50 protein-coding genes and 3 pseudogenes are annotated in these 56,121 nt (G+C 65.3%); 21 read left to right on the top strand and 32 right to left on the bottom strand.

Going from position 1 to position 56,121, the window contains the following annotated elements:
* Positions 1 to 174: 174 nt before the first annotated feature.
* The gene (pdxR, locus tag AC3WRR_RS17395; protein ID WP_492297544.1) at positions 175 to 1,587 is read right to left on the bottom strand and encodes a MocR-like pyridoxine biosynthesis transcription factor PdxR; all 1,413 of its coding nucleotides are present in this window, start codon (positions 1,585 to 1,587) and stop codon (positions 175 to 177) included.
* An 87-nt stretch (positions 1,588 to 1,674) separates the two neighbouring features.
* Between pdxR and AC3WRR_RS17400 the strand changes: the two genes are divergently transcribed.
* Positions 1,675 to 2,091: a cupin domain-containing protein gene (locus AC3WRR_RS17400; protein WP_492297545.1), complete on the top strand. Its 417-nt coding sequence runs from the start codon at positions 1,675 to 1,677 to the stop codon at positions 2,089 to 2,091.
* Between the two features lie 9 nt (positions 2,092 to 2,100).
* Positions 2,101 to 2,556 carry a carboxymuconolactone decarboxylase family protein gene (locus AC3WRR_RS17405; protein ID WP_010812652.1) on the top strand — a complete coding sequence of 152 codons (456 nt, stop codon included), beginning with the start codon at positions 2,101 to 2,103 and terminating at the stop codon, positions 2,554 to 2,556.
* Between the two features lie 318 nt (positions 2,557 to 2,874).
* Here AC3WRR_RS17405 and AC3WRR_RS17410 read toward each other — a convergent pair whose 3' ends face one another.
* Both AC3WRR_RS17410 and AC3WRR_RS17415 read right to left on the bottom strand, forming a co-directional pair.
* The gene (locus AC3WRR_RS17410) at positions 2,875 to 3,897 is read right to left on the bottom strand and encodes a class I fructose-bisphosphate aldolase (protein ID WP_492297547.1); all 1,023 of its coding nucleotides are present in this window, start codon (positions 3,895 to 3,897) and stop codon (positions 2,875 to 2,877) included.
* Positions 3,898 to 3,982: 85 nt separating this feature from the next.
* A complete protein-coding gene (locus AC3WRR_RS17415; RefSeq protein ID WP_010812650.1) occupies positions 3,983 to 4,318 on the bottom strand; it encodes a DUF3175 domain-containing protein in 336 nt (111 codons plus the stop codon).
* Positions 4,319 to 4,543: 225 nt separating this feature from the next.
* Between AC3WRR_RS17415 and ilvD the strand changes: the two genes are divergently transcribed.
* The 3 genes from ilvD (at position 4,544) to AC3WRR_RS17430 (ending at position 7,226) form a co-directional block, all read left to right on the top strand.
* On the top strand, positions 4,544 to 6,403 hold the full coding sequence (ilvD, locus tag AC3WRR_RS17420) for a dihydroxy-acid dehydratase (protein WP_492297549.1): 1,860 nt from the start codon (positions 4,544 to 4,546) through the stop codon (positions 6,401 to 6,403).
* Between the two features lie 43 nt (positions 6,404 to 6,446).
* Entirely contained in the window at positions 6,447 to 6,629 is a 183-nt protein-coding gene (locus tag AC3WRR_RS17425) for an RraA family protein (RefSeq protein ID WP_231881477.1), read from the top strand.
* A 165-nt stretch (positions 6,630 to 6,794) separates the two neighbouring features.
* Entirely contained in the window at positions 6,795 to 7,226 is a 432-nt protein-coding gene (locus tag AC3WRR_RS17430) for a hypothetical protein (protein ID WP_037025644.1), read from the top strand.
* Positions 7,227 to 7,337: 111 nt separating this feature from the next.
* Here AC3WRR_RS17430 and AC3WRR_RS17435 read toward each other — a convergent pair whose 3' ends face one another.
* A complete protein-coding gene (locus AC3WRR_RS17435) occupies positions 7,338 to 8,264 on the bottom strand; it encodes a LysR family transcriptional regulator (protein WP_010812646.1) in 927 nt (308 codons plus the stop codon).
* A gap of 146 nt (positions 8,265 to 8,410) precedes the next feature.
* On the opposite strand from AC3WRR_RS17435, the gene AC3WRR_RS17440 reads away from it, so the two are divergent.
* Complete coding sequence (locus AC3WRR_RS17440; protein ID WP_010812645.1) at positions 8,411 to 8,815, top strand: RidA family protein; 405 nt, start codon at positions 8,411 to 8,413, stop codon at positions 8,813 to 8,815.
* A gap of 319 nt (positions 8,816 to 9,134) precedes the next feature.
* Here the strand turns inward: AC3WRR_RS17440 and AC3WRR_RS17445 are convergent, their stop codons facing one another.
* The 3 genes and pseudogenes from AC3WRR_RS17445 to AC3WRR_RS17455 form a co-directional block, all read right to left on the bottom strand.
* Positions 9,135 to 9,599 (bottom strand): YaiI/YqxD family protein, encoded by a 465-nt coding sequence (locus AC3WRR_RS17445; protein ID WP_492297552.1) that lies wholly within the window; start codon positions 9,597 to 9,599, stop codon positions 9,135 to 9,137.
* Positions 9,600 to 9,713: 114 nt separating this feature from the next.
* Positions 9,714 to 10,648: pseudogene (locus tag AC3WRR_RS17450) on the bottom strand (LysR family transcriptional regulator).
* A gap of 11 nt (positions 10,649 to 10,659) precedes the next feature.
* Positions 10,660 to 12,009, bottom strand: a complete 1,350-nt coding sequence (locus AC3WRR_RS17455; protein ID WP_492297554.1) for an MFS transporter — start codon at positions 12,007 to 12,009, stop codon at positions 10,660 to 10,662.
* A gap of 318 nt (positions 12,010 to 12,327) precedes the next feature.
* Between AC3WRR_RS17455 and AC3WRR_RS17460 the strand changes: the two genes are divergently transcribed.
* Together AC3WRR_RS17460 and AC3WRR_RS17465 are read left to right on the top strand one after the other, a co-directional pair.
* The gene (locus tag AC3WRR_RS17460; protein WP_492297556.1) at positions 12,328 to 13,236 is read left to right on the top strand and encodes an NAD(P)-dependent oxidoreductase; all 909 of its coding nucleotides are present in this window, start codon (positions 12,328 to 12,330) and stop codon (positions 13,234 to 13,236) included.
* 49 nt (positions 13,237 to 13,285) lie between these two features.
* Positions 13,286 to 14,716 (top strand): aldehyde dehydrogenase family protein, encoded by a 1,431-nt coding sequence (locus tag AC3WRR_RS17465; RefSeq protein ID WP_492297557.1) that lies wholly within the window; start codon positions 13,286 to 13,288, stop codon positions 14,714 to 14,716.
* 109 nt (positions 14,717 to 14,825) lie between these two features.
* Here AC3WRR_RS17465 and AC3WRR_RS17470 read toward each other — a convergent pair whose 3' ends face one another.
* The 7 genes from AC3WRR_RS17470 to senB form a co-directional block, all read right to left on the bottom strand.
* Complete coding sequence (locus tag AC3WRR_RS17470; RefSeq protein ID WP_492297559.1) at positions 14,826 to 15,026, bottom strand: thiolase family protein; 201 nt, start codon at positions 15,024 to 15,026, stop codon at positions 14,826 to 14,828.
* A 66-nt stretch (positions 15,027 to 15,092) separates the two neighbouring features.
* A complete protein-coding gene (gene phnE / locus AC3WRR_RS17475; protein WP_231881478.1) occupies positions 15,093 to 15,881 on the bottom strand; it encodes a phosphonate ABC transporter, permease protein PhnE in 789 nt (262 codons plus the stop codon).
* A 3-nt stretch (positions 15,882 to 15,884) separates the two neighbouring features.
* On the bottom strand, positions 15,885 to 16,706 hold the full coding sequence (locus AC3WRR_RS17480; protein ID WP_010812638.1) for a PhnE/PtxC family ABC transporter permease: 822 nt from the start codon (positions 16,704 to 16,706) through the stop codon (positions 15,885 to 15,887).
* On the bottom strand, positions 16,703 to 17,545 hold the full coding sequence (locus tag AC3WRR_RS17485) for a phosphonate ABC transporter ATP-binding protein (RefSeq protein ID WP_010812637.1): 843 nt from the start codon (positions 17,543 to 17,545) through the stop codon (positions 16,703 to 16,705). The genes AC3WRR_RS17480 and AC3WRR_RS17485 overlap by 4 nt, the downstream gene beginning before the upstream one ends.
* Before the next feature lie 10 nt (positions 17,546 to 17,555).
* Complete coding sequence (locus AC3WRR_RS17490; protein ID WP_037025643.1) at positions 17,556 to 18,407, bottom strand: putative selenate ABC transporter substrate-binding protein; 852 nt, start codon at positions 18,405 to 18,407, stop codon at positions 17,556 to 17,558.
* Positions 18,391 to 19,464 (bottom strand): selenide, water dikinase SelD, encoded by a 1,074-nt coding sequence (gene selD / locus AC3WRR_RS17495; protein WP_492297561.1) that lies wholly within the window; start codon positions 19,462 to 19,464, stop codon positions 18,391 to 18,393. Before selD ends, AC3WRR_RS17490 begins: the two co-directional genes overlap by 17 nt.
* The gene (gene senB / locus AC3WRR_RS17500; protein WP_010812634.1) at positions 19,461 to 20,456 is read right to left on the bottom strand and encodes a selenoneine biosynthesis selenosugar synthase SenB; all 996 of its coding nucleotides are present in this window, start codon (positions 20,454 to 20,456) and stop codon (positions 19,461 to 19,463) included. The genes selD and senB overlap by 4 nt, the downstream gene beginning before the upstream one ends.
* A gap of 91 nt (positions 20,457 to 20,547) precedes the next feature.
* Here senB and senA point away from each other — a divergent pair, with 91 nt between their 5' ends.
* On the top strand, positions 20,548 to 21,657 hold the full coding sequence (gene senA / locus AC3WRR_RS17505; RefSeq protein WP_492297563.1) for a selenoneine synthase SenA: 1,110 nt from the start codon (positions 20,548 to 20,550) through the stop codon (positions 21,655 to 21,657).
* Positions 21,658 to 21,715: 58 nt separating this feature from the next.
* On the opposite strand, the pseudogene AC3WRR_RS17510 reads toward senA, so the two are convergent.
* A pseudogene (locus AC3WRR_RS17510) lies at positions 21,716 to 22,021 on the bottom strand (LysR substrate-binding domain-containing protein); the annotation flags it as partial.
* A 142-nt stretch (positions 22,022 to 22,163) separates the two neighbouring features.
* On the opposite strand from AC3WRR_RS17510, the gene AC3WRR_RS17515 reads away from it, so the two are divergent.
* Positions 22,164 to 23,612 (top strand): PQQ-dependent sugar dehydrogenase, encoded by a 1,449-nt coding sequence (locus tag AC3WRR_RS17515; protein ID WP_037025641.1) that lies wholly within the window; start codon positions 22,164 to 22,166, stop codon positions 23,610 to 23,612.
* 110 nt (positions 23,613 to 23,722) lie between these two features.
* Here the strand turns inward: AC3WRR_RS17515 and AC3WRR_RS17520 are convergent, their stop codons facing one another.
* Positions 23,723 to 24,634 carry a LysR family transcriptional regulator gene (locus AC3WRR_RS17520; RefSeq protein ID WP_010812630.1) on the bottom strand — a complete coding sequence of 304 codons (912 nt, stop codon included), beginning with the start codon at positions 24,632 to 24,634 and terminating at the stop codon, positions 23,723 to 23,725.
* A gap of 386 nt (positions 24,635 to 25,020) precedes the next feature.
* Here AC3WRR_RS17520 and AC3WRR_RS17525 point away from each other — a divergent pair, with 386 nt between their 5' ends.
* From AC3WRR_RS17525 to yddG, 3 genes are all read left to right on the top strand, one after another.
* Positions 25,021 to 25,908 (top strand): pyridoxal-phosphate dependent enzyme, encoded by an 888-nt coding sequence (locus AC3WRR_RS17525; RefSeq protein WP_413227103.1) that lies wholly within the window; start codon positions 25,021 to 25,023, stop codon positions 25,906 to 25,908.
* A gap of 26 nt (positions 25,909 to 25,934) precedes the next feature.
* The gene (locus AC3WRR_RS17530; protein ID WP_011616477.1) at positions 25,935 to 26,903 is read left to right on the top strand and encodes a tripartite tricarboxylate transporter substrate binding protein; all 969 of its coding nucleotides are present in this window, start codon (positions 25,935 to 25,937) and stop codon (positions 26,901 to 26,903) included.
* Between the two features lie 282 nt (positions 26,904 to 27,185).
* Positions 27,186 to 28,130 carry an aromatic amino acid DMT transporter YddG gene (yddG, locus tag AC3WRR_RS17535; RefSeq protein ID WP_492297566.1) on the top strand — a complete coding sequence of 315 codons (945 nt, stop codon included), beginning with the start codon at positions 27,186 to 27,188 and terminating at the stop codon, positions 28,128 to 28,130.
* A 43-nt stretch (positions 28,131 to 28,173) separates the two neighbouring features.
* On the opposite strand, the gene AC3WRR_RS17540 is transcribed toward yddG, so the two are convergent.
* Genes AC3WRR_RS17540 through AC3WRR_RS17555 form a run of 4 tightly spaced genes read right to left on the bottom strand, consistent with a single transcriptional unit; the run spans position 28,174 to position 31,087 of the window.
* Positions 28,174 to 29,205, bottom strand: coding sequence for an NADP-dependent oxidoreductase (locus AC3WRR_RS17540; RefSeq protein WP_010812626.1), 1,032 nt, complete (start codon positions 29,203 to 29,205; stop codon positions 28,174 to 28,176).
* A gap of 16 nt (positions 29,206 to 29,221) precedes the next feature.
* Positions 29,222 to 30,097: an SDR family NAD(P)-dependent oxidoreductase gene (locus AC3WRR_RS17545; protein WP_010812625.1), complete on the bottom strand. Its 876-nt coding sequence runs from the start codon at positions 30,095 to 30,097 to the stop codon at positions 29,222 to 29,224.
* On the bottom strand, positions 30,094 to 30,753 hold the full coding sequence (locus tag AC3WRR_RS17550; RefSeq protein WP_439670003.1) for a Dabb family protein: 660 nt from the start codon (positions 30,751 to 30,753) through the stop codon (positions 30,094 to 30,096). Before AC3WRR_RS17550 ends, AC3WRR_RS17545 begins: the two co-directional genes overlap by 4 nt.
* The gene (locus tag AC3WRR_RS17555; protein ID WP_010812623.1) at positions 30,743 to 31,087 is read right to left on the bottom strand and encodes a hypothetical protein; all 345 of its coding nucleotides are present in this window, start codon (positions 31,085 to 31,087) and stop codon (positions 30,743 to 30,745) included. The genes AC3WRR_RS17550 and AC3WRR_RS17555 overlap by 11 nt, the downstream gene beginning before the upstream one ends.
* A 252-nt stretch (positions 31,088 to 31,339) precedes the next feature.
* Between AC3WRR_RS17555 and AC3WRR_RS17560 the strand changes: the two genes are divergently transcribed.
* Complete coding sequence (locus tag AC3WRR_RS17560; RefSeq protein ID WP_492297569.1) at positions 31,340 to 32,368, top strand: AraC family transcriptional regulator; 1,029 nt, start codon at positions 31,340 to 31,342, stop codon at positions 32,366 to 32,368.
* Positions 32,369 to 32,416: 48 nt separating this feature from the next.
* Here AC3WRR_RS17560 and AC3WRR_RS17565 read toward each other — a convergent pair whose 3' ends face one another.
* From AC3WRR_RS17565 to AC3WRR_RS17580, 4 genes are all read right to left on the bottom strand, one after another.
* Positions 32,417 to 33,532, bottom strand: coding sequence for a sensor histidine kinase (locus AC3WRR_RS17565; protein WP_010812621.1), 1,116 nt, complete (start codon positions 33,530 to 33,532; stop codon positions 32,417 to 32,419).
* 176 nt (positions 33,533 to 33,708) lie between these two features.
* Positions 33,709 to 34,398 carry a TVP38/TMEM64 family protein gene (locus AC3WRR_RS17570; RefSeq protein WP_492297613.1) on the bottom strand — a complete coding sequence of 230 codons (690 nt, stop codon included), beginning with the start codon at positions 34,396 to 34,398 and terminating at the stop codon, positions 33,709 to 33,711.
* Between the two features lie 97 nt (positions 34,399 to 34,495).
* On the bottom strand, positions 34,496 to 35,497 hold the full coding sequence (locus AC3WRR_RS17575) for a tripartite tricarboxylate transporter substrate binding protein (protein WP_011616485.1): 1,002 nt from the start codon (positions 35,495 to 35,497) through the stop codon (positions 34,496 to 34,498).
* Between the two features lie 65 nt (positions 35,498 to 35,562).
* The gene (locus AC3WRR_RS17580; RefSeq protein WP_492297571.1) at positions 35,563 to 37,269 is read right to left on the bottom strand and encodes a thiamine pyrophosphate-binding protein; all 1,707 of its coding nucleotides are present in this window, start codon (positions 37,267 to 37,269) and stop codon (positions 35,563 to 35,565) included.
* A gap of 145 nt (positions 37,270 to 37,414) precedes the next feature.
* Here AC3WRR_RS17580 and AC3WRR_RS17585 point away from each other — a divergent pair, with 145 nt between their 5' ends.
* The gene (locus AC3WRR_RS17585; protein WP_010812617.1) at positions 37,415 to 38,119 is read left to right on the top strand and encodes a GntR family transcriptional regulator; all 705 of its coding nucleotides are present in this window, start codon (positions 37,415 to 37,417) and stop codon (positions 38,117 to 38,119) included.
* A gap of 53 nt (positions 38,120 to 38,172) precedes the next feature.
* Here AC3WRR_RS17585 and AC3WRR_RS17590 read toward each other — a convergent pair whose 3' ends face one another.
* Positions 38,173 to 39,975, bottom strand: coding sequence for a sulfatase family protein (locus AC3WRR_RS17590; protein ID WP_439669642.1), 1,803 nt, complete (start codon positions 39,973 to 39,975; stop codon positions 38,173 to 38,175).
* A gap of 242 nt (positions 39,976 to 40,217) precedes the next feature.
* On the bottom strand, positions 40,218 to 41,612 hold the full coding sequence (locus AC3WRR_RS17595) for a hypothetical protein (RefSeq protein WP_492297573.1): 1,395 nt from the start codon (positions 41,610 to 41,612) through the stop codon (positions 40,218 to 40,220).
* Positions 41,613 to 41,979: 367 nt separating this feature from the next.
* On the opposite strand from AC3WRR_RS17595, the pseudogene AC3WRR_RS17600 reads away from it, so the two are divergent.
* The 5 genes and pseudogenes from AC3WRR_RS17600 to AC3WRR_RS17620 all read left to right on the top strand — a co-directional run.
* Positions 41,980 to 42,161 (top strand): annotated as a pseudogene (locus tag AC3WRR_RS17600) (2,4-dienoyl-CoA reductase); the annotation flags it as partial.
* Between the two features lie 234 nt (positions 42,162 to 42,395).
* Complete coding sequence (locus AC3WRR_RS17605) at positions 42,396 to 43,379, top strand: 2-keto-3-deoxygluconate permease (RefSeq protein ID WP_010812613.1); 984 nt, start codon at positions 42,396 to 42,398, stop codon at positions 43,377 to 43,379.
* On the top strand, positions 43,376 to 44,623 hold the full coding sequence (gene dtnK / locus AC3WRR_RS17610; protein ID WP_492297574.1) for a D-threonate kinase: 1,248 nt from the start codon (positions 43,376 to 43,378) through the stop codon (positions 44,621 to 44,623). Before AC3WRR_RS17605 ends, dtnK begins: the two co-directional genes overlap by 4 nt.
* Positions 44,624 to 44,659: 36 nt before the next feature.
* Positions 44,660 to 45,661 (top strand): 4-hydroxythreonine-4-phosphate dehydrogenase PdxA, encoded by a 1,002-nt coding sequence (gene pdxA, locus AC3WRR_RS17615; protein WP_492293678.1) that lies wholly within the window; start codon positions 44,660 to 44,662, stop codon positions 45,659 to 45,661.
* A gap of 79 nt (positions 45,662 to 45,740) precedes the next feature.
* A complete protein-coding gene (locus AC3WRR_RS17620; RefSeq protein ID WP_010812610.1) occupies positions 45,741 to 46,520 on the top strand; it encodes a DeoR/GlpR family DNA-binding transcription regulator in 780 nt (259 codons plus the stop codon).
* Positions 46,521 to 46,573: 53 nt separating this feature from the next.
* On the opposite strand, the gene AC3WRR_RS17625 is transcribed toward AC3WRR_RS17620, so the two are convergent.
* From AC3WRR_RS17625 to AC3WRR_RS17640, 4 genes are all read right to left on the bottom strand, one after another.
* Positions 46,574 to 48,130: a UxaA family hydrolase gene (locus AC3WRR_RS17625; RefSeq protein WP_010812609.1), complete on the bottom strand. Its 1,557-nt coding sequence runs from the start codon at positions 48,128 to 48,130 to the stop codon at positions 46,574 to 46,576.
* Positions 48,127 to 49,731 carry an aldehyde dehydrogenase (NADP(+)) gene (locus AC3WRR_RS17630; protein ID WP_011616490.1) on the bottom strand — a complete coding sequence of 535 codons (1,605 nt, stop codon included), beginning with the start codon at positions 49,729 to 49,731 and terminating at the stop codon, positions 48,127 to 48,129. The genes AC3WRR_RS17625 and AC3WRR_RS17630 overlap by 4 nt, the downstream gene beginning before the upstream one ends.
* Positions 49,732 to 49,767: 36 nt before the next feature.
* On the bottom strand, positions 49,768 to 51,099 hold the full coding sequence (locus AC3WRR_RS17635) for an MFS transporter (RefSeq protein WP_011616491.1): 1,332 nt from the start codon (positions 51,097 to 51,099) through the stop codon (positions 49,768 to 49,770).
* Positions 51,100 to 51,231: 132 nt separating this feature from the next.
* Positions 51,232 to 52,431, bottom strand: a complete 1,200-nt coding sequence (locus tag AC3WRR_RS17640; RefSeq protein ID WP_492297576.1) for a fumarylacetoacetate hydrolase family protein — start codon at positions 52,429 to 52,431, stop codon at positions 51,232 to 51,234.
* Positions 52,432 to 52,581: 150 nt separating this feature from the next.
* Between AC3WRR_RS17640 and AC3WRR_RS17645 the strand changes: the two genes are divergently transcribed.
* Positions 52,582 to 53,520, top strand: coding sequence for a LysR substrate-binding domain-containing protein (locus AC3WRR_RS17645; RefSeq protein ID WP_011616493.1), 939 nt, complete (start codon positions 52,582 to 52,584; stop codon positions 53,518 to 53,520).
* A 118-nt stretch (positions 53,521 to 53,638) separates the two neighbouring features.
* Here AC3WRR_RS17645 and AC3WRR_RS17650 read toward each other — a convergent pair whose 3' ends face one another.
* Both AC3WRR_RS17650 and AC3WRR_RS17655 read right to left on the bottom strand, forming a co-directional pair.
* Positions 53,639 to 54,775 carry a helix-turn-helix transcriptional regulator gene (locus AC3WRR_RS17650; RefSeq protein WP_492293674.1) on the bottom strand — a complete coding sequence of 379 codons (1,137 nt, stop codon included), beginning with the start codon at positions 54,773 to 54,775 and terminating at the stop codon, positions 53,639 to 53,641.
* 194 nt (positions 54,776 to 54,969) lie between these two features.
* Positions 54,970 to 55,743: a helix-turn-helix transcriptional regulator gene (locus AC3WRR_RS17655; RefSeq protein WP_439669649.1), complete on the bottom strand. Its 774-nt coding sequence runs from the start codon at positions 55,741 to 55,743 to the stop codon at positions 54,970 to 54,972.
* Positions 55,744 to 56,121 lie beyond the last annotated feature (378 nt).

The raw sequence follows: 56,121 nt of genomic DNA on the forward strand, positions 1-56,121 counted from the left end.
GGGGGAAAACTTCACTGACTTCCTCATGGCTCCATTCTCTCAACGATTGGAGCCTCCTCAAAATCCGGGGCGGTTCAGTGAACGCCATTTTTTCTGGTCCTGGGACTTAAAAAAGCACCAAAAAGCTGAAGAATTCGTGTACCACCGTTCCCATGTGCTGTCAGTGCCTTTGCGCTAGGAGAACTTGCTGATCAGGTGTTGCAAGCGATCACAGGCAGCCGGCAGCTGCTGTTCAATCGCTGTCGCAACACCAAGGAGCAGTCCCGATCGCTGCGTAGACGCCGAGCAATACCACCCCGACAACGGGGCGGGCGCAAGGCCGTAGGCATAGGCTTCCCGAGCGATCGTCTTGTCGTCGGCGCCATCGGGAAGCCTCATCACCACGGCAAGTCCGGCCGGATAGGCCTGGAATCCCCTGGACCTCAGCGCAGCCAGCAGTGCATGGCTTCGGCCTGCATAGATGCGCTTCATCCGACGCAAGTGTCGGATATAGTGCCCATCCCGCATGAATTCAGCAGTTGCCATTTGCACTGCCGGTCCGGGCGCTGAAGCAAGGCAGGCCACGGCTTCATCGAATCGGGCTACCAGGGAGGCCGGCACCACGACAAATCCAAGCCGCAGCGTCGGACTGATGGTCTTGCTGAAGGACCCGATATGAATCACCCGCCCCGCACGATCGAGTGACGCCAATGCGGGAGCCGCGCGGCGTGTCAGCTGGAGTTCGCCCAGGTAATCGTCTTCGATGATCCAGGCATCCGCGCGTGTCGCCCAGTCGAGGATCTGCACCCGACGAGCGAGCGACAAGGTAGGACCCAGAGGCGCTTGTTGGCCCGCGGTGACCAAAGCCACCGCGGCATCTGGTGCGTGCGTTTCACCGTAGCTGACATCAATGCCTTCTTCGTTTACCGGGATGGGAACCGTTGCGAGCCGGGAAATTTCCAATGCCCTGCGGCTGGGAAAAAATCCCGGGTTCTCGACCCATGCCGTCCGGCCTTCGGCCTGAATCACTCGCAGCGCCACACCGAGCGCCCCTGAGCATCCCGCCGTAATGAAAATCTGTGAGGGCTGGCATTCAATGCCGCGTGCCAGGGCCAGATGCGCTGCAATCTCTCGTCGGAGTTCATGTTCGCCTCTTGGGTCCGGATACGCTGCAGGCGCTTCGACTTCGTCGCGTGCCGCACGGGCTCGCAGCCGCGAAAACAATGTAGCCGGGAAGCAGTCCGATGCCGGCACGCCCATTTGAAAGACCGCAGGTCCGGGCAGGAAATGCTGGTACAGCTCGGATCGCAGATCAGACTCGATGGAACGCGCACGCTCCGTGATCGGGCTCGCGACGGCAGCATGCTCAGAGACTCTGGTCCCCCAAGCGCGCGATGAAACGACCAGTTGTGCGTCGGCCAGCCGCTCATATGCAGTCTTGACGGTGCCTCGGGCAACCCCGAGTTGTGCGGCAAGATCTACCCAGGACGGCAGTCTGGCACCGGGAACGAGTACCCCGTTCTCAATGGCGCCGGTAATGCCGAGCCGAATCTGCTCCGCCAGTGAAGTTTTCGACGCGCGGTCAAGCTTCAGATCCAGGAGTCCCATAGCCTCTGGTACATCAGGAAATTGAATTTTTGGTTCTTTTTTATGAACCTCCGGGAGAGCATGATTCTAGCCTCACAGGAGATAAACATGAAACTTCAGCGCATTCTTCGCTCTCTCGTCGCGGCTACGAGCATCGCCTTCGCCGGGGCTGCCGCTGCACACACCGTTGGCGATACGGTCAAGCCGAATTTCTCCCGGGCGATTCCCAACATCCCGGGCAAGTCGCTCATCGCCGTGGAGGTCCTTTATCCGCCCGGAGGCGCTTCGCATCCTCATACCCATGCCAAGTCGTCATTCATCTATGCATACGTCGTCTCGGGCAGCGTCGCCAGCAAGGTGAACGACGAGCCGGAACGCGTATACAAGGCTGGTGAGAGCTTCTTCGAGGAGCCAGGCGCACGCCATCCGGTGAGCCGCAATGCGAGCAAGACCAAGCCGGCAAAACTGCTCGCCGTGTTTGTCGTCGATTCAGACGACAAGGAACTGACGATCAACGACAAGTAGGAGTTTGAAATGAGACTGGATTACACCAAAGCATCGCCAGGCGGTGTGAAGGCATTTGGCGGCGTGTACGGCTATGTCATGCAGTCGGGCCTCGAAGACGTCCTCGTCGAGCTGGTCTATCTGCGCGTGAGCCAGATCAACGCGTGCGCTTATTGCCTGGACATGCATACCCGTGACCTGATCAAGAAGGGCGCTACGCCCGAGAAGCTTGCGCTCGTGCAAGCCTGGCGCGAAGCGGGGCCGTTGTTCACTCACCGCGAAAAGGCCGCACTCGCATGGGCCGAGTCGGTCACCCTGGTGGCGGACACACACGTGCCCGAGGAGGAATTCCAAGTCGCGGCCGCGGCGTTCAACGAGAAAGAGCTCGCTGACCTCACGATGGCTATCAGCCTGATGAACGCCTATAACCGGCTCGCCATCAGCTTCCGGCGCGCCCCCGAGTCCGCACTGGCCGCCAAAGACTGATGCTTGTTGTCCCTCGGGTGCCGGGTGAAGTCTGTTGAGAAGCGCGCCTTTAGGGGCGTTTCCCTTTTGGGGGCACGTAGCCCCCGAGTTGCGCTTCGCAGCTTTCCATTCAGAGGCCCGCTTCCTTTCCGAACGGGGCGCCCGTAGTTCACGTACCGACTGACCGGAACTGGGCCGGTACCGGTCGGCCGGCCTGTCCACATCAGTATCCAGTTGCTGAGGCGAGCCAGGATCGCGGGCACTGGCGTATGCGGAATTTGCCGCGCTGGCTGCGGGGCTGCGCGCCTGCGCCGAAGGAGCGCAGGCGCATCGGCAAGCTCAGCCTGCGGCGTTCTCCTGCGCCTCGTCGTATTGACCCAGGCAGGCCATGGCATTCAGCCGTGAGCGCTGCAGCAGCACCCGTTGCGCTTGCGCGGCGTTGGCGGCGTCGCCGCGCCAGGCGAGCAGGGGCGGCTCCTGCAAGGCGCGCCCGTAGGAGAAGGACAATCGCCAGGGCAGCGGGGCAAGCCGGTTCATGGCGTCCAGATTGACGGTGGCCTCGGTGGGCGTCTGGCCGCCGGACAGGAAGAAGATGCCCGGCACCGCCGCCGGCACCGTGCGCCTGAGCACCTGCACGGTCTGCATGGCGACCTCGGCCGGGGCCGCGTGCCCGGCCTCCTTGCCGGGCAGCACCATGCTCGGCTTCAGCAGCATGTGCTCGAGCACCACCGCATGCCGGTGCAAGGCATGAAAGACTGCATGCAGCACGGCCTCGGTGACCTCGGCGCAACGCGCCATTGAGTGCGCGCCGTCCATCAGCACCTCGGGCTCGACGATGGGTACCACGCCTGCTTCCTGGCAGATCGCGGCATAGCGTGCCAGCGCTTCCGCATTGGCCTGGACGGCAGCCCAGCCCGGCAACTTGTCCGACACGTTGTAGACCGCACGCCACTTGGCAAAGCGCGCGCCCTGCTGGCGATAGCCGGCAAGCCGCTTGGCCAGCCCGTCGAGACCCTCGGTGACCTCGTCCCCGGGTGCCAGGGCGAGTGCGATCTTGCCCTTGTCCACCTTGATGCCGGGCACGATGCCCTGGCGCGCCGCCAGTTCCGGCAGCGGCGTGCCATCGTCGGCGCGCTGGCCCAGGGTTTCCTCGTACAGGATCACGCCGCTGATGAACTTTCCAAGGCCTGGGCTCGACAAGAGCAGGTTGCGCCACGCGCGGCGGTTTTCCTCGCTCGACTCCACGCCGATGCGTTCGAACCGCTTGGCGATGGTCGGCCCGCTCTCGTCGGCCGCCAGCAACCCTTTGCCCGCTTGTGCCAGGGCGTCCACGGTGGCTTGCAGTTCGCTTTTTCTGTCCATGATCAGGCTCCGTGCAGGTGACATAGGAACAAGCATTGGCGCGAAAACGCCGTCGCGCAAGCCAGGTGGGGCACGTAGCGCCTGCCTAAGGTGGCCGCCCGAACGCTTCGCGCAGCTTGCCCTTGGCCTTTTCCAGCGTGGCGCGACGCGCCCTGGGCAGATGGCGGCCGGCACGATTGATGTAGAAATTGAGCATCGACATCGCCGACTGGAACGCCGTGCCCTTGCGGCGCCGGCTGCTCACGGCGGAACGCTTGAGCGAGGCGGCAATTTCCTCGGGGTTGTCCGAGGCGAAGATGTGCGGTTCGAGGTCCAGCGCGTCGCTGTGCTCTGTTACCTGCTGTGACCAGCGCCGCCCCTTGCTGGCGCCAGCTTTGGCGCGGCCCTTTGCCGGCCGGCGGGTGGATTTCGCGGCAGCCATTTCCGGTCCTCCCATAGCTTTATCGGGATCCGTCTAGCCTAGGCAACTTCTCGCCGTCCCGGGGGGCTCAGGCGGGACCGGCGCGTGGTGGCAAGACGGCCCGGGCGGTGTGGGATAATTGCGCCTTTGCCCAGGGCGCAGCTCAAGAGGTTGTTCGCACGGGCGCGCAAGGGTCCTTATTCCTGTGGCCCGCTTCCTTTCTGCGATATTTCTTTAGCAATAAAAATGCCCACATACCGTTCCAAAACCTCCACCGCCGGCCGCAACATGGCGGGGGCGCGCTCGCTGTGGCGCGCCACCGGCATGAAAGACGAAGATTTTTCCAAGCCCATCGTCGCGGTGGTCAATTCCTTCACCCAGTTCGTGCCCGGGCACGTGCACCTGAAGGACCTGGGCCAGCTGGTCGCGCGCGAGATCGAGGCCGCGGGCGGCGTGGCCAAGGAGTTCAACACCATTGCGGTCGATGACGGCATCGCCATGGGCCACGACGGCATGCTGTATTCGCTGCCCAGCCGCGACATCATCGCGGACTCGGTGGAGTACATGGTCAACGCGCACTGCGCCGACGCCATGGTGTGCATCTCCAACTGCGACAAGATCACCCCGGGCATGCTGATGGCCGCAATGCGGCTCAACATCCCGGTGATCTTCGTCTCCGGCGGCCCGATGGAAGCCGGCAAGACGCGCCTGGCCAACCCCGTCACCAAGGCCATGGAGTTCAAGAAGCTCGACCTCGTGGACGCCATGGTGATCGCCGCCGACAGCGCCTATTCCGACGCCGACGTGGCCGAGGTGGAGCGCTCCGCCTGCCCCACCTGCGGTTCGTGCTCGGGCATGTTCACCGCCAACTCCATGAACTGCCTGACCGAGGCGCTGGGCCTGTCGCTGCCCGGCAACGGCACCGTGGTGGCCACCCACGCCGACCGCGAGCAGCTGTTCAAGCGCGCGGGCAGCCGCATCGTGGAACTGGCGCGCCAGTACTACGAGCAGGAAGACGAGCGCATCCTGCCGCGCTCGGTAGGCTTCAAGGCGTTCGAGAACGCCATGACGCTGGACATTGCCATGGGCGGTTCCACCAACACCATCCTGCACCTGCTGGCGATCGCGCGCGAGGCCGACATCGACTTCAGCATGACCGATATCGACCGCCTCTCGCGCGTGGTGCCGCAGCTGTGCAAGGTGGCGCCCAACACCAACAAGTACCACATCGAAGACGTGCACCGCGCAGGGGGCATCATGGCCATCCTGGGCGAGCTGGAGCGCGCCGGCAAGCTGCACACTGACGTGCCCACGGTGCATGCCCCCACGCTCAGGGACGCGCTGGAGCGGTGGGACATCAGCCGGACCCGGGACGAAGCCGTCAGGAACTTCTACCTGGCCGGCCCGGCGGGTGTTCCCACCCAGGCGGCGTTCAGCCAGAACACGCGCTGGCCCAGCCTGGACCTGGACCGCGCCGAGGGCTGCATCCGCTCCTACGAGCACGCCTTCTCCAAGGAAGGCGGCCTGGCGGTGCTGACGGGCAATATCGCGCTCGACGGCTGCGTGGTGAAGACCGCCGGCGTGGACGAGAGCATCCTCGTGTTCGAAGGCACGGCCCACGTCACCGAGTCGCAGGACGAGGCGGTGGAGAACATCCTCAACGACAAGGTCAAGGCCGGTGACGTGGTGATCGTGCGCTACGAAGGCCCCAAGGGCGGCCCCGGCATGCAGGAGATGCTCTACCCGACCAGCTACATCAAGTCCAAGGGCCTGGGCAAGGCCTGCGCGCTGCTGACCGACGGCCGCTTCTCCGGCGGCACCTCGGGTTTGTCCATCGGCCACTGCTCGCCCGAAGCTGCGGCCGGCGGCGCCATCGGCCTGGTGCGCGACGGCGACAAGATCCGCATCGACATTCCCAACCGCACCATCAACGTGCTGCTGTCCGACGAGGAACTGGCGAGCCGCCGCGAAGAGCAGAACGCCAGGGGGTGGAAGCCGGCCAAGGCGCGTCCGCGCAAGGTGTCTGCTGCGCTGAAGGCTTATGCCAAGCTGGTGATGTCGGCGGATAAGGGGGCTGTGCGGGACTTGTCGTTGCTGGATGACTGATCCCGGGGCGAAGCTTTGCTTCGTTTGCCGATAAGGCCGCTCTTTGGAGCGGCTTTTTTTTGGTTCTTATAAGAACGCGCCCCGTGGCTGGCCTTCGATCGATCCAGGAAATTCGTTTGCTGGCTATTGGGGCGAAGTGCTGACGGTCGCGGCCGAGGCGGCGGGTATTGCCGCACTGGTGATCGACGGCGGCGTACGCGATATCGCGGCACTTACCGCGCGGTGACGGCGAAAGCCCACATGTTTAAGCGATTCATGCCGCCAAGTAAAAGGAGGCTGGACGCTCCAGGCCCGAGATGCAGTCCTATGGTAAGGTTGCTGGCATGAGTTTACGGACTTCAACCAGTGACGCATGGGCCGCAGCTATGTGGTGCTGGGAGAGTGATGCAGCGTGAGTGATGCGAAGCAGGATGCGCGGCGCGCGCCGCCGACTGAGAGAGTTTCAACCAGCAGGGCTTTGCGCCTGAGCGTGCCGCCAGAGGCCAGGCCTGCGCCGGTCAACGGGAAAGACTGGCTGCGACAGAGGAAAGAGCAATTGCAGGCTGCCCGTGCCGCTGCCAGGCAAAGGCGCGATCTGCTAAGAGCCGAAATCATGTCGGCCGTGCAAGATGTTGCCCGAGAGGAACGCACTGCTGCGCGGCTGGAGGCTGAACGCCTGAAGGCGGAAGCCAGGACCGCGCGGGCCTACGCGCGGGAGGACGCACGCGCCGCCGCCAAGTTCGAGCGCGGCCAACCAACCCGCTCGGCGTCCAAACGAAAGACGCTTGCTAACGAGAAACGCAAGCTGGTTTCTTACGCTGATCTGTTGCGGATGCGTGGGTGATCCGGTCATTCCATGGGTCTTGAAACGGACGGTTAATCCGATCCGCCTGCGGGCCACTCTCCGCCGCGGCCAGACTGCCTGATAAAAAGCGCTGCCGCAACATCGCGCGATTCATGGATGGTGCAGGGGCAAACGCGATACGTGGCGTTCCATCAATTCGCCCACCCAATCAATAAACACCCTAAGCTTCATGCTGACGTGCCTGTTTGGCGGATATACCACGTACATGGGCATGGGGTCGAGGCGCCAGCTCTCCAAGACCGGCACTAGCTCGCCGCGCGCCACATATTCCCGGGCCATGTAGTGCGGCAGCCAAAGGACACCTACGCCGGCGAGACCCGCCGCGAGATAGGCATTGCCATCATCGAGCGCGGCCAGATAGCGGCCTCGGACACTGATGCTCTCGCCTTCGCGTTGCATCGTAACCGCTGCGACCTTGCCGCTGCTGGCTCCCAGGAATCCGACGATGCGGTGGTGGGTGTCTTGCAGCTCGCCCGGATGCATTGGCGTGCCCGCTTGCTCGAGATAGCCGGGGGCTGCGTAGACACCGAGCCGTAGCTCGCCCACGCGGCGCGCTTGCAAGGAGGAATCGGTCAACTCCCCACCCCGCAATACGCAATCCACGTTGTCGCCAATCACGTCCACCATCCGGTCGCTGACGCCGATGTGAAGCTGAATATCGGGGTAGCGCGCATAAAACGTCGGCAGCGCGGGCACAAGGATCCTGAGTGCGAACGGGCTGGGCACATCCACCCGCAAGCGTCCCCGCGGGGAAGTGGACGCAGTCGACAGGCTCGTGTCGGCGTCTTCCAGGTCGGCAAGTAGCCGCACCGCACGCTCGTAATAGGCAGCGCCATCGGGCGTCACGCTGACCTGCCGGGTGGTGCGATTGAGGAGTTTGACGCGCAGTCGGGCCTCCAGTTGTTGAATCAACTGAGTCACGGTGGTCTTGCTGATCTGCAGCGTCTGCGCTGCCTTGGTGAAGCTGCCGGCCTCGACCACGCGGACGAAGGCCTGCAGGGCGTCAAAACGGTCCACGTCTGCCCCCCGATGTCTCGACCATTGTTTGGTAATTGCAAACAGTGATTGTACGTCTCGCTCGTTTATTCGCGAGGAGCGGACCTCTACAGTGTCTGCGCTGCGCAGTAAATTCACTGACTCAATTCCATCCAAGGGAGAGACCCATGTCTGCACGTGACGTTGTGTTTCCGGCGGGGCGGCAAGCGCTATACGAGCGCAACCGGTACTCGCCTGCCATTCGTTCCAACGGCTTTCTGTTTGCTTCAGGCCAGGTGGGCAGCCGGCCAGACGGTTCGCCCGAGCCCGATCTGGAGGCACAGGTCGGGCTCGCGTTCGACAACCTTGACGCGATCCTGTCAGCGGCGGGCTGCACCTTCAAGGATGTGGTCGACGTGACGGTCTTCATTGTCGACCCCGAGAAGCACTTCGAGCGAATCTGGACGGTCGTCAGAGAACATTGGGGCGATGCGCCATACCCGACGCTGACGGGGGTCGGCGTGACATGGCTCTACGGCTTCCAGTTTGAGATCAAGGTGATCGCCAAACTGCCTGGCCCGGTGTCCGACTAGCTGAGCGGAAGCACTGCCACAGAGGAGGGGAGCGCCGTAGTGTGGGGAACCGGATTCGTCAGACTGCGTTTTCCGAAAAAACAATGACAAATTAGCTGATGACGTCGCCGTGCGCCCGCCCAGGAACCGGAATTAACGAGACTGCGCTGACGAGAATGGCTGGACTGCGCGGCAGACGCCATTCGACGCACATTCATTCGCTCTGCGAAGCGAAAAAAAGGGACACAGGATGGCCACCGCCGCCATCCGAGATTCCTTTAAGCCACCGGCCCGTGCCGAACATCTTAGGCTCACTATTGCGTTGCTGTGGCCACATGCCTCAGGCGGCGCCGCCCGGCGGCGCATGGCGTGCCAGGAAGCGGTCCAATTGGCCAGCGAACGCCTTGCTGTCCTGCTGGGCGTACGGTGCCGGTCCGCCGGTATCCACGCCCGAGTTGCGGAGTTGTTCCATCACCTCGCGCATCGTCAGGCGCTCCTGGATGTTCTCACGGCTGAACCAGCTTCCTCGCGGGTCGAGCACATAGGCGCCCTTGTCGAGGGCGGCGGCGGCAAGAACGATGTCCGCGGTAATCACGAGGTCCCCGCTGCTGACCAGCTCGACGATACGGTCATCGGCGACGTCGAAGCCCGCAGGCACTTGCAGTGACTTGATGAAGCGCGAAGGCGGCGTGCGCATGTACTTGTTGGCAACCAGCGTGACGCACACTTCGACACGTTGTGCGGCCCGATACAACATTTCCTTGACGACAACCGGGCAGGCGTCTGCGTCAACCAGTACTTGCATCGCGGCACTTCCAATGGGGGAGGGAACGCTCATATTACTGCCTGCGCTTCCCGTTCGTTTGTTATTCGGCCAACGCCTGGTCCGGCGGTAGCCGTTCCGAACCCATCTTCGCTTTCACTTCCCCCGCCGCTGCGCATCCCGCCAGCCCCGCGATGCAGTCCCGAGTTCCTTTCCAGTCAATACGAAGTCAGGGGAATCAAGCAGGCGCGAAATCGCCAGATCCAGAAATTCCCGCACGCGCTTCGGTTGTGCGGTGCGGCTTCCGTAGTAGATGTGCAGTCCGATGTGAGCACTCATGTGCTGGAGCAGCACGGGTACCAGTCTGCCGGCACGGATGTGTGCCGCCGCGGAGAAGTTTGCGAGCTGGCCGATCGCTTGCCCGGCGAGCACGGCCTGCAGTTCGAGTTCGGTGTCGTTGGTCGAGAATGCCGGGGACATCAGCCTGTGCTCGAGCTTGCCATCTACCGTCAAATACCAGGGCGATACCGTGCCGGTTGCGGGGTGTCGAAAAACAGCGCATCGGTGGGCGACCAGGTCGTCCAGTGTGGCGGGAACGCCGTGGCTAGCCAGGTAGGCCGGTGCAGCGCACACGATCATCTGGATCAGGAACAACTGGCGGCCGATCACGCCCTCGTTCGGCGAAATGCCGATCCTGAAGCCGACATCCATGCGATCCAATACCCAGTTGCCAATGCCGTCGTCAAGCTGGATGTCTGGCTGGATGTCGGGATACGTCCGGCAGAACTTATCGAGCACCGGCATGAGGATGGGCGCGAAAGACGACTTTGGACCCACGATGCGCAGGGGCCGGCAATGTCGTCCTTGGCTTCGCGGGCAATGGCCAGTGCCCGGTCCAGCGCCGCGATCGCCGGCTGGGTGTTCTCGGGCAGGCGCTGTCCTTCTTCGGTAAGCGCCAGGTTGCGCGTGGTGCGGTGGAGCAGGCGAACGCCCAGATGCTGCTCCAGTTGTGCGATCGCCTGGGCGACGCGGCTGGCAGCTGCGCCCAATGCGGTCGATGTCATGCCCGCCGGGGCGCACTCTGCTCGCACCGTGGCATCGTCTAGTCCAGGATTTTTCCCTTCGTCTCCGGCATGAAGGCGTACACGAGAAAGCTCGCCGCGCAGACTGCGGCGATATAGACCCAGCTGTAGTCGGCCCAGCCCGCATTCGACATCGACGTCATGATGTACGGCAGGGTGCCGCCGAACAACGTCACCGAGACGGCATAGGGCAGCCCCACGCCGGTTGCGCGTACCTCAGCGGGAAACTGTTCGGCCATGACCGCCGCGGCGGTAGAGGCATAGCCGCACGAGAGCAGCATGCCCACGCTGACGATGGCGGTCGACAACCAGAAATCATTGGCCAGGAAATGCAGGCCGGGCCAGGCGAACAATGCCGAGCCTCCGGCGAACACGAGCAGGACAGGCTTGCGTCCGACGCTGTCCGCCAGCTTGCCGATGAGCGGAATCGCCACCAGCGACAGGACGATGGAGATCACGCTGGCACTGAAGGCATCCTGGAGGCTTTGACCGGTCCGCACATGCGCCAAGGTCGGGAACAGCACTAGCCAGAGGTAGAGCGACAGGTTGCCTGCCATGGCGATGCCGACCACGCGCAGCGACGCCCGCCAGTGCCTGGTGACGACCAGCAGCGAGGGGTGTGCGGCGGCGCGGTGGGCGACATTGCGCTGGAAGGCCTCCGTTTCCGCCACCGACTGCCGGATCCATAGCGCCACCAGCCCCATCAGGCCTGCGATCGCGAATCCGAGCCGCCAGCCCCACGCCGCCATCGCCTGCGCATCGAGCGCGCGTGTCAGCACGTAGCCGATCAGGGCGGCTACCAGGACACCGGCATTGATGCCGAAGTACTGCCAGGAACCGGCGAAGGCGCGGCGCGAAGGCGCGGCCGACTCGACAAGGTATGTCGAGGCCGATCCGAATTCCCCGCCGGCCGCGAAACCCTGCACCAGCCGGGCCAGCACCAGGATGACGGGCGCCGCCATGCCGATGGCCACGTAGCCGGGGCAGACCGCGATCACCACGGTGCTGCCGGCCATCAGCGCCACGGAGAGCGTCAGACCCCTCTTGCGCCCATGCCGGTCGGCATACGCGCCCAGCACGGCGCCGCCGACGGGCCGCATGATGAAGCCGACTGCGAACACGGCGAATGCCGACAGCAGCGACACCATTTCATTGTCGGCGGGGAAGAAGTGGCGCGAGAACAGAGAGGCGAAGGTAGCGTAGATCACCCAGTCGGCGAACTCCACGATGGTACCGAGCGTCGCTGCCGCGATCGCCTTCTTCTGCGTGCGGGTGAGGGGATTCGTGCGATCGACTGCATCTGCTGGCAGGGTCGTTTCCATGCCGTCTCCTTGAATCATGTTGTGTGGTATCGCGCCGCCCAGGGGCATGGCGCACTGGCGTCCCTGGGCGCATGGCCCACGGCACGTTCGCGCATCGTAGGAGGGGAAGAGTGGCGCGTTCAAACGACTTTTTCTCCGATTACGTTTGAGCTTTCAGCAAGTGACGGAGCGGCGGAAATCGCCGGGGAACGATGTGGCATGAAGCGGGACGCGTGCTTGAGAGGAACTCAATCGAACCGGCCCGAAATGTCGATTGAAGCGGCGCCGCGGCGCCCCTAGTATCCGATGGCACACGCAGATGGCGCGTGTCGCACCATCGATACCACGACAAGACTGCGCTGTACCGGCAGCGCCAGGAGACACTGCATGACGACGTTCGGCTTTATCGGCTTGGGTGCCATGGGAAGGCACATGGCCCGGCATCTGGTTCACCGGGGATTGCCGGTGACGGTATTCGACAGCAACGCGCAGGCGGTCGATGACCTCGTTCGCATCGGGGCGACGCGCGGCGCCAGCGTGCGCGACGTTGCAGAGCGCGCGGAAGTGGTCATGGCTTGCCTGCCTACGCCCGATATTGTCGAGCAGGTCGCCGTAGGCGCGGGCGGCGTCGCGGGCGCCAGCGCGGTGAAGGTCTTCGTCGACCATTCGACAACCGGTCCGACCGTGGCGCGCCGGGTCGCGGCCGAGTTGTCGGTGCACGGCATCGAGGCGTTGGACGCGCCGCTGGCCGGCGGCGTGGCGGGTGCCGAGGCGGGTTCGCTGAGCGTGATGGTCTCGGGCGATGCCGGGGCATTTGCCATTGCGCGACCGGCATTCGAGGCATTCGCCGGCGACGTCGCGTATCTCGGCGCGCAGCCAGGGCTGGGGCAAACGCTCAAGCTCGTCAACAACATGATCGCAGGCTCGGCGCTGGTCACCGCCGCGGAAGCCGTGCTGTTCGGTGTGAAGGCAGGCATCCCGGCGGAAGCGATCCTCCGGGTCCTGTCGAGAAGCGCTACGGCTCGCGGCTTTGCTGTCCAGACGTTGCTTGCCGATATAGTCCTGTCGCGCAAATTCGACTTCGGCTTTCGCATGGACCTCATGCGCAAGGACATGCGCCTGGCTCTCGGCGAGGCCGAGGCTGTAGGCGCACCGATGTTCGCGTCCGCCGTCGTCAAGCAGTTCTTCGATGTGGCCGTGGCCGACGGCGCGGGAAGCGACGACATGACCCGAGTCGTCCAACAGCTCGAGAAGCTGGCGGGGGCCACGATCGGGCCAGCCTGCGGGCAATCATGAGGCACTGCGCGACCGCGACGCCTCCAGTCAATTCTTTTTCGAGGAAGCCATGAACAGGGTGCTGAACTACATCAACGGGAAGGATCTGCCGCCATCGACAGGCCGGTATATCGAGAAGACGGATCCGCGCACCGGTAACGCGCTATGCGAGGTGGCCGACAGCGGCAAGCCCGATATGGACGCCGCCGTTGGCGCGGCGATGGCGGCGCTGCCCGCCTGGCGCGCCATGCGCCCCGCCGAGCGCGGCCGCATTCTGGTGGAGATAGGCCGCGCGGTGCGCGACAGCGTCGGTACGCTGGGCCGCATCGAGAGCGCCGAGACCGGCAAGCCGGGCCGCGAGATGCCGCAACTGATGGTGCTCATCGCCCAGTACTTCGAGTTCTACGGCGGAATCGTCAATACGATGGATGGCGAGGTCATCAACGCCGGTCCGGACTATCACGTCTACACGCGACGCGACCCGTTTGGCGTGATCGGCGTGATCCTCCCGTGGAATGCACCGCTGCACCAGGCCGCCCGCGCAATTGCGCCCGCGCTTGCCACGGGCAATGTGATCGTGGCCAAGCCGTCGGAATTCACATCCGGCTCGCTGATTGCCTTCGCGAAGCTGGCAGAGGCGGCGGGACTGCCGCCCGGCGTCCTCAATGTCGTGGTCGGCACCGGGCCGTCGCTCGGGCCGGCAATGGCCGGGCACCGCGACGTGCGCAAGATCTCGTTCACGGGCAGCACGCGTGCGGGCAGGGAACTCGGACGGATCGCCGCTGACCGGGTGCTGCCGCTGACGCTGGAATTGGGCGGGAAGTCGGCCAATATCGTCTTCGATGACGCCGATCTTGATGCCGCGGCGAAGGGATGCACTACCGCTTTCATCTGGAACGGCGGACAGTGGTGCGCCGCCGGCACGCGCCTGCTCGTACAGTCGTCAATCCACGATGCCTTTGTCGACAAGCTGCTCGCAGCGGTCGCGGGCGTGCGCGTCGGGCCAGACGCTGAGGCCTCCTATGGACCGATGACGACCCGCGCCCAGTTCGACAAGGTCCGGGAAAGCTTCGACGCGGCCCGCCGCCTCGGCCTCGTTCCGGCCGTGGGGGGCCGTGCAGCGCAAGCGCTGGAAGCGGGGGAGGGTTGGTTCATCGAACCGACTGTTTACCTGGGAGTCACAAACGACATGGAGATTGCGCGTGAGGAGATCTTCGGGCCCGTGCTCAGCGTTATCCGCTTCGAGGACGAAGCAGACGCCATCCGCATCGCGAACGACTCCGACTATGGGCTGGCTGCCGGCATCTGGAGCCGCGACATCGGCCGTGTCCATCGCGTAGCCGGCGCGCTCGAGGCCGGCCGGATCGTCGTGAACGAGTACAGCGGCGGCTTTGTGCAAACGCCTTGCGGTGGCTTCAAGCAGAGCGGGCACGGACGCGAACAGGGCGTCGAGGCGCTCGCGCACTACACGCAACTGAAGAGCGTGATCATTCGCTTGTGACCCCCTTGGCACCCGGAGGAGCAGGTCGAGCGGAGCAGGCATTGCATAATCGGCCTCGCACAGGACAGTCCGGCCTGTGCGAGGCCGTCCCTGGTGCTCCGCTTGCCGCTTACGCGATCTCGAACAGGGCGGCGGCACTCGCGCCATCCGAGAGCTGACTGGCGTTGCTGGCCGTAATCACGCCGTCGTCGATCACGGGCTTCAGCGCGGCAAGGCTATCCAGCATCGTCCCCGGACGATTGCCCTCATCCTTCTCCAGCGTGACCGGCTTGCGAAACGTCTGGCCTGTCGTTGCGTCAGTCACCAGCATCTGGGCGGAGGGCGCAACAATGATTCGTGGACGTAGGGGGTAACCGCAAGCGTCGCCGGCGCCGCTTCACGAATGCCGGCCACCCCTCATGATCGCGCTGGCCGTGTCGACCACGGCCGCCAGGGCAAGCATGGCGATGATCACCGTGCAAGCCTGGGGCAGATGGAACAGGGACAGCTCGAAATACAACATCTGCCCAAGCCCGCCGGCGCCGACAAAGCCAAGGATTGCCGCCACGCGGATATTCGTTTCCCAGCGGTACAGGATGTAGGCCAGAAACTGGGGCCATACGCAGGGCAGCGTCCCGTACATGAAGACCAGCGCGGCAGGAGTGCCCCCTTCCATCAGCGCGCGGGCGGGTGCGCGCGGCGCATTCTCCAGCGCCTCGGCGAATAGGCGACCGAGCACGCCCGCGGTATGCAGTGCCAGGGCGAGGGTGCCGGCAAACGGTCCAAGGCCGACTGCGAGTACGGTCAGGGCAGCCCATACCAGCTCGGGGATCGAGCGCAACAGGTTCAGTAGCAAGCGCGACAAGGCGCGCAGCGCATCGCCGTAGAGCCCGGAAGCCGGTAGTGCCAGGCCAAAACCCAGCACCGCCGCACACAGCGTGCCCACTGCGGAAACCGCGAGCGTTTCGAGCATGCTGCCAGCGGTTCTGGCCAAAAAAGCGGGTGACAGCTGCGGCGGGAAGAACGTCAGCAGGAAGCGCGCCATCTCGGCTGCAGCGTCCGCGGAAAAAAGCTGGCCCAGATCGAGCGACAGATACGCGAAGCTGCCCGAAACCGCGGCGGCCACCGCGATCAGGGTGAGCAGGCAGCGCATGCAGAATTGAGCGGCCTTGACCTTGTGCGCCATGATTCAGTCGAGCAGCTTGCGCAGGTGCGCGCTGAGCGCGTCCGCCAGCAGGACCAGCAGCAGGAACACTAGCAGGATGGTCGCGGCTTCCCCGCCGTTGAGCAGTTTCATGGCCTGGTCCATCAACTGCCCAAGTCCGCCGGCGCCAACGAAGCCCATGACCACGGAAGCCCGGATGGCACATTCCCAGCGGTAGACGGTGTACGAGACCAGCTCCTGCGAGGCATGGGGAAGCAGCCCATAGAACAGTGCCGCCAGGCGCCCGCTGCCGCTGCCAAGCAGGGCATCCACGGCGCGTTTGTCGCTGGATTCGAGGATTTCCGCATAGACCTTTGCCAGCATGCCGCCATAGGTGATGGCCAGGGCGAGCACGCCCGCCGCCGCCCCCAGGCCGAGGGCGCGCACGAAGACCAGTGCCCACACCAACTCCGGCACCCCGCGCAGCAGCAGCACCAGGGCGCGCACGCCAGCGCGCACCGCCATGCGCGGCTTGCGTCCCCGGCCGGGGCCGATGCGCGACACCGACAGGCTGCCCGTCAAGGCCACGGCCAGAGGTGTTGCGATCACAAAGGCGAGCGCAATGCCCGCGGTGGCGATCGCCAGCGTTTCCAGCGTGGCGTTGACCACAAGCCCGAGGAATCCGGGCGAAACCTCGGGGGGAAGGAAGTTGCGCACGAAGGCGCCCATCACCTTGAGGTTTCCGGTGTCGAACAAGGCTGAAGGGCTGAACCGGGACAGCTGCAACAATGGCCACAGCAGAAGCAGCGCGAGCACCAGGCCGCTGGCGCGCCGCAGCGCCTGGGGATCGCGCGGGTGGGCGGTCATCGGCACGCCGGCCTGGGTTGGGTGTCGCCACCGATGGCGGCGCTCGCACCTGCCGCGATGCTCGTCAGGGCCTGGCTGCCCTGTACCGGTGGCGATGCGCTTTCGGAGGCATAGAGTTCGCGCAGCAGCGCGTCGGTGACGCGCTCGGCCGGCAGGTCGAAGGCGATCTCGCCCGCCTTCAGGCCGACGATGCGGGGAAACCAGCGCAGCGCCAGATCCACTGCGTGCAGGCTGGCGACCAGGGGCACCGCGCGTGTATCCGCTTCCCTGCGCAGCTCGCCCAGGGTGAGGTTGGCCAGCACCGGGTCCATTGCCGAGACCGGTTCGTCCGCCAGGATCAATTCCGGGCGCTGGTAAAGCACGCGGGCGACGCCAACGCGCTGCAGCTGACCGCCCGAGAGCTGGTCGCACCGGTCGAACAGGCGGTCGGCCAGCTCAAGGCGGGCGAGCTGTTCGCCGGCACCATCGATGTCTGCCGGATAGACCAGCGACAGCAAGGATTTCCAGGCGGGCCAGATGCCCAGGCGGCCGGCAAGGATGGCCGTGACCACGCGCTGGCGCGGCGGCATCGGCGGCGCCTGGTGCACCATGCCGATGCGGCAGCGCAACTGCTGCAGGCGTGCGGCGGATACCGCCCAGGGGCTTTGCTCCAGCACCTCCACACGGCCCTCGCTTGGCCGCAGCGACGTTGCCAGCAAGCGCAGCAAGGAGGTCTTGCCGGCTCCGGACGGACCGATGACGGCGATGGGCTCGCCGCGGCTGGCCGCCAACGTGATCTGGCTGAGCGCACGCTGTCCGTTGGCGTAACTGACGCTGGCGGCGTCCAGGCGGAAGCTCATCAGACCGGCATCACTGGATCAGGCCCGCGGCCCGGGCTGCGGCCTCGATGCCGTCGTAGTTTTCGGGCCGGGTGGGAATGTACCTGGCGGTCCGCTGCAATGCCATGATCTCGCGCTGCTCGGGATTGGCCGGGTCCAGCCGCAGGAATGCTTCGGTCAGCTTCTTGCGCAAGGCCGGATCGAGCCCGCCGCGCACGGTCCAGTTGTAGTCGTAATAGGGCGGTGTGACAGCAAATACCCTGACCTTGGCGGGATCCACCTTGCGCTGCTCCACCAGCTTGTCCCACACCGAGGCATTGAGCACGCCGGCGTCGGCCCTGCCGGCCTGCACGAAAGCCACCGTCGCATCGTGGGCGCCCGAATAGGCGAGCGTCTTGAAGTCCTTGTCCGGGTCGATGCCCGCCTGCAGCAGGAAGTGCCGTGGCATCAGGTGGCCGGAGGTAGAGGACGGCGCGCCGAAGACGAAGGTGTGGCCTTTGAGGTCGGCCAGTGACTTGATCGCGCTGTCGGCGGTGATGAACTTGCTGGTGAAGGCGGCATCTTCCTGGCGCTGGACGATGGGGATGGTGGCTCCCTTCGTCCGGATCTTGCTCTGCACATAGGTAAAGCCGCCCAGCCACGCCATGTCGATCTTGCCGGTGGCCAGCGCTTCGACCACCGCAGCGTAGTCCGTGACGGGCACGAACTTCACCTTCATGCCGGTTTCCTTCTCCAGGTAGTTGCCGAGCGGCGCGAACTTGCGCTGCAGTTCGGTGGGGGACTCGTCGGGAATGGCCGAGACCTTCAGGACAGCCTGGGCACTGGCGAGGCCGGCAAAGCCCAGCAGGGTCAGCGCGGCAAGGCGCTTAAGCAACGGCAACACGGGCGGCTCCTTGCGTCATTTCTCCGATCACGGCAGCGTCTGCGAAGCCTTCCCGGTTAAAGATCTCCAGGACCTCGTCCACGGCTTCCGGTGCGCACGACACCAGCAAGCCGCCGCTGGTCTGGGGATCGGTCAGCAGTGCCTGCTGGCTTGGCGCGACCGACGTGGACAGGTCCACCTCGCTGCCGTAGCTGACCCAGTTGCGCCCCGATGCGCCGGTCACCAGCCCTTCGGCGGCCATGCGCTCGACCCGCGGCAGCAGTGGAATCCGCGCCATGTCCAGCCGCGCGCCGACGCCCGCGCCACGACACAGCTCCAGCAGGTGGCCGAGCAGGCCGAAGCCGGTCACGTCGGTCAGCGCGTGGACAGCCGGCACTTCGGCCAGCAGTCGGCCGGGCGTGTTGAGTTTGGTGGTGCAGGCAATCAGTTCCTGATAGCCGGCTGCGTCGAGCTTGTCCTTCTTCACCGCGGCGGACAACACGCCCACGCCCAACGGCTTGCCGAGGATCAGCTTGTCGCCCGCCTTGGCGCCGCTGTTCTTCTTGACCCGGTTCGGGTGCACCAGACCAAGGACCACCAGCCCGTAGATCGGCTCAAGGGAATCGATGGTGTGGCCGCCCGCGACCGGGATGCCCGCCTGGGCGCAGATCGATTCGCCGCCTTCGAGGATCTTGCCGATGACCTCAGGCGGCAGCTTCTCGATGGGCATGCCGACCAGCGCCAGCGCCATGATCGGGGTTCCGCCCATGGCATAGACGTCGGAGATGGCGTTGGTGGCGGCGATACGCCCGAAATCGTACGGATCGTCCACTACCGGCATGAAGAAGTCCGTGGTGGCGATCAGGGCCTGGCTGTCATTGAGCTGGTAGACCGCCGCGTCGTCGCTGGTTTCCTTGCCGACCAGCAGGGCTGCCGGAGCAGGGAAGCCGACCGAATTCCTGAGGATTTCAGAAAGCACACCGGGGGCAATCTTGCACCCACACCCGCCGCCGTGGGAAAAGGCGGTGAGCTTGATCTTTGCGTTGTTTGGCTGGTCCACTGCGGGGCTCCGAGTCATTCTGGTTTCAAGGCGTCGGCGACAAGTTTACTCACTTCCGCCCGTTCCCGCGCCGGCGCGAACAGCGGCGCGCGAATTGCGCATTGCTGCCGCAGGCGGTCCAGGAACCCGGCATCCCGGCTGGTGCGTTCCAGCACCAGCGCCAATTGCGCGGCGTCACCCAACGGAAAATAGCCTTCGTAGTCACGGCCCAGCATGCCGACGTTGCCCGGGATGCGGCTGGCCAGCACCGGCACGCCACTGGCGACGGCCTCGATGATCACGTTGGCGCCGCCTTCCATGGCGCTGGAGATCACCATGGCCTGTGCTTTCCGGATGTGCTGCAGGGTTTCGTCATGGGGCAGGTTTCCGAGCCAGACATAGCGCCGCACGCCGGGCCAGGCTCGTGCTTCCAGCGCCAGGGCCTCCTGCCGATAGGCGTCATCCAGCGCGCCGCCGATGTGGATCAGGCGCACGCGCGAATCGTCGGGAAGCAGCGAGAGCGCGCGCATGGGCGTCAGCGGGTCTTTTTCCGCCCGCATGTGGCCGACCAGCACGACGTCGAAGTGATTCTGGCGGGGCGCCGCGGGCGCGCATGCCGGGGCAGACTGGTAGATCACCCGGCACCGGGCGCGATGCGCGGCCGCCAGTTCGGCCAGCCCTTCGTCCTGCAGCACCACCAGGTGGGTGGCGAGTTCGAGCGAGCGCTGGGCCGATGCATCGGTGCGGATGTCGCGGTACAGATCGGTGCCGGTCAGCACGACGATCAGCGGACGATCCGGACAAGCCTCGGCAAACCTGGCGATGGACTCGGCCGAGCGCCGGGCGTGCAGGGCGATCAGGCAGTCGGGCAGGGCGCCGCCCTGGCTGGCCGTCGACCATTCAGCGGCCAGCGTGACATCGTAGTCCCCCTGCAGGAACCGGGCCCAGCGATTGGCGGTTTGCCAGTTGCCATTGTTGGCTTTGCGCAGCGCTGGACTGATAATCGCGACGGTGGCCTTGGGAGGACGCATGATGACAGGTTCTGAGGGGGCGGCAGCAAGAAGGATAAACAAGTTCGAGCTGGATGCGGCGTTTGCCGATGCGCACCGGCGCACCTGGGCCGTGCTTGAGGAGCTGCCGCCGTCCCAATGGCAGGTTCCTTATGACGCGGGAATCAATCCGCCCTTGTGGGAGTATGCCCATATCGCCTGGTTCACGGAGCAATGGGTGCTGCGGGAGCCACGTGCCGGCGAGGACGGCTGCTGGGTGGCCAGCCTCCCGTCCATGCTGCCGGACGCCGACCGCCTCTTCGATTCCATGCGCGTCGCCCACCGGGACCGATGGCATCTTGCGCTGCCCCGGCTCTCCGAGATTCGCGACTACGCAGCCGCCGTGCTGGAGCACGTTCGCGCCAGGCTCGCCACGTCGGACGATACCGACGCTGCGCTCTATTTCTTCCGGCTCGCCTTGTTCCACGAAGACATGCATGCGGAGGCGCTGACCTATATGCGCCAGACGCTCGATTATCCGCTGCATGCCCCGCTCGGCATGCCTTCCATTGCGCCGGGCGCCGGCTCGGCAGCCGCAGGCGGCGACACGTTCGCAATGGGGTCGCCCATCGGGGGCGACGGGTTCGTCTTCGACAACGAGAAGTGGTCCCACCCGGTCCACATCGCCCCTTTCCACATCGATCGCACTTGCGTCAGCAATGCCGCATTTGCGGAATTCGTGGCCGCCGGCGGCTACCGCGACCATCAATGGTGGTCAGACGACGGACGCGCATGGCTGCAACAGAGCAGGCTGGCGCATCCGGTGCGCTGGCGCCGGACAGCCGGCGGCACCGCGGGGCAATGGGCGTTGCGCTGGTTCGGGCAGTGGGTGCCGCTGCCGCCCGAACAGCCGGTGTGTCATATCAATGCCCACGAGGCGGAAGCCTATTGCCGCTGGGCCGGCAAGCGCTTGCCCACGGAAGCCGAATGGGAGTATGCGGCAACGCATGACCTGATCCGCTGGGGTAGCGCCGTGTGGGAATGGACGGCTGATCCTTTCGTGCCCTATGCAGGGTTCTCGCCCGATCCCTACCAGGAATATTCCGCCCCCTGGTTTCACACGCATCGCTCGGTTCGCGGCGGATCGTTCGCCACCCATGCCCGCATGCAGCATCCTCGCTACCGGAACTTCTACCTGCCGCACCGCAGCGACCTCTTCGTCGGATTCCGCTGCTGCGGTTGAGGAAGGAGGGCGTCTTCACGGTGATATCAACGATGCGGCTGACACCGCCCTGACCACCCTAGCGGCGGGCCGACCCACCAACGCGAAGTGCATTCACCACCAGCGAAAAGGCTGGCGATGCCTGGCGGCTGGGGTAGTACAGGTGGTAGCCCGCAAACGGAGGGCACCAGTCTTCCAGCACGCGTACCAGCCGACCTTCCTCGATGTGGGGTGCAAATTCCTCTTCCGGGAGGAAGGCGACGCCCAGCCCCTCAAGCGCGGCCATCACGATATGGGGCGTGCTGTTGAAAACGGCCTGGCCGTCGTCGCGCACCTTCAACTGACGGCCACGGCGCTCGAAGTCCCAGACGGACAAGCCCGCATGCATCGCCGATGCCGCGCGCATGAGGTATCTTTTACAAGGGCGAGGCACGCCAGCCGCCGGAAAGGCCCGGCGGGACTTGTGCCAGGGCCGTGGATCGGTTCTTGCATGGCAGGCTGTGCCCGAGCCGTGACAGGAGCGCGCCATGTCCGAAGCACTTCGATCCTCGCTTTGCCGATTCTTCATCGCCTGCTGCCTGGGTATCGCAGCTTGCGGAGGGGGCGGGGGAGACGGGGGCGGTGACAGCGCCACCGGCACGCTGACGCTCTCCATCTCCGGCCTGCCGTCCGGGACGTCGGCGGCCATCACGGTATTGGGGCCCGGCCAGTTCCGCCAGACCGTGACCCAGTCGACCACGCTGTCCAACCTGGCTGCTGGCAGCTATACCGTCAGTGCCGCCAGCGTGCTGACTGGCAGCACGCTCCTCAAGCCGCAGCCGCCTTCGCAGACCGTGGCGGTGACCGCGGGCGGCAGTGCTTTGGCAAGCGTGGAATACGGCTCACCGGAAACAGTGCAGTTGTCGCTGACGCAGGTTGCCGGCGGGTTATCCGAGCCCATCTTCCTGACCGCGCCCCCCGGCGATCCGCGCCTGTTCGTGGTCGAGCGGGCCGGCCGCATCCGGATCGTGCGCAACGGCGCATTGGTCGCTACGCCGTTCCTCAATATCGCCGCGCTGACGACGACCGATGGCGAGCGCGGGCTGCTGTCGATGGCGTTCGATCCCAACTATGGGACCAACGGCCGCTTCTACGTCTATTACACCGATACCAATGGGGCCATCACCATCGCCCGCTACAACGTATCGGCCGCGAATCCGGATATCGCCGCGGCATCCGGCACCGTGCTGCTGTCGATTCCGCACGGCACCTTCTCCAACCATAACGGCGGCCAGCTCGCGTTCGGCCCGGACGGCATGCTCTATATCGGCACGGGCGACGGCGGCGGCGGTGGCGATCCGTCGGGCAACGCCCAGAACCCGGCAACGCTGCTCGGCAAGATGCTGCGCATCGACGTCAGCGGGGCATCCGGCTACGGCTTGCCTGCCGGCAATCCCTTCGTCGGCCAGTCCGGCAGCCGCGGCGAAATCTGGGCTCTCGGCCTGCGCAACCCGTGGCGGTTTACGTTCGACGCCGGCTTGCTGTATATCGCCGATGTCGGCGAGGACCAGCGCGAGGAAGTCGACGTGGCGCCGGCCACCAGCGCGGGCCTGAACTACGGCTGGAACCGGACCGAAGGCACCGCCTGCGTGGGTGCGGCCACGTGCGACAAGACCGGGCTGACCATGCCGGTCTTCGAATACGGCCACGAAGCGGGCGCTTGTGCCATCGTCGGTGGCTATGCGTACCGGGGCAGTGCCAACCCGGTGCTGCATGGGCGGTACTTCTATTCCGACCTTTGCACGGGCAAGCTGCTGAGCTTCATGTATCGCGACGGCGTTGTCGCAGAACAGGTCGACTGGAACGTCACGATCCCGGGCAGTGTGTTCTCGTTTGGCGTGGATGACGCGCAGGCGCTGTACGTGCTGGCCGATCCGGGCACGTCGGCGACGAGCGGGCGGGTGTATCGGATCGATGTGTCGGACGGCACGCCTTGACGGCGGGGCGCAGGAGCACTGCGCTTCGGGCAGGGGCTCCTGGCCGTTGAACCGCCGCGGACGTGCTGCTATGGCACTTTCCTGCACGCGCCCTCATTGCTGCACGTGCATCACAGCAAATCGGCCAACCGCTGCCGGCATAGGCTCACGAACTGCTGTGCCGCAGTCGACTGGCCTTGTGCCGGATGGAATGCCAGGATTGCCCGGAATCGAACGGGAGCGGTGAGCGGTACGCTGCGCAGCCCGAGCGCAACGTAGCCACGGGCCACCAATGGATTGGTGATCGCAAGGCCAGCACCGGCCAGGGTCAGTGAGCACTGCGTGTGGCTGTACGGTGTTGTCGCCACGAAACGCGGCTCGATGCCGGACTCGGAAAAGCACGCTTCCAGCCGGCGTTGCGCAGGATCCGAAGCGTCCAGGCCGATCAACGGAACCTCGATCAGATCCTCGATGCCGACTTTCGCGCGCGCCGCGAAAGGATGCGTCGCGGGAGCGACGCAAACCGCCTGCACTGCGTAGAACTCGGACGCGGTCAGGCCGCTGGTGTCCGCCTCGTCGCCCATGAACGCGATATCGAGTTCGCGCTGAAGCAGGCGCTCGCGCAAGCCCCTGGAGCTGTCGACCTCCAGCTGGCAACGAACGCGGGGGTGGTTGTGGATGAAGTCCGCCACCGATGACGGCATCACGCTGGAGGCCATGGCGTGCAAGGCGCCGACGCGCAGGATCGTATCTTCATAGGAACGCAACTGATCTATCTTGCGCTGCACGGCGTCGAGGCCGACATAGACGCGCTCGACTTCGTCGATCAGGGACGCCGCCTCGGGCGTGGGCGCCATACGCCCTTTGCTTCGGTCGAACAGTCTTAACCGCGCTGCCTGTTCAAGCTGCAGCACGATCTGTGTCACGGCGGGCTGGCTGATGTGCAGGGCTTCGGCGGCCCGGCGCGCCGATCCCAGGCGCATGACCATGCGAAACACCTCGATTTGGCGGGCGCTGATCACGATGTCGGTGGCTGTCCCCATACCCAACCCTATAAGTTTTGCTTAATTCGATAATCGGAATGCCTGCGCTGCCCAGGCGTGACATCACATAGACTCGGGTCATGACCACTTGGGCTTTTATCATGCGCGCCAGTCGCTATCCGCATCCGACCGAAGCGCTCGTCAATCCGGCGATGCATGCCCTGCAATGCATTACCTGCCACGCTCAATATCCAGTCAGCGACATGCCGGAAGGGTGCCCGAACTGCGCAAGCGCCGGCCGGCCCAGTAGTCTCGAAGTTGCCTACCAGCACCACGCACTGGATTTTGCACCAAGAAGCGGAAGTTATACATGGGGGCATTGGCAGCCGTACCTGGAAGGCGTGTCTTTGGGGGAGGGCGCCACGCCATGCGTACCGGTGCCAACCCTGGCGTCGCTGGCGGACGTGGCGTCCGTATGGATCAAGAATGAAGGCGCAAATCCGACCGGCTCGCACAAGGATCGCATGTCGGCGCAGGCCGTAAGCCGGGCGCTGGATATTGGCGCGAGCGAGGTGGTGCTGGCGTCAAGCGGCAACGCCGCAGTCTCGGCCGCGGCCTATTGCGCCGCCGCGGGACTGGACTGCGAAGTCGCGACCTACCAGGCGCTTCCGTCCGTTTTCGATGCGGCGTTGCGTTACTACGGTGCGCGGCGTGTCATCTGCGACAACGGTCACGCGCGATGGGCGCATGTCCGCCGCCGCGTCAGGGAAGAGGGAGCCTTTGCACTGACCAACTACAGCGTGCCCGCGGTGGGTAGCCCGGTATTTGGTGTGGAAGGCTACCGTGCTGTCGCACTGGAGTGGGTGGCGCAAGGATGCCGCCCCGACCATGTCATGGTGCCGACGGCGCGGGGGGATCTGTTGTGGGGCATCTATAGCGCGCTGCGTGACCTGGTCACGCTGGGACATCTCCCGAAGCTGCCCCGCCTCTGGGCGATCGAGCCGTTCCCGCGGCTGTCGCGCGTGCTGGCGGGCGCGCCGCAGCAGTCCGACTTCCCGGGCACGACCCAGCAATTCTCCACGGCCGGCTCGACCGTGACCGCGCAGCAGGTCCACGCCGTCAGGCAATCGGGCGGCGGCGCGGTGGTCATCGACGACGCGGCAGCACGCGACGGTACCCGCCGTCTCGCTGCGGCCGGATTCTGGGTCGAGCTGTGCGCGGGAGCGGGGTTTGCCGCCACGCAAGCGCTGCGCGCCGACGGGCGCATCGCCAGGACGGAAGCAGTCATGCTGATGCTGACTGCACGCGGCGATCGCGATCCGGGACAAGCTTGATTTCCAGACAATATTCGGAGCCACCCATGAACTTGCGTTCTCTGTTGACTGCCATCACCTTCGGCCTCGCGGCTCAGGTACCGTCGGCCCTGGCCGCCTATCCTGAAAAGCCGATCCGATTGATCGTGCCCTGGGCTGCCGGCGGCAGCACCGATGCGCTGGCCCGTGCGGTCGCGCAGCGAATGAGCGAATCGATGGGCCAGCCCGTGGTCGTCGACAATCGCGCCGGCGCCTCCGGCCGCATCGGCGCCGACATCCTCGCAAAGTCGGCTCCCGACGGCTACACGCTGGGCGTCATCGAGCTGGCTCATACCGTGGCGCCGTCGGTGTTCCGCCAGATGCCATATGATGTGTTGCGCGACTTCACGCCGGTTTCACTGCTCGGCGAGGCGCCGCTCATCCTGTTCGCGGACAGCACGCACTATCGTGCTGGCGACGTCCAGCGCTTCCTTGCGGACTCACGCAAGGCAGGAACGCCGCTGCAGCTTGCCACCAGCGGGAACGGCACGATCAGCCATCTGGCCGCCAAGATGCTTGAAGCGCAGGCGGGCATCCCGGTCGATGCCGTACCGTACCGGGGCTCGGCGCCCGCGCTGACCGATGTGTCCGCCCAACTGGTCAAAGGCCATTTCGCTACGCTGGCAAGCGGCAGCAGCCTGCTTGGCGGTGGCAAGATCGCGGCCTTGATGGTGACGGGGCCGGTGCGCGTGACTTCGCTTCCCGGTGTTCCGACCGCAGCCGAAGCCAGGCTGCCGGGAATGCAGGTCAGCCAATGGTGGGCCCTGGTGGCTCCCGCGCGGGCACCGTCTGCCGTCGTGAGCAGGCTTGCGGACGAAGTCCGCGCGGCATTGACGAATCCGCAGACCAAGGCACGGCTCGACAGCCAAGGTATCGACCTCAAGGCGTCCTCGCCTGCTCAACTCGGAGACCGGCTGCGCGCAGAGACGGATCGCTGGGCGAATCTGGCTAAGCAGGCTGGCATTCAACCCGAATGACTAGACCTGGACAAGCGCCTGGATCCTGACATGGGGAGTCTATATCGGCCCGCGTCGTGACCGCCACAACATGACGGCTGGCCCAGTTGCTGAAGATGCCTGCTCTGGGAGCGGTGAAAACCCCGGCACCTTCTCCACTTCGTTCCCATCTGGATCGACGTATCCGGCCGGTAATACGCCAAGCAGGTGAAATGACGGGCCATACCCGCGTTGGCTGCGGCTGAGCATGGTGCCCTTACAATGCCGATGGTTCAGATCGACTGGTAGGCGCAAACAGGTGTCATGCAAAGCAAGAGCAAAGCAACTCTCATCGGGCTCATCGCGATTCTGTTATGGAGCTCGATTGTCGGCCTGATTCGCGGTGTCAGCGAAAACCTTGGGGCAACCGGTGGGGCGGCAATGATCTATACCGTCGCCTCGGCCCTGCTCTTGCTGACAGTCGGTTTCGTCAGAATGCAGGATTTTCCCCGGCGCTATCTGGTTTGGGGAAGCATTCTGTTCGTTTCGTACGAGCTGTGTCTTTCCTTGTCCATTGGCTACGCCAACAGCAGCAGGCAAGCCATTGAGGTGGGGATGGTCAACTACTTGTGGCCGAGCTTCACCATGCTGTGTGCCATCGCATTCAACAAGCAGAAGGCCAACTTGCTGATCATTCCCGGCTTCCTGATCGCCATTCTCGGGATCTGCTGGGTGCTTGGCGGGGATCAGGGCCTGGACTTCGCCGGGATGGCGGAGAACATCCAGGACAATCCGCTCAGCTATGGGCTGGCCTTCCTTGGTGCCCTGATCTGGGCGGCGTATTGCACTGTGACCAACCGGATTGCCGAAGGCAGGAATGGCATCACGCTGTTCTTCATGCTGACGGCGCTGGCGTTGTGGATCAAGTATTTCGCCACAGAGAGCGGGTCGATGGAATTCAGCTATCAGGCAGTGATTTATCTTGCGTTGGCCGCCTCTGCGATGGGATTCGGCTATGCGGCCTGGAATGTTGGCATCCTGCATGGCAATGTCACCGTCCTTGCCGGCGCTTCCTACTTCATTCCGGTACTTTCCGCCGCCCTGGCGGCCATGCTCTTGCGTACACCCCTGTCGATCGCCTTCTGGAAGGGCGCATCCATGGTATGTGCGGGGTCGATCCTCTGTTGGCTGGCAACACGTGGGCAACGTTCCAAGGCACCTCCGTTGCCGGAATTACCGCAGCCGCGCGAACGTGTCCAGGAACCGTGAGTGCGTGCGACCGCGCTGTTTGATCAAGCAAGCAGTATCCAACTTATTTTTCGGTCGGCCTGCCTGACTGGAAGCCAGCGACCAGGTCGTGTGCATTGGCTGGCTCGGCGATACGCAGCACCAGCTTGCTTGCCGCCTTGCCCGACTGGACCAGATCGAGTGCGCGCCCCGCGTGTTCCAGCGGCAGGCATTCGATGCGGGGCGGTCGCAGGCGCCCGCTGTCGAGCAGCGCCGCGATCTCGCGCAGCCGCGCGCCGCTGGGCATCTTGCTGAACGCCACCGCGGTGCGGACGCCGCGCTGCGCGGCTGCGGCAGGATCCGGGCCGTTGTCGCCGCTGACCAGCGTCAGGATGGCGACAAGGATGCCGCCGGGCCTGAGCAGGTCCATGCCGTTCGGCAGGGTGCCGCAGCCAACGGCGTCCAGTACCAGGTCGACGCCAGCCGGCGCCCATGCCTGCATCGCGGCAGCGATGTCGCCGCCACGGTAGTCGATTGCCAGGTCGCAGCCGAGCGCCATCAGTTCGTCGCGGCGTGCCGCGCTGCAGGTGGCTGCGACGGTTGCCCCGGCTGCTTTTGCCAGTTGCACGGCAAACGTGCCGACCGCGCCGGCACCGCCATGAACCAGCACCGTCTGCACTGGCTTGAGTCCGCCTTCGTCGAAGAGTCCCGTCCAGGCGGCCAGCGCCGGGGTCGGGACGGCCGCGGCCTCGGCAAATCCCAGATTGTCGGGAATCGGCACCACGCAATCCTGGCTGACCGCGACGTATTCGGCATAGGAACCCCACTTGCCTGCGCCGACCGCGGTTTGCGCGAACACGCGCTGTCCCGGGACGAAATCCTTGACGCCGCTTCCCACCGCTGCCACGACGCCGCTGGCATCGAAGCCGATCACGAACGGGAAGCTGTACTGCATGAAGTGGCTCAGATAGCCTTCACGGCATTTCCAGTCAGCGGGATTCACGCCGGCACAGGCCACGCGGAGCAGGACTTCGCCGGCAGCGGGTTCCGGCGTCGGGAGGTTTCCAAGCCTGAGTACGTCGGGTCCGCCGGTACGATCAATGACGACAGCGCGCATGCTCTTCTCCATGGGCTTAGCTTGCGGACAGGTCGTGGCTCAGGCCGGGATGTGCCCAGGACGGGATCACGGGCGGCGGCAGCATGCCCTTGCCATCCAGCGTATGGACGTCCAGCCCGTGCGCCAGGGGGAAGTGCAGGCTATGGGCGATGTGGCCGGTGCGCAGCCGGGCCGGCACGCTGCAGAGTGCAAGCGCCGTTTCCACCAGGTACTCCACCGGCTCGGTCGGATAGCCGTCCGGGATATAGCGCTCGCTGCCTGGCGTGAGGATCGCCGTGCTTGGCGCTACCGAATTGACCGCGATATTGTCGGCCTCCAGTTCTGCCGCCAGGCCCTCTGTGAACCGGTTGATGGCAGCCTTGACCGCGGCGTAGGCCGTGACCCCGCCAGCCCGGTCAAAGTCTTGATACGGGCGAGCAGGCGACAGGGCGGTGACGGAGCCCAGGTTCAGGATCCATCCCGCGCCGCGCGTGCGCAGCAGCGGGATCGCTGCGCGGCTGAGCACGAAGGGGATGCGCAGGTAGTGCTCGACCGTCCTGTCGAAGATTTCCAGCGGCATCGATTCGATGCCGCTGTATTCCGCCATGCCGGCATTGTTGACCAGGATGTCGAGACCGCCCGCGGCGCTTGCCGCCCGCGCCACCAGGTTGTCGCGCTGCGCCGGGTCTTCGAGGTCCGCCGCCAGCGCGATGGCACTGCCCCCTTGCCGCCTGATCTGGCCAACCGTCTCGGCCAGCGTGCCAGGTTCGTCCTCGGACTCGCCTGCGCGCCGTGCCGTGGCAACCACCAGCGCGCCCTCCACCGCGAAGCGCTGCGCGATGGCACGGCCGATGCCGCGGCTGGCGCCGGTCACCAGCGCAATCTTTCCTGTCAGTTTTCCGTGTGCGGTCATGGCGCGTATTCCTCTGTGCGGTTGTGGTTGGCAATCAGGCTTGTCGCGAGCGGGCAGAAGGCGTGGGAGATCGCCTGGACTGTCCATTCGGGAAACTCGGGGTCGAACCATCGGTCGACGCGGCCCCAATGAAAGGGGTGCATCAGGTATTCGCCCAGCAGGTCGTCCGCGCTGGCGAACTCCTGCTGCCAGACATGGGTCCAGGTGCCGGGCGACAAGACGCGGGCAAGGCGCCAGTTGCGGATGCCGGGCATGTAATCGGGCATCCGCAGCAGGTCCTGCTCAAGTGCGCGGACCTGCCGGTCCGGCGCTTCAGGCCGGACCCGGAACATCAGCGTGCGCCAGATCCCGTGGCGCAGCTGAGGGGCGCGCAGACCGCCCGAGATCGGGTGATAGGCGACGCTATCCACCTCTGCCATGCCGTCCAGCGCGGCAGCCAGGCCGGTGCCGTGACCGGGCGAGCCGGATGCAGTCGCGCCGAATCGCAGATCGAGTGTGTAGTCGCCAGCGCCCCAGCTTCCCGCCAGGTTCCGGCCAATCGCCACATGGCGCAGGCCCGGCAGTGTTTTAACGCGGGCAAGCAAGGCTTGCTCCTGTGTGCACGTCCCGGCGCTGAAGCCGGCGTGCAATCGCACCTGTGCTGTCTCAAGCCGCATCGCCATGCTCCTTGCGCCGGGGCAGCGCAGCTGTCGCCTCGGCCATCACATGGCGGCGGCGGGCTTCACACAGCGTGCCGACTGTCGACCAGAAGGCTAGGGCCGGAGCATCGATGCTTGCGCGCATGGCGTAGTAAGCCGGCGCATCCGCCACTTGCCACAGCAGCCACAGCGTATTGGGTGCATCTTCCAGCGCCACGGGCGGCGACACCCAGCGCTGCAGCAGTGCCAGGCCCCTGGCGGCGCTGCCAGGCAAGTACTGACTTTCCAGCAGGCTCAGCACAGTGGGCAGGTGCCCGGGCGCGAGCACGATTTCATCGAGGATGTGGATCATTGTGTGTCTCACGCGGCGCAGGCAGGGCAGCAGGGCTGCGATGCCGGAGCCGCGGGTTTGCGGGAGGGAAGCGCGGTCATTGGGTTGTCCCGTATAGGCATGGTGTTCATCGCATGGCAACCTCCATCGCCCAGGCCGTGCGCAAGCTGTCGCGCGGGTGGAAGTGCCGGGATGATTATGGGAGGCCAGGCCGCACCGGATCCCCACCCGAACGATCAACCATCGCTACCGAAGCAATCACGACCAGCGACCATGAATGCCCACATACCGGGGAATCCCGTACCTGTTCCGCACGGCATGGTGCAGCGCCTGCTGGACGAACTGAAGCGGCAGGGCGTCGAGGTTCCACCTGCCGCCGGCGCATCCGGGCATGCGCCGCCCGCCAGGTTCACCGCGCTCTATCGCGCCGCGATCGAGCGGCTGGAAGCCCTGGTCGCCAAAGGCAACGGCCATCCCCCCATGCGCAAGCAGGAAGTGGACTTGCTGTGCCGGTGCGTCTTGAGCAGCCAGACGCTGAGGGAGGCGATCCGCTGCGCTGCCGACTTCTGCGCGATGCTGTATCCGCGCGCCGGTGCGCTCAGTCTCGGGCAAAGCGCAGGGCAGGCGGTGTTCCGCATGGATTCGCTGCGGCGTGCGAACTCCTCTGCGGCTTGCCTGGTGGACCTCACCGGGCTCTTCTTCTATATGCTGCTGTTCGGCTGGCTGGTCGGCCAGCCGCTGCGCCCGACCCACGTCTACCTGGCGCATCCCCGGCGCGAGGACGCCATGCCTTTCCTGGGCTTGTTCCATGCCGCGGTCACGTCCGGGGCCCAGACCTACGGATTCGAATTCGATGAGGCCTTGCTCGACCGGCCGGTCGTGCGCCAGGCCGCGGAGCTCGATACGTTCCTGGAAGACTTTCCTTACCGGCTGATCGGTGCGCCGGTCGAGGTCGTATCACTGAGCCAGCAGGTGCATGGCATCCTGCATGCAGCGCTGGTGCATGGCGCGCGGCTGCCGACGCTGGCTGAACTGGCCATGCGCTTTGACGTGAGCGAACCGACCCTGCGCCGCCGTCTCGCTGCCGACGGCAGCAGCTACCGGGTACTGCGCGAACACAGCCTGCAGGAATACGCGGAACAATGCCTGTGCACGACCAACTGGCCGGTAGGAAGAATCGCGGAGCAGCTTGGCTTTGCCAGCGAGGAAGCGTTTCGCCGGGCGTTCCAGCGCTGGACCGGGCATGCGCCGACGCGCTTCAGGCGGGAAAGCAGGGGTGAGGTGGTGAACGGGAGTTCGTGAAGCGGTAATTCCAGCTGTCGGCGACAGAGAACAGGCTGCGCGCGCCCGTTACCTGCGACGCGGCAGACGCACGTCAAACGCGGTCCCTGTCTGGTCGGAGCGCGCCTCGATCGATCCCTGATGGGCCTTGGTAATCTCGCTCACTATATACAGCCCGAGTCCGAGTCCGTCCGCGTTTTTGTGCTCCTGATCCGGGCCTCTCCTTAGCGGGTCAAAAAGGCGCTGCAGCGACAGCGGGTCAATGGCGGGACCACTGTTCCTGACCTCGAGACGGACTTCCGCGTCATGGCCGGTGACTACAACGCGGACCGGCTCGTCCGGCGCGCCGTACCTTATCGCATTGAGCACCAGATTAGAAAGCAGTTGCTGCAGGCGCGGACCGTCCCAAATACCCTGCACGTTGCCCTTCACCTCAAGATCGATGCGGCGGGCCGGATACGCCGCACGCAACTGGTCCACGGTATCGGCAACCAAGTCAGCCAGATCGACGTCTTCAGGCGTGATGTTGATACCCAAGCCGAGTTTCGTTCGGTTGAAATCGCACAGATCATTCAGAAGAGAATTCATGCGGGAACCACTTCGAATCAGCCGGGCTGCAGCTTCCGATACCTTCTCCCCAGCGTTCAGCGCCGCCAGATATGTGGCGGTCGTCTGGATGGTCTGCAGTGGGCTGCGCATATCGTGCCCAACCATGCCGAGCAACAGGTCGCGAGCCTGCTCTACCTCCGAATGGAAAAAATCCACGGATTCCGCGACTGCCTGATCGATAGCCTCGTTGAACCGCATTACTTCGTCCAGATCCGGGGCGGCCGGCTGACATTCGTCAATCCACAAACGCAGCACGCTGGCGCGCAGCGCCCGGTATTCAGCGACCAGTTGATTGATGTTGAAGCCACCGCGCGCGCGCATGAGGGCGTGTGATTGTGCGGCGGTCTCCGGCGCACCGAGTAGCCTGGGGGCCTGCCCCATTGATTTTTTTCGTTGAGCTTCCCTCGTTTGCGGGGTCAACAAATCCTTCGCCACGGCTTGCAGGATCTGCGGTGCGTGGTCACGCAGCGCGAGGGAGTCCATGCTTCTTGCGGCAGGCAGCAGGGTGGTCGCAAACTCCTCCCATACCGCCACAATGCGCCCTGTATTCCGCAAGATGAAGTCAGCTAGTCGCATGTCTCCCCCTGAAGCAACTGAGCAAGCCCCGGAAATGCACTCTTGAGAATTTATCTTAGGCTAGTTGTCAGCGGTTCCAAGTAGCGTCGGAAACGGCCTGGAATGACCGATTCGGCACAAACGTCGGTTGAGCCGTGGGGCGAAATTCGTCTCCCGCAGATCCCTGGCGGCCCCGTTCAACGCCGTTGCAGGCCGCCAGACCTGTGCTTCCTGACCGCACGCAGCACCAGGCCCGCCAGCACCGCGACGACCGCCAGGATGCCGATGGCGACAAAGAAAGGTAAGGGCCGGTCGATTGCCAGGCTTTCCCCGGCGACGACGATACCCAACGCATAGCCCGCTTCGGCGATGGCCATCGCGGCCAGGAATTTCCGGAAGGGGTAATGCATGGAGCCGAACAGATAACCGGGAATTTCCGACGGAACCGCGATACAGAACAGCAGCACCGCCCAGAATTTCATGCGCTGCGATACGTAGTCCTGGTATTTCGCGAGCTTGTCCTCGTAACCGCTACGGGCGAGCAATGGATAAGCCAGGCGGCCGATGCCGAAGGCGGCCACAGCGCCCAGCAGCCAGCCGCCCCAGAGCAGAACAATGGTGAGCGGCTTGCCCCACACCTCGGTGGCCGGCGGCACCAGGACCACGCTCGAGGCGAAGGCGAGCATGGCAGACACGGCCGAGAACAGGAAGAAGACCAGCGCGCCTGCCGCGGGGTGCTGTTCCATCGTCGCCCGCGCCCAATCGATGGCCTGGTCGACGAAGGCCTTGAACGGAGGCGACAGGACGACCAGGCCAATCAGCACCGTCGCGGCGCCGACTGCAAGCCAGAACCAGACGGGGCGCCGATTGGCAGACAATTTGCTCACCATACGAAATTAGAACCGCAGGCCGGGCCAAAGTTTCGAGGTGATTCCCCGAGGCCCGGTCCGCGACACCCCCGAATACGATGCGTTCGGCCCCGCCTCAGTCTTCCAGCTTCAGCCCGGTCTTCTTGACGAAGCTGTGCCAGCGCTCGTATTGCTCGCGCGCATAGCGGTCTACGGTGGGACCATCGGTGGCCATGACCTCGAAGCCGGCCGCGGTCAGCTTTCGTTTGGTTTCCGGGTCCGACAATGCGGTCTGGAAATCTTCCGTCAGTTTCCTGACGACCGCAGGTGGGGTGGCTGCCGGTGCGAAGATGCCGATCCACGAGTAGGCCTCGAAGTCCGGGAACCCGGACTCGATGACGGTTGGAACATCGGGCAGGTCGGGCAGGCGGCGCGCGCCCGTCACGGCCAGCGGCTTGATCTTGTTGGCAGAGATCTGGCCCTTCAGGGCCGCATAGCTCAGCAGCGTGATGCTGGACACATTGCCCAGCACTGCCTGGACCGCGGGACCCCCGCCGGCGTACGGCACGTGCATCAACTCGACCCGAGCCTGCCGCTTCAGGTCCTCGGCCACAAGATGGTTCATCGAGCCAAGCCCGGTGGAGGCGTAGCTGTATTTGGACGGCTCACGCCGCGCAGCGTCGAGGAAGCTGCGCAGGTCCTTGCCAGGAACGGTGGGCGATGCGCCGATCACGAGCGGGAAGCGCACGGCAAACGTGACGCCAGTGAAGTCCTTGAACGTGTCATAGGGGAGCCTGGACTTCGCCACGGGGTTGATCGCATGCGTATCGAAGGCGACCAGCAGGGTATTGCCGTCCGGCGCGGATCGAGCCACGTACTGGGTAGCGACCTGGCTGGCTGCGCCGGGCCGGTTTTCGATGACCACGGGCCGCCCGGCCGCCTCCGCCAGTTTCGGCTGGATGATGCGTGCGGCAATGTCGGTGCTGCCGCCGGGCGGGAAGGTGACCACCAGCTTCAGTGGCGTGGCATTGTCAGGCCCTGCTGCTGCCGTTGTCAGCGGCAGCAGCAGGCAGGCAAGGGCCACCACGCCGGCACCAAGCGCTTTCTGGCGGCCTGGTGCCGCAAGTCGGCTAGACATAGATACCTCTCCCATCGTTGAGCTTTGGTTCGGATCAGATAAGCGTTCTGGACATGGCCTGGATGTCAGCCCATCCACTGGCTCACGGGTGCGGCGGTGTCCTGCAGTTCTTGTGAAATCACGTCGACCAGCGCCGGACCATCATGCTCCAGCGCCGCGCGAATCGCGGCATCGAGCTGTCCCGGGTCTTCCACGCGCCAGGCCTTGATGCCGAACGCCTCGGCAACGCGCGCGTGGTCCGTGCGGCTGAAATCGACCGAGAAGTAGCGTTGTTCGTAGCCGGCCTTCTGGCTTGCCTTGATCCAGCCGTAGACGGCATTCGAGAACACGATCATCTTCAGCGGAATCTTGCGTCGCGTCAGCGTTTCCATCTCGCCGCAGGTAAAGCCGAAGCTGCCGTCGCCCATGACCGATACCACGGTCGCACGCGGGCGCCCAACGGCCGCGCCGATCCCGGCCGACATCGAGAAGCCAAGGGCGCCGTGGGCCCGGTTGGTGATGAAATGGCGCCCAGGCTTGCTGGCGTTGTAATACGCGGAGAAATACGGGCAGGGCGTGCCGGGGTCGGCCACCACGATGGCGTCATCCGGCAGCAGCCGGTTGAGCGCATCCACCACGCGTTCCGGCTTGATCGGCACATCGAGCGAGGCTGCCAGCGGTGCGAAGGCGGCAAGCTTGGCGGCACGCGCGGCACCGGCCAGCGCGGCGCCGTCGGCGGCGTCGGACGGGCGGTGGGGCAGGCGGTGGGGCAGGCGGTCGCTCACGGCGGCGTTGAGCGCCTTCAGGGCGAGCAGGGCATCGCCAACCATGGCGACGTCAGTGCGGTAGTTCGCGGCAATCACCATCGGATCCGCATCGAGATGCAGGATTGCGATGTCCCGCGACGGGAAGCGCCAATGCTCGGTGGTGGTCGAGCCGGCGCGGCAACCGATGAACAGCACGGCATCGGCCTTGGCGACGATCTCGCGCGTGGCCATGATGCCGCCATTGGCACCGACCACGCCGGTATTCAGCGGATGGGTGTCGGCCAGGCTGCCTTGCCCGCTGACGGTGGTGCAGACCGGGGCATTCAGCATGCCGGCCAGCGCTTCCAGTTCTGCGCAGGCGCCAGAGATGACCACGCCACCGCCGCAGATGATGACCGGCAGGCGCGCTGCGACCAGCCGCTGCGCTGCCCGTTCGATCTCGGCCGGGTCCGGCGCATAGCGCATGGCAGGGAAGCGGTCGTGGCCAGGCTGCGCCCATACCTCGGCAGCATCCACCTCATGCTTCTGCACGTCGTATGGCAAACACAGGTGCGCGGATCCGGGCTTGCCGGTGGTCATGGCGCGGAAGGCGCCGCGCACCGCGCCCGGGATCTGGTCGGCGCGGTCGATCGTGGTATTCCACTTGGTGAGGGGGCGGTACAGCGCTTCCTGGTCGAGTTCGGTCAGGGGGTACTTGCCGCGCGAGCCGACCGATACGTCCGAGGTAATCCCAAGCACAGCCACTGAAGACTCATTGGCCTCGACCAGACCCGGCAGCAAGTAGGTGGCTCCGCCCCCACTGGGCCCCTCGCATACGCCAACCTTGCCGGTTACGCGGGCATAGGCGTCAGCCATGTAGCCGGCGCTGCGCTCATCGCGCGTAAGGATGTGGTCAATCCCATGGTCGAGGCGGGCCATGGCGTCATAGAAGGGCAGGCTGGTATCGCCGCACAGCCCGAAGACGTGCTTTACACCATTCAGTTGAAGCATTCGGACCATGGCTTCAGCGCCGTTCATCTTCGTCATTCCAGGAGTCTCCAAGTCAGTGTCGAGCAGGCGAGATAAGAATACACTGCAGGATACAATTAAGTATACTTAAACATGAAGGGATGGATGCGTCACCTGAAGGCTCGGCGGCGTCGGGTATGATCGCGGCCAACGAGGAATATCTATGCAAGCAACCAACGGCATGAAGCCGCTGATCTCCGCTGTCAGGCGCAAACGGGGATCCGATGTCATCAGTCGATTGCGCGAGATGGCGATTTCCTACGAGCTCAAGCCGGGCGAACGACTCAATGAGATCGAACTGGCGGAACGCCTCGGCGTGAGCAGGACGCCAGTGCGTGAAGCGCTGACCCGCCTTGCCACCGAGGGCTTCCTGGTGGAGTCCAGCCGCGGCTATGTGCGCCGGCCGCTCGATATCCAGGAAATGCTGGACCTATACGAAGCACGCGTAACGATCGAGCGCGATTGCCTGCGCCTGGCGTTCGAGCGGGCTTCGGCCGAGAGCATCGAGGAGCTTGCGCGATACCTCGAGCACAGCAAGTCGGTGCCCGCAAATACCCCGATCCCGCAACTGGTGGAACTGGACGAAGGTTTTCACCTGCGCATCGCCGCCATGGCGGGCAACGCCGAACTCAAGCGGATGCTGGTCAGCCTGAACGAACGCATCCGGTTTATCCGCTGGATCGACATGGAGAATATCGGGCGCGATTCCACCCAGAGCGAACACGCTGAAATCGTTCACGCCTTGCAGGCCCACGACTGGGAGAAGGGGGAAAAATGCCTGACTTCGCATATTGCCTTGCGGCGCGAGCAGATCGTCGAGGCCATTGCGAAAGGCCTCACCAGGATCTACCTGGCCGAACAGCGCTAGCGGCCAGCCAATGCCGCCCCATCGGGCAGCCTAAGCTGTCCGGGCCGGTGCGGTCAGGCTCCCGCCATCGTTTCCGCACTGACTTCCCATCCTGCGTCAATGCCACCGGGGAGCATCTGGCCACGGTCCTCGCCAACCTCGGCATCAATCAGCTGATTCAGCTTTTCGTTCATGGCGACTAGTAGTTCCCGTTGCTTTTCGCCTGCCGCCAGGTTGTTCATCTCGAATGGATCGGTCTGCAGATCGTACAACTCAACGTCGTTGAACCGGTAGAGCTCCTCCAGGGTCGTCGGCTTGTTATGCTGCCTGGGGGAAAAATACCGTGCAAAGCTGTAGCGTCCATCGTAGATCGAACGCACTGCGCCGCGCTTCATCAGGTCCGGGCGGATACCGGCCTGCTTGAGCTGGTCGGGCTTGCCACCGCCCTGCAGATGGGCAACAGCCTTGAAAAGAAAATCGCCATCCAGGTAGGCCAGCATGTTGTAGCAAAACAGCGCGCCATCGCGAATGGCGTTTGCTTCGGCTGCCCCAGGCTTTGCGAGCAAGCGGGAAAAATCCTTTCCCGGTAATCCCTTGACGATGGCTGCGCGCTTGTCAGTCGCGACGCCAGTCAATGCAACCAGGGTGGGCGCGATGTCCAGATGCGAGGTGACGGCGCGACACTGCTTGCCACCGTGATAGGCGGGATGGGCAATGACCAACGGCACGTTGTTCTGCTCCCGATAGGAGACAGCGCCTTTTGCATGGAGCTGGTGGGCACCGTCCATGTCACCGTGATCCGATGTCAGGACTACGATGGTCTTGTCGGAAAGTCCTGCAGCATCGAGCGCGGCCAATACGGCAGCGATATTCCGGTCGACATCGCGCATGCAGTTCAGGTAATAGTTGTGCCGCCGGTGCCAGCGCGCGTCTTCATTTGGAATGGCTCCGACCAGGGCGTCGTGCGAGCGCAGGAAATCGCGGTGTGCCGCAGGGCGCCCCGGCGCGTCAAGCGCCTGTTTCCGGCTTGCCGGCAGCATGAATTGCCACTGCTTGCCGTATAGCGGGTCGGCCGGGTCGCGCGCGACATGTGCGAGGCCGCGCATTGCCTGAACCTCGGTGCCGGGCGCGTCGGTGTCGTAGAACATCACGTCGTGCGGGTTGACGAGGTTGACGGCCAGGAACCATGGCTTTCCCTGTGCCGCGAGCTCGCTCCCTTTCCCGCGCAGCCAGCTTACACCCATTGCTGCAATCACCCCGTCGTGCAGGTACCCACCGCTGGTGTGGGCAATAATGTCGCCGATTCCGATGTAGTCGGAAAAGCCATAGGCTTCCATTTCCTGAGTGAAGATCTTGGTTGGCGTGCCAAGCTTGTTGACGGTTTCGAATTCCTTGGTGAGGTGCCACTTGCCCTTGTAGGCGGTGTAATAGCCGGCGTCACGCAGCATGTCACCGAGCGTCCGTATTTCTGTTGACATGCTGCTAATCCACGGGAAGTTCGTGTTGTCGAACATCCGGGTGTGCTGGATGTGCTGGCCCGTGTACAGAACTGAGCGGGACGGGGTGCAAACACATGAATTTATGCGGTGATTGACAAAGGTCGTACCGCGCTTCATCAAGCGTTCATGTGCAGGCAGGCCATAGCCCCTGGGCAACTCGCCAGGTCGGAAGTAGCGCTCCTGGTCAACAAGGATGAACAGGATGTTGTACGGTCCCGAAGGCAGGCTCCCAGCGGCCTGGGCCGCGTCGCTTGCCCCGGCTGGCGCATCCTTGGCATCCGCGCCTGCGCCAAGACCCAGGGCCATGGCCCCAATCCCGGTAGTCAGGAGGAAATCGCGCCGCGTCAATGTGCCGCCAGGCTTGTCGTCGTTGCTCATTGGCTTCTCCCTGCCTGATTGCGCGGCCCATGGCGGGCGGACGCTGTGCTGCCGCAGGCCCGCCCAGGCATGCGTAAGACAGTCTAGCAATCGCACTTTTTGCCGCCAAGGCAGCGTGCGGCGCCGGCAGGAGGCGATGGTTGGCAACCACACACATTCACGGTTCAGGCAGTCGAGCTACGTTCCGCAGATGATCGGAGTGCGGACAAAATTCCCGACACCCTGGGACTGCGCTTTCCGGTTCACGACATATCCTCGATGGGATCTCGTTGCGAGCGAATCTCCTCAGGACTGAGGACGATATAGCCCAGCGACTTCAGCAACTGCACCGCCTCCAGCTCTGCGTCCAGGTACACCGGCCGTTCCGGGCGGCGCGGGCGCGGCGCGGGGGGCAGCCACGCGGCGCTGGCTTGCACGGCGGGCGCTGCCTGGCCGTCAGACCATCGCGCGGTCAGGATGCGGCAATGCTCCAGGTTGGGCTTCCAGGCAACGTCCACGGCGGCATTGAACCTGGCGGTGCAAAGCCGCAAGCGCTTCAGCGCCTTCAGCCAGTTGATGAAGGCATCACGCTCCGGTGGCTGGTAGCCCTTCAGCAAGGTAGCCAGGCTGTCCTGTGCAGTGGCGCTGTCGGCCGCCTGGTCGTCTTCGAGCAGGGCTAGCTCAAGTGCCACGTGCTGGCGGCCGTCGTGGTCATAGATTGCGCAGTCGGCGTCCAGCACGCCTTCGCGCAGCAGCTCGCACAGCAGTACCCAGGCCCTTGGATTCTTGTCGAACCGGCCTTCGAGGGTCGGGTCGATCTGGCTGAGGATCTCCGGGATCGGGCGCGCCTCGCCTGACTGGATGGCCAGGGCGAATGCCATCGCGTTGTCTGACGGCCTGGCACCGCTTGCCAGCATCTGCAATGACGTTTCCCAGAGTTCGCGGATTTCTGCCGCGGTATCCACGGCATGCATCCATGCATAGTCCTCCAGCGCCGCGCACAGCCTGCGCGCAGGCCTGGCCAGCTGGCCGGCCAGCGTCCTGATAAACCCCGTGCAATGCGCGCAGCGGCATTCCAGCCGGCCCGCATGCAGGAAACCGGCGTACAGCCGTTCCTGGTGTCCGCAGTGTGCGCATTCGAGTGAAAAACCGCCTTGCCGTGCCGGCCGCTGCGAGGCCAGCAGCCCGTCGACCTGATAGTGCGCCAGTCCGTCGCAGCACGGGCAGATCCATTGCAGCTTGTGCGCGCCGTCCCGAGGCCGCGCGGCCCGGTCGAACTGGCGCTCGATGGCGCTGCGCGGAATTCCCTGCGCGCGCCCGACCACGTCTGCGCTGTAGCGCCAATAGCAGTACGAGTGGGCGGCAGCGGCCACCTCCGGAGAGAGGCGCTGCAGATCCGGCAGCAGGCGGGGGCTGTGCCGGATCTCGTCGGCCATCGCATCGATCAGCGCTGGCCCGTCCGGCATCACCGCCTCAAGGGCGGCGCGGCTCTGTTCCAGGAAATCGGGCACGAAGACCCGGCGGATATAGTCCTCGTTCTCGAGCCAGAACAAGTGGCCGGGGAGGGCTTCCAGTACATCAACCCCTTCCCTGACTTCCGACATGCCGGCGCAGGCGAGAAACGTGAACGGCTTACTGAACAGGAAAGCGTCTGTCATGTTGTCGTCAACGGAGAATCCCGCCCACGAGCTGGCAATATGCCTCGTGTGCGATGGGTCACCACCCCGTGACTCGGCCAAGCAAGCGCACGGAAAGCGCAATCCGGATGGCGCTTTCCGTTCCGGGGACTTCCCCCTTCTTGTTTTCAGATCCGTCGGACCTGTGCGGATTTTGCATCTGCCGCATTGGACAGCATAGGCGAACCTGACGCCTCGTTACAGAGGAATTCCTTTTCTTGACGTCCTCGTCCTACGGCCAGGGAGACCAGCCCGGGCGCTGTTGTCATCCTGATTCAATCGCTTTAGGACCCGCCTGGCCTTGTCCTCGCAATCTTCACCTTCCCTGTTGCCGTTGATCTCGTCGATCAGTGCGCCCGCGCTGCGGTCGATCACCTGGAGGAACAAGATGCCGGGCTCCCTGGCCAATGGCCGTCGTCAAATTCCAGCTCAAACGGCTCAGCGAGGGGCGTGTCACGGATCCACGCATCTCGCCCCTCACGGCGCCAGTGTTGCAGCACCTCGTGCCAGACGCGGCGCTATCGCGGATAGACGACGCAGAGGGCCGGTGCTCGGCATGTCGCAGGACACAATGGAGTGACCTGCGGTGCCTTTTCTGAACCCGCTACTGCCAGTATTCTGTCTCGATGTGATCCTTTCGATCAAATAAATGATTGAACTAGTCAAATTCAGTCAGCTGCACTACACTCTGATGACATTTGATCGATTCGATCAAATGTTTGCTCGAAACATACAAGGCCGCATCCTCAGCGGCAGGAGACAACCATGCAGATTTCTATCAAACGCGCCATCGAGCGCGTGCCCGGCGGCATGATGATCGTGCCGCTGCTGATCGGTTCGCTCGTTGCCACGTTCGCGCCGGATGGGCCGAAGTTTTTTGGATCGTTTACCGGCGCGCTTTTTACCGGTGCCCTGCCCATCCTCGCGGTGTTCTATGTCTGCATGGGGGCAAGCATCAACATCAAAGCCACGCCTTACATTCTCAAGAAGGGCGGCGTGTTGTTCGGCACCAAGGTCGGCACGGCAATGGTGTTGGGCGTGATCATGGGGCACTTCCTGGGCGAGGCGCCGATCAGTGCCGGGATGTTTGCCGGCTTGTCGACGCTTGCCGTGGTGGCCGCGATGAACGACACCAACGGCGGCCTGTACATGGCGCTGATGGGCCAGTACGGCAAGCCTGAAGACGTGGGCGCCTACAGCATCATGTCGCTCGAGTCCGGCCCGTTCCTGACGATGGTGACGCTGGGCGTGGCGGGTTTGTCCGCGTTCCCATGGCCGACGATGGTCGGCAGCATTCTTCCGCTCATGCTCGGCATGTTGCTGGGCAACCTGGATCGGGAGATGCGCGATTTCCTGGGTAAGGCCGTGCCGGTCATGATTCCCTTTTTCGCACTGGCGCTGGGCGCAGGCCTGGACCTGCACAAGGTCTGGCAGGCGGGCATGCTGGGCCTCGGCCTTGGTGTTGCCGTGGTGGCCGTCACCGGCTGCGCGCTGTACTTCGCTGACCGCCTCACCGGCGGCACGGGTGTGGCAGGTGTCGCAGCCGCCAGCACCGCCGGCAATGCCGCCGCCGTGCCGACGCTGGTAGCGGCGGCTAATCCGGTCTACGCAGAATCGGCCAAGAGCGCCACGATCCTGGTGGCCGCCTGCGTGGTGGTCACCGCCGTACTGACGCCATTGGTGACCGCCTGGATTGCCCGCCGCGTGGCGGGCAAGGAGGCCGAGGCGTTGGTGAGGACCGCCGCATGAGCTGGCTTATCATCGCCGACGACCTGCCAGGCGCGGCCGACTGCGCGATCGGCTACGCCATGTCTGGCGCCCGGACCGTTGTAACGCTGGAGGCGGCGCCTGCGGGCGCGGACCTGTCGCAGGCCGACGTAGTGGCTTGCGACGTCGACAGCCGCCGCATGGCGCCCCAGGAGGCGGCGGCGCGCAATCTCGAAGCCTGGCATCGCGGCCAGGGCGCCAGCCGGCGGCTGTACAAGAAGATCGATTCCACATTGCGAGGCAACTGGGCTGCCGAAACCGCGGCGCTGGCGCCGCTGGCCGGCCTTGCCATCGTCGCGCCGGCCTTTCCGGCCACTGGCCGCACCACGGCCGGCGGCTGCATGTTCGTGAACGGCCAGCCGCTGGAAGACTCCGACATCTGGCGCCTGGAAGCGCTTACCGGACGTGCCGACCTTGTCGCGCTGCTGGCCGCGCGGGGGCTGCGGGCGACCCTGTTGCCGCTGGACACGGTGCGTGCGGGTGACGCGACCCTGCGGCTAACCATCGCCGGACTGGCGCGCGAAGGTGTGCGGGCGGTAGTCTGCGATGCGCAGACGGAGCAAGACCTGGCGGCGCTCGCCGCGGCCACGGCGCAGCTCGACGTCCCCGCATTCTGGGTCGGCTCGGGCGGCCTGGCTCGTGCGCTGGCTGCACCATGCCTGTTCGAGGGCGGTGCGCCGCAGCCGCTGCCTGCCCCTGAGGGCGGCCCGGTCTTGACGCTGGTCGGCAGCCTCTCGGGCATCTCCGGGCGACAGGCCGCTTGCCTGCGCGAACGCACCGGGATGCAGTCGCTGGTGGTTCCGCCGCGGATCTTGCGTGAAGGCGCGGGCCACGCTGACTGGGACGCCGCGCAGCAATCGATCACCGGATGCCTGCGGGCTGGCCGCGACCTGCTGGTCAGCATTGGTCGCGACGACGCGTTCGACCCGGGCGAAGGGCCGCGCCTGAGCGCCGCGCTGGCGCAATTGTCCCTGCCCGGCTTCCAGCATACGCGCGGCCTGATCGCCACCGGCGGCGAGACGGCCCGGGCCATGCTCTCGGCGGCCGGCATCGGCGCCCTGATGCTGCGGCGCGAAGTCGAGCCCGGTGTGCCCTTGTCCGACACCCCTGCGCTGCCCGGCGTGCCCGCGCGCCGCGTTGCTACCAAGGCCGGCGCATTCGGCTCCGAGGCCGCCCTGTGGCATGCCTGGCAGGCTATGACTGAATCCCGCGCGCCGTCAGCCTGACGGCGCGCCGCGCCACACTCGACAAGAGACACATCAATGAGCGACTACCTCCCCGTCATCGGTATCACCATGGGCGATGCCACAGGCATCGGCCCCGAAGTCATCGTCAAGAGCCTCGCGCATGACAGCGTTCGTGCGCAATGCCGCCCGCTCGTCATCGGCGACGCGCGCCGGCTGGAAGTGGCCGGCCGGCTCGTCGGCTCCCCGCTCAAGCTGCGCGCCATCCAGGCCCCGGAGGAAGCGCGCTTCCAGTCCGGCACCATCGACTGCATCGACCTGGGCCTGATCCCGGAAGGCCTGCCCTTCGGCAAGCTGTCCGCCGTCGCCGGTGATGCCGCCTTCCGCTACATCGAGCGCGCGGTGGCGCTCACCCGCGACGAGAAGATCGATGCGATCTGCACAGCGCCGCTGAACAAGGAAGCCCTGCACGCGGGGGGTCACAAGTTTCCCGGCCACACGGAAATGCTGGCGTACCTGACCGGCACCCCGGAGGTGTCGATGATGCTGGTGGCGCCGAAGCTGCGCGTGATCCACGTCACCACGCACATCGGCCTGCTCGACGCCATCCGCAAGATCGAGCCGGGGCTGGTCCAGCGCACCATTGAGCGCGGCCATCAGACGCTGCAGCGCGCTGGCATTGCAGCGCCGCGTATCGGCGTGTGCGGCATCAATCCGCACGCCGGCGAGAACGGCCTGTTCGGCCACGGCGAGGAGGAGGAAAAAATCATCCCGGCGGTCGAGGCCTTGCGCGCGCGCGGCCGGGACGTGGAAGGTCCGCTGCCCGCCGACACGCTGTTCTATCGCGCCGGCCGCGGCGACTTCGATCTGGTGGTGGCGATGTACCACGACCAGGGCCACGGGCCGGTCAAGGTGCTCGGCCTGGAGGCCGGCGTCAACATCACGGTGGGCCTGCCGGTCATCCGCACGTCGGTTGATCACGGCACCGCCTTCGACATCGCCGGCAAGGGGATCGCCGACGAACGCAGCCTGCTGGAGGCGCTGCGCCAGGGCGCTGAGCTGGCCACGCGCCGCGCCTGAGCCATCGGCGTACGCCGGGGCTGCCGGCTCCTGTAAGATCGGGGATCGTTGAGGATCCCCCATTTTCATTTCGCCTGCCATGAAAGCCGCCGACCGCCGCCGCGCCATTCTCGAACTCGTGCTCTCGGGCGAGGTCGCCAATGTCGAACAGTTGACCGGCAGCCTCGGGGTATCCGTGGCCACGGTGCGCCGCGATCTGACCGCGTTGGCTCGCGAGGGTCGCATTGTGCGGACCTATGGCGGCGCCGCCGCGCTGATGCAGGTGGGCGGCCACGAGCCCGAGGCTTCGCTTGAGGAGCGCAAGTCGCTGCAGCGTGAGCAGAAGGAAGCCATTGCCCGCCTGGCGGCGAGCTTCGTGCAGGACGGCGACGCCGTGCTGCTCGATAGCGGCACCACGGCCGCCGCGCTGGCTCGGCAGCTGGGGGCGCGCGAGGACCTCCATGTCTATACCACCAACCTGCTGGCCGTCACCGCGCTCACCGGCCTGCCCGGCATCCGCGTGACGCTGATCGGCGGCGACGTGCGCCCCTCCAGCATGGGCACCTTCGGTCCGCTGGCCCAGGTAACGCTGTCGCGCATCAGCGTCGACAAGGCGTTCCTTGGCGCGGACGGCGTGGTTGCAGGCGTGGGGCTGTGCGAAGCCAGCGCGGAGCAGGCCTACCTGAAGGAGTGCATCGTCCGCCAGGCGGCCGATATCTTTGTGCTGGCCGACGCTACCAAGCTGGGCCGGGCACAGCAGCAGCACTGGACGCCGCTCGACCGCGCATGGACGTTGATTACCGATGCGGCGGCCACGGCCGAGCAGTTGGAACCGTTCCAGGCATTGAAGCAGGTACGTGTGGCGGTCGCCCCCGACTGATTCCCCGCGCGCAGCTGCTGCTGAGAAGCGCTAATTCTGCGAGCGACGCCCCGTCAGGTGATCGCGCCAAGCTGCCAGGGAACGAACTCGTTCTGGCCGTAACCGTGCAGTTCGCTCTTTGACCGCTGTCCCGAAGCCGTCGCCAGCATCAGGCGGAAGATCTCTTCCCCAAGCTCGTCGATCGTCTGCGAGCCATCGATCACGGTGCCGCAGTTGATGTCGATATCCTCCTGCTGGCGCTGCCACAAGGCAGTATTGGTGCCGAGCTTCAGGGACGGGGACGGTGCACAGCCATAGGCGGAGCCGCGCCCGGTGGTAAAGCAGATCAGGTTGGCGCCGCCGGCCACCTGCCCGGTCGCCGAGACCGGATCGTAGCCAGGGGTGTCCATGAAGACCAGGCCAGCCGCCTCCACCGGCTCTGCGTAGCGGTATACGTCGACCAGGTTGGTGGTGCCGCCCTTTGCCACGGCACCGAGCGATTTCTCCAGGATGGTGGTGAGCCCGCCCGCCTTGTTGCCGGCGGACGGGTTGTTGTCCAGGCTGGCGTTCATGCGCGTGCAGTAGGCTTCCCACCAGCGGATCCGGTCGAGCAGCTTGTGCCCGACTTCCGGCGAGACGGCACGGCGCGTCAGCAAATGCTCGGCGCCATAGATCTCCGGCGTCTCCGACAGGATGGCGGTACCCCCGTGCGCCACCAGCCGGTCGACGGCTGCGCCAAGCGCGGGATTGGCGCTGATGCCGGAATAGCCGTCGGAGCCGCCGCATTGCAGTCCGACCACCAGGTGGCTGGCATCGACGGGCTCGCGTCGCACCCGGTTGGCGTCGGTCAGCATCGCCTTGATCTGCTCGATGCCTGCCGCCACCGTACGGGCCGTGCCGCCGGTGGCCTGGATGGTCATGGTTTTCAGCGCGGCGCCGCGCGCCAGTCCCTCGCTGTCGAGCAGGCCGTCGATCTGGTTGGTTTCGCAGCCCAGCCCGACGATCAGCACGGCTGCAAAGTTGGGGTGGCGCGCATAGCCCGACAACGTGAGCCGCAGCAGCGCCAGGCCTTCGCCTTCGCCATCCACCGCGCAGCCTTGCCCGTGCGTCAGGGCCACTACGCCATCCACGTTCGGGTAGTCTGCCAGCGCATGCGGATTGAGCTCGCGCCGGAAATGCTCGGCGATGGCGCGTGCCGCGGTGGCCGAGCAATTGACGGAGGTAAGGATGCCGATGTAGTTGCGCGAGCCGACTCGCCCATCGGCGCGAACGATGCCCATGAATTGCGCGCGCTGCGCCGCGACCGGGGCAGGGCGCTTACCGGTGCCAAACGCGTAGTCGCGCTCGAACTCGCCGATGGCCAGGTTGTGGGTGTGGACGTGCTCGCCAGGCGCGACCGGGCGAGTGGTGAAGCCGATGACCTGTCCGTAGCGGCGCACTGGCGCGCCAGCCTCGAGTGCGCGCACTGCCAGCTTGTGCCCTGCGGGCACCAGGCCGCGTACCACCAGGCCTGCGCCGAGGCGCGCGCCTGCCACCAGTTGCGCACGCGCGATGACGACATCGTCATCCGGATGCAGCCGTATGACGGGTTCGGCGGCGGTTGCTGCTTCCTGTTCCAGGACGACGCTCATGCTGCGGCCTCCAGATCGTGCGCGCCTTGCAGCGCGGCGCGTGTCGGCACGCCGTCGACCAGGCGCGGCAGCTGCCACGGGTTACGGTCGCGCAAGGCCGGTGGGAGCACGGAATCGGGATAGTTCTGGTAGCACACCGGGCGCAGGAAGCGCTCGATGGCAGCGCTGCCGACGGAGGTGCCGCGCGCATCGGTGGTAGCCGGGTAGGGGCCACCGTGGACGATGGCGTCGCTGACCTCCACGCCGGTCGGATAACCGTTGAAGAGCAAACGGCCGACCTTGCTTTCCAATAGCTCGATCAGCGCGGCGTGGTGATGGAGGTCACCGTCGTCGGCCATCAGCGTGGCCGTAAGCTGGCCGCGCATCCGTTCGGCAAAGGCCAGGAAGTCATTTTCGGAATCCAGCGCGACGATCACCGTCGACGGGCCGAATACCTCCTCCTCCAGCGGACGATTTTCCGCAAACAGCACGCTGCGATCTGCCTTCAGCAGATGTCCGCCAATGCGGCCGTCAGCTTGCTTTGACACCAGGACTTCCACGCCGGGGACTTCGCGCAAGCCGGCCAGCCCGCGCTGGAAATTCTCCCGGATGTCGGCGCCCAGCATGGGCTGCGGTTCGGCCAGCGCCAGTGCCGTGCCAAGTTCGGCGACGAACGCATCGAATGCCGGTGAGCGGATGCCAAGCACCACCCCCGGGTTGGTGCAGAGCTGGCCGCAGCCGAAGGTGACCGAGGCCGCCAGTTCGCGCGCAATCTGCGCGCCGCGCGCGGACAGTGCCGAGGGCATCAGGATCACCGGGTTCACGCTCGACATCTCCGCAAACACCGGAATCGGATCCGGCCTCGAGTGCGCCAGATCGAACAAAGCCCGGCCCGCAGCCAGTGATCCGGTAAAGCCTACTGCCTTGATGTGCGGCGTCCGTACCAGTGCCGCCCCGGCGGCTGCGGTGCCGAACACCATGTTGAAGACGCCCGCCTGCGCACCGCAGCGCGCGATCGCGCGTTCGATCGCATTGGCAACGTATTCAGACGTGACCATGTGGCCCGGATGCGCCTTCACCACCACCGGGCAGCCTGCTGCCAGCGCCGAAGCCGTGTCGCCGCCGGCCACCGAGAATGCGAGCGGGAAATTGCCTGCGCCGAAGACCGCCACCGGACCCACGCCGACGCGGTACTGCCGCAGGTCGGGTCGCGGCAGCGGCTGGCGCGCAGGCTGCGCGCGGTCGATGCGGACATCGAGGAAGTCGCCGCGCCGTACCGTGGCCGCGAACATGCGCAGTTGATTGCTGGTGCGCTTGCGCTCGCCTTCCAGCCGCGCCGGCGGCAGGGCGGTCTCGCGGCTGGCCGCCGCGATGAACGCCTGGTCCAGCGCATCGATTTCATCGGCAATGGTCTCCAGCAGCGCGGCGCGTTCGGCCGGGCTGGTGGCGCGCAATGCGGGGAAGGCCTGGTGCGCGGCCAGCGCGGCTGCTGTAACTTCGGCTTCGGTGGCTTCCTGGAAGCTGACCGGGTGCCGCTCGCCGGTCACGGCGTCGATGCTGAACAGCGGGGTGCCGGCAGCACGGCGTTCGCCGCCGATGTAGTGAAGTCCGAGGATGGTCATGTCAGGGTGTTTTGGTGCAGGGAATACGGGACACAGTCAGGCCGCCTCGGAGGAGCCAAGCCGCAATGTCGCGGTGCGGCGGGCCCGTGCGCCGATGCTCATCAGCAGCAGCACACCGACCACGCCCGCGATGGCCAGGGCCAGCATGCCCGCTTGCTGGCTATGGAATGCGGATTCAACCGCGGTCTTCAGCGTCGGCGCGATAAAGCCACCGAGATTGCCCAGCGCACCGATCAGGGCGATGCCGCTGGCCGCGGCGGTGCCACTCAGGTACGCGGTGGGCAGCGTCCAGAACAGCGGCTGGACCACGACAAAGCCGACGGTAGCCAGGCAGAACGCCATCAGCACGGGCACCAGTTCGTGCCCCAGCGTCGACAGTGCGATGCCGGTGGCCGCCATGGCGAGCATGGCCATGGCGAATTCCCGTTGCTTGCCCCTGGCATCCGCGATGCCGGTGATCAGGCGCAGGGAAACCAGCGCGCACAGCCACGGAATCGCGGTGAGCAGGCCGACCTTGGCACCGATCGCTGTGCCGGTCAGCTCGGAAATACGCGTCGGCAGGTAGAAGATGACGCCGTAGACGCTGACCTGGATGGCGAAGTAGATGGCGACGAAACGCAGCACTTGCCAGTTGCCCAGCGCGCTCAGTGCGGTTGCCGGGCCATGCGCGGTCTTCTGGTTGTCTTCCGCGGCGATAGCGGCTTCGAGCGCAGTCTTCTCGTCGGCGTTCAGCCACTTGGCATCGCGCGGCTTGCTGACCAGGTAGAAGAAGGCGATCACGCCCACCACGGACGCCGCCAGGCCTTCGATGATGAACATCCATTGCCAGTTGCGCAGGCCCAGCTGGCCACCCATCACATCGAGCAGCAGCCCCGAGACCGGCCCGCCCAGCACCAGTGCCACCGGCAAGCCGAAGTAGTAGACGCCGAGCGCCTTGCCGCGCTGGCTGGCAGGGAACCAGTAGGTCGAGTACAGGATCACGCCCGGCGAGAAGCCCGCCTCGGCGACGCCAAGGATAAAGCGCAGCACGTAGAACGAGGTCTCGTCATGCGCGAACATCATGGCGGCCGACGCCAGCCCCCAGGTGACCATGATGCGGCTGAGCCAGACCCTGGCGCCGACCCGGTGCAGGATCAGGTTGCTGGGGATTTCGAAGACGGCATAGCCGATGAAGAAGATGCCGGCGCCAAGCGCATAGGCCGCGTTGCCGATATTGGAATCGACCATCAGGGCTTGCTTGACGAAGCCGACGTTGGAGCGGTCGAGCATCGACAGCGCGAACATCAGTGCAAGGAAAGGTGCGAGGCGCAGGCGGGCCTTGCTTACCGCGCTTGCGAGCGGATCTCGGTTGGCAGCTTGAGTCTGCATGGGTTGTCTCCGGTACGAAGCCGCGTGGCGCGGGCCTCATGTCATGGATTGCGGCATCCCCGTCTTTTGCTTGCGCGAGGGTAGCTGCGGTGTTCAGGGCGGGGTCCGTGGCGCCCGTTCAGAAATCGCCGTTCAGAAAGTGGTGTGGCCACGTGCGGCCAGGTTGGCCATCAGGGCGCGTACGCCGAACGTCCACGGAGCGATACGGTCGCTGCGGCCCACGCGGTTGACCAGGCTGCCGAGCTGGCGGCTGGAGATGGTGACAAGATCGCCATCCTTGTGGGTGAAGCCGCCGCCCGCGGTGTCGCGGTCTTCCACCGGCGCGAACAGCGTACCGAGGAACAGCATGGCGCCATCGGGATACTGGTGGGTCGCCCCCATTGCCTGCTCGGCCAGCTCCAGCGGGTCGCGCGTGATCTGGTCCATCGAGCTGGTGCCGGACAACACGAAGCCATCCAGGCCATCGACGCGCAGATCCACCGTCGCCCGCCGCACGTCGTCGAGCGAGAGGCTCTGGTCGAACAGGCGCAGGAACGGGCCGATCGCGCAGGAGCCGTTATTGTCCTTGGCCTTGCCCAGCAGCAGCGCACTGCGGCCCTCGAAGTCGCGCAGGTTGACGTCATTGCCCAGCGTGGCGCCGAGCACATCACCGCGGCTGTTGATGGCCAGCACGATCTCGGGTTCCGGATTGTTCCATGCCGAGCCGGGATGCAGGCCGATTTCCGTACCGGTGCCAAGCGCCGAAAGCAGCGGTGCCTTGGTGAAGATCTCGGCGTCCGGGCCGATGCCCACCTCAAGGTATTGCGACCACATGCCATGCTCGATCAGCAAGGCCTTGAGTTCGCCCGCCTCGCGGGAACCCGGCCGGATCCGGGACAGGCGCTCGCCCACCAACGCCTGGATCCGGTTGCGGACCTCGGCGGCGCCTTGCGGGTCGCCCTTGGTCTGCTCTTCGATGACACGCTCGACCAGGCTGCCGGCAAAGGTCACGCCTGCCGCCTTGATCACCTGCAGGTCGCATGGCGCCAGCAGGCGGGCCACGCTGTCGCTGCCGCGCGGATCGGCCGTGTTGGCCAGCAGGTCGTCGAGCTTGCCGATCCAGCGGCCGGGCGTATTGTGCACGACCGTCACCGGATCGCCCTGTTCGAGCAGGGTGCTCATGGTCGGAGCGACATCCGATATGTCGAATACCCCATCCGGCCGCAGGACCACGACAGCCGGGCCGGCCGGAGCGCCGTCACTGGCCGGGATCCATGCGCGGCCGACCAGCGTCCCCGCCAGCCCGTCGGCAGGAAGCGTTTGCGTTGCGCTGAGCGTGAGCGGCAATGCCATCGATTGTCTCCACCTGATGTTGTTGTCATGAGCGCCGCGACCACCGCGGCGTCGGGTGGAACTCTACGTGGCAGTCCCATAAACATCCAATCGATTATTGGGTAGAATCGATTCCGTTTAGTTATTGATTCAGCCGGGTTTACCCCCTTCATGGCCAGACAGACTGCTTCCGCCCCTTCCGCCGTGCTCGCCAAGCTGCGCTTCCGGCACCTGCAGCTGTTGGATGTGCTGGGACGCAGCCGCAACCTGCGCATCGCGGCCGAGCAATTGCATATCACCCAGCCGGCTGCCACGAAGATACTGAGCGATATTGAAGACACCCTGCAGGCCAGGCTGTTCGATCGCTTGCCAAGGGATATGCGCCCGACCGAATTGGGCGAGTTCGCGCTGCGCTACGCGTCGACGGCGCTGGCCGAGCTCGGCAAGTTTGTGAGCGAGCTGGAAGCGCTACGGGCCGGCGGGCACGGCCACCTCACCGTTGGCGCGATTTCGGCGTCGGCCGCGCAGGTGGTGACCACGGCGATCCGCGAGATCCTGCAGCAGCGCCCGCGGCTGGTCGTCAAGCTGATCGAGCAGAGCAGTGACCAGCTCGCCGTCTGGCTGGAGGACCGGAAGCTGGATATCATGGTCGGGCGTCTGACCGAGCCACGGCACCAGGCGATCTTCGATTTCGAGGCACTGTCGCCAGAGCCGGTATGGGTCGTCTGCCGGCCGGGACATCCCCTGCTGGACAGGCCCACGCTGGAAATTGCCGACATCGGCGCATGGCCGTGGATCCTTTACCCGCAGCTCACCGCCATCCGGCAACTGTTCGATGAAACCATTGCGGCGGCAGGCATCCAGGGCCTGGTCGGCATGGTGGAAACACCGTCAATCTTTTCCACCCTGGAACTGCTGCAGGCGACGGATATGCTTTCGCTGCAGCCGCGCGCCGTGGTCGAGCGCTTCGTCGCGGAAGGCATGCTGGCGCACGTGCCGGTGCCGATCCGGCGCGCCATGTCGAGCTACGGCATTGTCACCCGCAAGAATGAGCTGCCGTCGGAGGCCATGCTGCAGTTCATGGCGGCACTACGGGCGGCGGCCCGGTGAGACGGCACGGGGATCGGAGATAGCAGGCGGGTCGGATGCGCTGGCCCGGTGTAGACGTGAATATTGCTCCCTGGTATTCGAAATGTCCGTGGCCCTCGAAAGCGGCAACGGACCGTCATCAGCCAGGGCCCATGCACGCACCAAGTTCGCTCAGCAGGTGAGCGAGGCTGGCCTGGCTGCCGGTCTCGGTCTTGTTGAAGATCGCCTTGAGCTGGCTGCGGGCAGTCTCGTGGCGGATTCCGAGCCGCGCGCAGGCTTCGGGCAGCCCGATGCCCGCGGTGAGCACGGTCGCCAGTCGAACCTCGGATGCGGTGAGGCCATACAGTTCGCGTAGCACGCCCGCCAGCAGGGGCTGGGGCGGAGCAGCGCCGACCTCGCGGACTGCAACCAGGGCGGCGGGGCGCTGCCATCGGCTGGCCAGGCGATGGGCCGGCGGCAGCGGCAGCACGATGACGCTTGCGCTGTGCCCGCTATCGTCACGGGCATGCGCGGCCTGGGCCGGCATGGCCGCTTCAGGGCTGCAGGCCGCAGCCAGCATCTCCCGGAACGGCCGGCTCAGGCACCAGTCGTCATGGCACGCCCGGGCTCCGGGCTCACCCTGCTTGCCCGGCAACAGCCGCCTCACCCAGTGTTCGCCACGGGCATTGCTGAGCAGCACCTTGCCGTCGGGCGCGACGACGATCAGGCCAAAGGGGAGTCGTTCCAGCACTTGCGCAGACAGTTCACCGAGCATGGTGACGTCCAGCGTGCGCTCGCGCAGGCTCAGTGCCTGACGCAGGTGCGGGATGGCCCAGCCTAGCCGGCGCGCGTCGTCAGCGTGGAACGGTTGTTGTCCGAGCGGCTTTTGCAGCGACAAATAGATTTCGCGGTGCGGCTTGCGCTCGACCAGGCAGCCCATGACGGAACTCAGATTGAACCCGTGCATGAACTCGCTATAAAAGGGCAGCCGGCTCATATTTGCCAGGCCCAGGTCGCGCGAATCGATATACCAGTCACCCACCGCCATCTGGCGCGTGTATGTCCGCGACGGGTCCTCGGCCTGGTAGTGGTCGTTGTAGGCGTCGACCAGTTCCTGGTTCAGGGCATGGATCTCGCTGACCCGCAACCGCTGGCTGAGCGCGTCGAACTCCACCAGCGCGGCGTGCATGCTTTCACTGGCATCGCGCAGCAGGGCCAGGCTGGACTGCCAGGCGGTTTCGTCAAGGATGCCCTCGTACAGACCTCGTATGGTCTGATGCATCACTTCTTCTTTCATCGCGCTCCCCCTGGGCGCCTGCGCCGCGCACCTGCCGGGGGGGGGTTACCCCGCGCGGCCTGATTGCCCGCCTTGCTCTGTCTGACTTGTCCCCCATTCGGGGGGATAGAAGGACAATACGAGATCCGCCACGCCCGTACTTGCGGTTTCTTGCGAATAATTCTGGGGAGCAGGCTTGTGCGTCGGCTGTCAGGTCAGGCTTGCCTGGCCTGCACATGCGCATTGCGGCGGAAATCGCTTGGCGATGCCCCGCTGAACTTGCGGAAGGCAGCGAAGAATTGTGTGTAGGAATCGAACCCGCTTGCGGCCGCCACATCGGACAGGGACATATCGGGGTGGCGCCGTATCAGTTTGCGCGCATACTCGACGCGGCAACTCAGCACGTATTGCCAAAGGCTGACCTGGCGCGTCTTGCGGAACATCCGGCACAGGTGGAAGGGGCTGATATGAACCGCTGCGGCGATCGCGTCGATGGTGAGCGGCTGAGACAGGTGGGCGAGGATGAAATCGTCCAGCCGCGCCAGCGTGTGCCTGGACAAAAGACCCCGTTGCCGGGCTGCCAGAGCGCTTGCGTCCTGCCTCCCGCCGCCATAGAGGAGGCCCACGCGCAGGCTGATGGCCAGCAGCAAGGATTGGTCGAGCAGGCTTCCGCCCACGCTGCCGCCCCGGACATGGGCGTCCAGCGCCAGCACCAGTTGCACCAGGCCATTGTCGGCGCCGCCGGCGAAGTCCGAGCGCAGCTCGGGCGCGCTGCGTTCGTGCGTCTGTTCATGCGCCAGGACAACGGCATCGGGTCGCACGGAAAAATAGATGGCATCCAGCGGGGCTGACCAGGCGCTGGAAAGCGCATCGCCTGCGGCGCGAAAATAGACCTGATTTGGCGCCATCGCCCCGTCCAGGCGCCGCCCGTTGACGTGCCAGCGGATCGCGACGGGATGCCGGCCGATCGGGACGGCCAGGCAGTGCACGGGCATGACCGTGGTGTCCAGGGCGCCGGCGGGCAGCAGGTGGCGCTCCAGTACAAAGCCGTCCCAGTGAGAAGTCGCGCTGCCATAGCGCGGCGTGGTAGGGATCGCTGGCATGGTGCCGCCGGCCGTTGTTGCCAGCAACTGGGTGCGTGGAGGAGCCTGGCCCATGGTTGGCGCGGGTCAACCCGTTCCCAACATCGCGGGCAAGGCGAGATATACGGTATTTTTCATCTTTTTGTACCGTCACCTTTCGCTACTGCCTTGGCGGCAGGTCGTGCGCTATGTGTGGAGCGAGTATATACAGCTTGTGGTCGTTTTAGCGGTTTGGTGGCGTTCCAGCAAACTGCCGCTTCCGACCCTGAGCAGCCTCTCGACTAC

The sequence above is a fragment of the Cupriavidus sp. FW305-3-2-15-C-LB2 genome (assembly GCF_058787575.1).

Coding starts and splice junctions, on each gene's coding strand:
- AC3WRR_RS17400 (WP_492297545.1), top strand. CDS start 1,675: ATGAAACTTCAGCGCATTCTTCGCTCTCTCGTCGCGGCTACGAGCATC.
- AC3WRR_RS17595 (WP_492297573.1), bottom strand. CDS start 41,612: ATGACAGACGCTTTCCTGTTCAGTAAGCCGTTCACGTTTCTCGCCTGC.
- AC3WRR_RS17550 (WP_439670003.1), bottom strand. CDS start 30,753: ATGCGGCTTGAGACAGCACAGGTGCGATTGCACGCCGGCTTCAGCGCC.
- AC3WRR_RS17650 (WP_492293674.1), bottom strand. CDS start 54,775: ATGAAAGAAGAAGTGATGCATCAGACCATACGAGGTCTGTACGAGGGC.
- AC3WRR_RS17545 (WP_010812625.1), bottom strand. CDS start 30,097: ATGACCGCACACGGAAAACTGACAGGAAAGATTGCGCTGGTGACCGGC.
- AC3WRR_RS17530 (WP_011616477.1), top strand. CDS start 25,935: ATGAACTTGCGTTCTCTGTTGACTGCCATCACCTTCGGCCTCGCGGCT.
- AC3WRR_RS17445 (WP_492297552.1), bottom strand. CDS start 9,599: ATGCAAGTACTGGTTGACGCAGACGCCTGCCCGGTTGTCGTCAAGGAA.
- AC3WRR_RS17635 (WP_011616491.1), bottom strand. CDS start 51,099: ATGCAGACTCAAGCTGCCAACCGAGATCCGCTCGCAAGCGCGGTAAGC.
- AC3WRR_RS17565 (WP_010812621.1), bottom strand. CDS start 33,532: ATGCGACTAGCTGACTTCATCTTGCGGAATACAGGGCGCATTGTGGCG.
- AC3WRR_RS17485 (WP_010812637.1), bottom strand. CDS start 17,545: ATGAGCTTCCGCCTGGACGCCGCCAGCGTCAGTTACGCCAACGGACAG.
- AC3WRR_RS17620 (WP_010812610.1), top strand. CDS start 45,741: ATGAAAGCCGCCGACCGCCGCCGCGCCATTCTCGAACTCGTGCTCTCG.
- AC3WRR_RS17590 (WP_439669642.1), bottom strand. CDS start 39,975: ATGAGCAACGACGACAAGCCTGGCGGCACATTGACGCGGCGCGATTTC.
- yddG (WP_492297566.1), top strand. CDS start 27,186: ATGCAAAGCAAGAGCAAAGCAACTCTCATCGGGCTCATCGCGATTCTG.
- phnE (WP_231881478.1), bottom strand. CDS start 15,881: ATGGCGCACAAGGTCAAGGCCGCTCAATTCTGCATGCGCTGCCTGCTC.
- pdxR (WP_492297544.1), bottom strand. CDS start 1,587: ATGGGACTCCTGGATCTGAAGCTTGACCGCGCGTCGAAAACTTCACTG.
- pdxA (WP_492293678.1), top strand. CDS start 44,660: ATGAGCGACTACCTCCCCGTCATCGGTATCACCATGGGCGATGCCACA.
- AC3WRR_RS17520 (WP_010812630.1), bottom strand. CDS start 24,634: ATGGGGACAGCCACCGACATCGTGATCAGCGCCCGCCAAATCGAGGTG.
- ilvD (WP_492297549.1), top strand. CDS start 4,544: ATGCCCACATACCGTTCCAAAACCTCCACCGCCGGCCGCAACATGGCG.
- AC3WRR_RS17480 (WP_010812638.1), bottom strand. CDS start 16,706: ATGACCGCCCACCCGCGCGATCCCCAGGCGCTGCGGCGCGCCAGCGGC.
- AC3WRR_RS17645 (WP_011616493.1), top strand. CDS start 52,582: ATGGCCAGACAGACTGCTTCCGCCCCTTCCGCCGTGCTCGCCAAGCTG.
- AC3WRR_RS17460 (WP_492297556.1), top strand. CDS start 12,328: ATGACGACGTTCGGCTTTATCGGCTTGGGTGCCATGGGAAGGCACATG.
- AC3WRR_RS17605 (WP_010812613.1), top strand. CDS start 42,396: ATGCAGATTTCTATCAAACGCGCCATCGAGCGCGTGCCCGGCGGCATG.
- AC3WRR_RS17580 (WP_492297571.1), bottom strand. CDS start 37,269: ATGACGAAGATGAACGGCGCTGAAGCCATGGTCCGAATGCTTCAACTG.
- AC3WRR_RS17585 (WP_010812617.1), top strand. CDS start 37,415: ATGCAAGCAACCAACGGCATGAAGCCGCTGATCTCCGCTGTCAGGCGC.
- AC3WRR_RS17630 (WP_011616490.1), bottom strand. CDS start 49,731: ATGACCATCCTCGGACTTCACTACATCGGCGGCGAACGCCGTGCTGCC.
- AC3WRR_RS17470 (WP_492297559.1), bottom strand. CDS start 15,026: ATGCTGGTGACTGACGCAACGACAGGCCAGACGTTTCGCAAGCCGGTC.
- AC3WRR_RS17625 (WP_010812609.1), bottom strand. CDS start 48,130: ATGAGCGTCGTCCTGGAACAGGAAGCAGCAACCGCCGCCGAACCCGTC.
- AC3WRR_RS17540 (WP_010812626.1), bottom strand. CDS start 29,205: ATGCGCGCTGTCGTCATTGATCGTACCGGCGGACCCGACGTACTCAGG.
- AC3WRR_RS17405 (WP_010812652.1), top strand. CDS start 2,101: ATGAGACTGGATTACACCAAAGCATCGCCAGGCGGTGTGAAGGCATTT.
- AC3WRR_RS17455 (WP_492297554.1), bottom strand. CDS start 12,009: ATGCCCCTGGGCGGCGCGATACCACACAACATGATTCAAGGAGACGGC.
- AC3WRR_RS17575 (WP_011616485.1), bottom strand. CDS start 35,497: ATGTCTAGCCGACTTGCGGCACCAGGCCGCCAGAAAGCGCTTGGTGCC.
- dtnK (WP_492297574.1), top strand. CDS start 43,376: ATGAGCTGGCTTATCATCGCCGACGACCTGCCAGGCGCGGCCGACTGC.
- AC3WRR_RS17410 (WP_492297547.1), bottom strand. CDS start 3,897: ATGGACAGAAAAAGCGAACTGCAAGCCACCGTGGACGCCCTGGCACAA.
- senB (WP_010812634.1), bottom strand. CDS start 20,456: ATGCGTCCTCCCAAGGCCACCGTCGCGATTATCAGTCCAGCGCTGCGC.
- selD (WP_492297561.1), bottom strand. CDS start 19,464: ATGACTCGGAGCCCCGCAGTGGACCAGCCAAACAACGCAAAGATCAAG.
- AC3WRR_RS17415 (WP_010812650.1), bottom strand. CDS start 4,318: ATGGCTGCCGCGAAATCCACCCGCCGGCCGGCAAAGGGCCGCGCCAAA.
- AC3WRR_RS17560 (WP_492297569.1), top strand. CDS start 31,340: ATGAATGCCCACATACCGGGGAATCCCGTACCTGTTCCGCACGGCATG.
- AC3WRR_RS17555 (WP_010812623.1), bottom strand. CDS start 31,087: ATGATCCACATCCTCGATGAAATCGTGCTCGCGCCCGGGCACCTGCCC.
- AC3WRR_RS17515 (WP_037025641.1), top strand. CDS start 22,164: ATGTCCGAAGCACTTCGATCCTCGCTTTGCCGATTCTTCATCGCCTGC.
- AC3WRR_RS17640 (WP_492297576.1), bottom strand. CDS start 52,431: ATGGCATTGCCGCTCACGCTCAGCGCAACGCAAACGCTTCCTGCCGAC.
- AC3WRR_RS17465 (WP_492297557.1), top strand. CDS start 13,286: ATGAACAGGGTGCTGAACTACATCAACGGGAAGGATCTGCCGCCATCG.
- AC3WRR_RS17440 (WP_010812645.1), top strand. CDS start 8,411: ATGTCTGCACGTGACGTTGTGTTTCCGGCGGGGCGGCAAGCGCTATAC.